The 55849-nt window shown below is 59.1% G+C and carries 57 protein-coding genes, 1 tRNA gene and 1 pseudogene (1 of these 59 cut by a window edge); 30 read left to right on the forward strand and 29 right to left on the reverse strand.

The window, feature by feature from the left end; all coding sequences use genetic code 11:
* A pseudogene (locus CLH61_RS02990) lies at positions 1 to 80 on the reverse strand (electron transfer flavoprotein subunit beta/FixA family protein); the annotation flags it as partial.
* Between the two features lie 688 nt (positions 81 to 768).
* Between CLH61_RS02990 and CLH61_RS02995 the strand changes: the two are divergent.
* Entirely contained in the window at positions 769 to 2421 is a 1653-nt protein-coding gene (locus CLH61_RS02995; protein ID WP_099613240.1) for an electron transfer flavoprotein-ubiquinone oxidoreductase, read from the forward strand.
* A gap of 98 nt (positions 2422 to 2519) precedes the next feature.
* Here the strand turns inward: CLH61_RS02995 and CLH61_RS03000 are convergent, their stop codons facing one another.
* The 15 genes from CLH61_RS03000 to CLH61_RS03070 all read right to left on the reverse strand — a co-directional run bounded on the left by CLH61_RS03000 (position 2520) and on the right by CLH61_RS03070 (position 18450).
* The gene (locus tag CLH61_RS03000; protein WP_099613241.1) at positions 2520 to 2981 is read right to left on the reverse strand and encodes an FKBP-type peptidyl-prolyl cis-trans isomerase; all 462 of its coding nucleotides are present in this window, start codon (positions 2979 to 2981) and stop codon (positions 2520 to 2522) included.
* A gap of 202 nt (positions 2982 to 3183) precedes the next feature.
* Positions 3184 to 3753 carry a DUF1285 domain-containing protein gene (locus CLH61_RS03005; RefSeq protein ID WP_099613242.1) on the reverse strand — a complete coding sequence of 190 codons (570 nt, stop codon included), beginning with the start codon at positions 3751 to 3753 and terminating at the stop codon, positions 3184 to 3186.
* 21 nt (positions 3754 to 3774) lie between these two features.
* A complete protein-coding gene (locus tag CLH61_RS03010; protein ID WP_099613243.1) occupies positions 3775 to 4671 on the reverse strand; it encodes a radical SAM protein in 897 nt (298 codons plus the stop codon).
* 167 nt (positions 4672 to 4838) lie between these two features.
* Positions 4839 to 6323, reverse strand: a complete 1485-nt coding sequence (locus CLH61_RS03015; RefSeq protein ID WP_099613244.1) for a tripartite tricarboxylate transporter permease — start codon at positions 6321 to 6323, stop codon at positions 4839 to 4841.
* Positions 6324 to 6412: 89 nt separating this feature from the next.
* On the reverse strand, positions 6413 to 6934 hold the full coding sequence (locus CLH61_RS03020; RefSeq protein WP_099613245.1) for a tripartite tricarboxylate transporter TctB family protein: 522 nt from the start codon (positions 6932 to 6934) through the stop codon (positions 6413 to 6415).
* A gap of 80 nt (positions 6935 to 7014) precedes the next feature.
* Entirely contained in the window at positions 7015 to 8004 is a 990-nt protein-coding gene (locus CLH61_RS03025) for a Bug family tripartite tricarboxylate transporter substrate binding protein (RefSeq protein WP_099613246.1), read from the reverse strand.
* A 385-nt stretch (positions 8005 to 8389) separates the two neighbouring features.
* Positions 8390 to 9169, reverse strand: a complete 780-nt coding sequence (locus CLH61_RS03030; RefSeq protein ID WP_099613247.1) for an IclR family transcriptional regulator domain-containing protein — start codon at positions 9167 to 9169, stop codon at positions 8390 to 8392.
* Positions 9170 to 9349: 180 nt separating this feature from the next.
* Complete coding sequence (locus CLH61_RS03035; RefSeq protein WP_099613248.1) at positions 9350 to 11449, reverse strand: 3-hydroxyacyl-CoA dehydrogenase NAD-binding domain-containing protein; 2100 nt, start codon at positions 11447 to 11449, stop codon at positions 9350 to 9352.
* 108 nt (positions 11450 to 11557) lie between these two features.
* Entirely contained in the window at positions 11558 to 12781 is a 1224-nt protein-coding gene (locus tag CLH61_RS03040) for a CaiB/BaiF CoA transferase family protein (protein ID WP_099613249.1), read from the reverse strand.
* 17 nt (positions 12782 to 12798) lie between these two features.
* Positions 12799 to 13959: an acyl-CoA dehydrogenase family protein gene (locus tag CLH61_RS03045; protein ID WP_099613250.1), complete on the reverse strand. Its 1161-nt coding sequence runs from the start codon at positions 13957 to 13959 to the stop codon at positions 12799 to 12801.
* Between the two features lie 78 nt (positions 13960 to 14037).
* Positions 14038 to 14877, reverse strand: a complete 840-nt coding sequence (locus CLH61_RS03050) for an IclR family transcriptional regulator (protein WP_170003574.1) — start codon at positions 14875 to 14877, stop codon at positions 14038 to 14040.
* Positions 14878 to 15101: 224 nt separating this feature from the next.
* A complete protein-coding gene (gene sixA, locus CLH61_RS03055; protein WP_099613252.1) occupies positions 15102 to 15551 on the reverse strand; it encodes a phosphohistidine phosphatase SixA in 450 nt (149 codons plus the stop codon).
* 16 nt (positions 15552 to 15567) lie between these two features.
* Entirely contained in the window at positions 15568 to 16635 is a 1068-nt protein-coding gene (locus CLH61_RS03060; RefSeq protein WP_099613253.1) for an NAD(P)H-dependent glycerol-3-phosphate dehydrogenase, read from the reverse strand.
* Between the two features lie 74 nt (positions 16636 to 16709).
* The gene (locus tag CLH61_RS03065) at positions 16710 to 17204 is read right to left on the reverse strand and encodes an STAS domain-containing protein (RefSeq protein WP_099613254.1); all 495 of its coding nucleotides are present in this window, start codon (positions 17202 to 17204) and stop codon (positions 16710 to 16712) included.
* A 13-nt stretch (positions 17205 to 17217) separates the two neighbouring features.
* A complete protein-coding gene (locus tag CLH61_RS03070) occupies positions 17218 to 18450 on the reverse strand; it encodes a PP2C family protein-serine/threonine phosphatase (RefSeq protein ID WP_099613255.1) in 1233 nt (410 codons plus the stop codon).
* A gap of 122 nt (positions 18451 to 18572) precedes the next feature.
* On the opposite strand from CLH61_RS03070, the gene CLH61_RS03075 reads away from it, so the two are divergent.
* Positions 18573 to 20051 (forward strand): HD domain-containing protein, encoded by a 1479-nt coding sequence (locus CLH61_RS03075; RefSeq protein ID WP_099613256.1) that lies wholly within the window; start codon positions 18573 to 18575, stop codon positions 20049 to 20051.
* Here the strand turns inward: CLH61_RS03075 and CLH61_RS03080 are convergent.
* On the reverse strand, positions 20041 to 21078 hold the full coding sequence (locus CLH61_RS03080) for an NAD(P)/FAD-dependent oxidoreductase (RefSeq protein ID WP_322868209.1): 1038 nt from the start codon (positions 21076 to 21078) through the stop codon (positions 20041 to 20043). The two genes, CLH61_RS03075 and CLH61_RS03080, sit on opposite strands and share 11 nt — an antisense overlap.
* A gap of 107 nt (positions 21079 to 21185) precedes the next feature.
* On the opposite strand from CLH61_RS03080, the gene CLH61_RS03085 reads away from it, so the two are divergent.
* The 10 genes from CLH61_RS03085 to CLH61_RS03130 all read left to right on the forward strand — a co-directional run bounded on the left by CLH61_RS03085 (position 21186) and on the right by CLH61_RS03130 (position 29730).
* On the forward strand, positions 21186 to 22139 hold the full coding sequence (locus tag CLH61_RS03085) for an acyl-CoA desaturase (protein ID WP_099613257.1): 954 nt from the start codon (positions 21186 to 21188) through the stop codon (positions 22137 to 22139).
* On the forward strand, positions 22139 to 22606 hold the full coding sequence (locus CLH61_RS03090; RefSeq protein WP_099613258.1) for a nuclear transport factor 2 family protein: 468 nt from the start codon (positions 22139 to 22141) through the stop codon (positions 22604 to 22606). Before CLH61_RS03085 ends, CLH61_RS03090 begins: the two co-directional genes overlap by 1 nt.
* Entirely contained in the window at positions 22603 to 23409 is an 807-nt protein-coding gene (locus CLH61_RS03095) for an SDR family NAD(P)-dependent oxidoreductase (RefSeq protein WP_099613259.1), read from the forward strand. Before CLH61_RS03090 ends, CLH61_RS03095 begins: the two co-directional genes overlap by 4 nt.
* A complete protein-coding gene (locus tag CLH61_RS03100; protein WP_099613260.1) occupies positions 23399 to 24664 on the forward strand; it encodes an NAD(P)/FAD-dependent oxidoreductase in 1266 nt (421 codons plus the stop codon). The genes CLH61_RS03095 and CLH61_RS03100 overlap by 11 nt, the downstream gene beginning before the upstream one ends.
* Positions 24661 to 25602 (forward strand): DUF1365 domain-containing protein, encoded by a 942-nt coding sequence (locus CLH61_RS03105; protein WP_228152512.1) that lies wholly within the window; start codon positions 24661 to 24663, stop codon positions 25600 to 25602. The genes CLH61_RS03100 and CLH61_RS03105 overlap by 4 nt, the downstream gene beginning before the upstream one ends.
* On the forward strand, positions 25590 to 26870 hold the full coding sequence (locus CLH61_RS03110) for an SAM-dependent methyltransferase (protein ID WP_099613261.1): 1281 nt from the start codon (positions 25590 to 25592) through the stop codon (positions 26868 to 26870). The genes CLH61_RS03105 and CLH61_RS03110 overlap by 13 nt, the downstream gene beginning before the upstream one ends.
* Positions 26867 to 27385, forward strand: coding sequence for a DUF2878 domain-containing protein (locus tag CLH61_RS03115; protein ID WP_099613262.1), 519 nt, complete (start codon positions 26867 to 26869; stop codon positions 27383 to 27385). Before CLH61_RS03110 ends, CLH61_RS03115 begins: the two co-directional genes overlap by 4 nt.
* The gene (locus CLH61_RS03120; RefSeq protein WP_099613263.1) at positions 27382 to 28185 is read left to right on the forward strand and encodes a hypothetical protein; all 804 of its coding nucleotides are present in this window, start codon (positions 27382 to 27384) and stop codon (positions 28183 to 28185) included. The genes CLH61_RS03115 and CLH61_RS03120 overlap by 4 nt, the downstream gene beginning before the upstream one ends.
* Before the next feature lie 81 nt (positions 28186 to 28266).
* Positions 28267 to 29079 carry an exodeoxyribonuclease III gene (xthA, locus tag CLH61_RS03125; protein WP_099613264.1) on the forward strand — a complete coding sequence of 271 codons (813 nt, stop codon included), beginning with the start codon at positions 28267 to 28269 and terminating at the stop codon, positions 29077 to 29079.
* Positions 29080 to 29100: 21 nt separating this feature from the next.
* Positions 29101 to 29730 carry a TetR/AcrR family transcriptional regulator gene (locus CLH61_RS03130; RefSeq protein ID WP_099613265.1) on the forward strand — a complete coding sequence of 210 codons (630 nt, stop codon included), beginning with the start codon at positions 29101 to 29103 and terminating at the stop codon, positions 29728 to 29730.
* Between the two features lie 9 nt (positions 29731 to 29739).
* On the opposite strand, the gene CLH61_RS03135 is transcribed toward CLH61_RS03130, so the two are convergent.
* On the reverse strand, positions 29740 to 30156 hold the full coding sequence (locus CLH61_RS03135; RefSeq protein WP_099613266.1) for a phasin family protein: 417 nt from the start codon (positions 30154 to 30156) through the stop codon (positions 29740 to 29742).
* Positions 30157 to 30536: 380 nt separating this feature from the next.
* Between CLH61_RS03135 and CLH61_RS03140 the strand changes: the two genes are divergently transcribed.
* The 5 genes from CLH61_RS03140 (at position 30537) to hemH (ending at position 33389) form a co-directional block, all read left to right on the forward strand.
* Complete coding sequence (locus CLH61_RS03140; RefSeq protein WP_170003577.1) at positions 30537 to 30860, forward strand: ArsR/SmtB family transcription factor; 324 nt, start codon at positions 30537 to 30539, stop codon at positions 30858 to 30860.
* Complete coding sequence (locus CLH61_RS03145) at positions 30857 to 31294, forward strand: YeeE/YedE family protein (protein WP_099613267.1); 438 nt, start codon at positions 30857 to 30859, stop codon at positions 31292 to 31294. The genes CLH61_RS03140 and CLH61_RS03145 overlap by 4 nt, the downstream gene beginning before the upstream one ends.
* Before the next feature lie 4 nt (positions 31295 to 31298).
* Positions 31299 to 31724 carry a DUF6691 family protein gene (locus CLH61_RS03150; RefSeq protein ID WP_099613268.1) on the forward strand — a complete coding sequence of 142 codons (426 nt, stop codon included), beginning with the start codon at positions 31299 to 31301 and terminating at the stop codon, positions 31722 to 31724.
* Positions 31725 to 31835: 111 nt separating this feature from the next.
* Entirely contained in the window at positions 31836 to 32267 is a 432-nt protein-coding gene (locus tag CLH61_RS03155; RefSeq protein ID WP_099613269.1) for a protein tyrosine phosphatase family protein, read from the forward strand.
* A gap of 30 nt (positions 32268 to 32297) precedes the next feature.
* Positions 32298 to 33389, forward strand: coding sequence for a ferrochelatase (gene hemH / locus CLH61_RS03160; protein ID WP_099613270.1), 1092 nt, complete (start codon positions 32298 to 32300; stop codon positions 33387 to 33389).
* Positions 33390 to 33404: 15 nt separating this feature from the next.
* Here hemH and CLH61_RS03165 read toward each other — a convergent pair whose 3' ends face one another.
* The gene (locus tag CLH61_RS03165) at positions 33405 to 33662 is read right to left on the reverse strand and encodes a hypothetical protein (RefSeq protein WP_099613271.1); all 258 of its coding nucleotides are present in this window, start codon (positions 33660 to 33662) and stop codon (positions 33405 to 33407) included.
* A 151-nt stretch (positions 33663 to 33813) separates the two neighbouring features.
* Positions 33814 to 33904: transfer RNA gene (locus CLH61_RS03170), tRNA-Ser, on the reverse strand.
* Between the two features lie 211 nt (positions 33905 to 34115).
* Here CLH61_RS03170 and CLH61_RS03175 point away from each other — a divergent pair.
* From CLH61_RS03175 to CLH61_RS03200, 6 genes are all read left to right on the forward strand, one after another.
* Positions 34116 to 34832 carry a Bax inhibitor-1/YccA family protein gene (locus CLH61_RS03175; RefSeq protein ID WP_099613272.1) on the forward strand — a complete coding sequence of 239 codons (717 nt, stop codon included), beginning with the start codon at positions 34116 to 34118 and terminating at the stop codon, positions 34830 to 34832.
* 150 nt (positions 34833 to 34982) lie between these two features.
* The gene (gene tusD / locus CLH61_RS03180) at positions 34983 to 35399 is read left to right on the forward strand and encodes a sulfurtransferase complex subunit TusD (RefSeq protein ID WP_099613273.1); all 417 of its coding nucleotides are present in this window, start codon (positions 34983 to 34985) and stop codon (positions 35397 to 35399) included.
* 3 nt (positions 35400 to 35402) lie between these two features.
* A complete protein-coding gene (locus tag CLH61_RS03185; RefSeq protein ID WP_099613274.1) occupies positions 35403 to 35750 on the forward strand; it encodes a DsrE family protein in 348 nt (115 codons plus the stop codon).
* Positions 35751 to 35773: 23 nt separating this feature from the next.
* Positions 35774 to 36046, forward strand: coding sequence for a sulfurtransferase complex subunit TusB (tusB, locus tag CLH61_RS03190; protein WP_099613275.1), 273 nt, complete (start codon positions 35774 to 35776; stop codon positions 36044 to 36046).
* Between the two features lie 6 nt (positions 36047 to 36052).
* On the forward strand, positions 36053 to 36370 hold the full coding sequence (locus tag CLH61_RS03195) for a TusE/DsrC/DsvC family sulfur relay protein (RefSeq protein ID WP_099613276.1): 318 nt from the start codon (positions 36053 to 36055) through the stop codon (positions 36368 to 36370).
* 17 nt (positions 36371 to 36387) lie between these two features.
* Complete coding sequence (locus tag CLH61_RS03200) at positions 36388 to 37434, forward strand: glycosyl transferase family protein (RefSeq protein WP_099613277.1); 1047 nt, start codon at positions 36388 to 36390, stop codon at positions 37432 to 37434.
* On the opposite strand, the gene CLH61_RS03205 is transcribed toward CLH61_RS03200, so the two are convergent.
* From CLH61_RS03205 to nfuA, 3 genes are all read right to left on the reverse strand, one after another.
* Positions 37417 to 37782 carry a hypothetical protein gene (locus CLH61_RS03205; RefSeq protein ID WP_099613278.1) on the reverse strand — a complete coding sequence of 122 codons (366 nt, stop codon included), beginning with the start codon at positions 37780 to 37782 and terminating at the stop codon, positions 37417 to 37419. The two genes, CLH61_RS03200 and CLH61_RS03205, sit on opposite strands and share 18 nt — an antisense overlap.
* A gap of 40 nt (positions 37783 to 37822) precedes the next feature.
* Positions 37823 to 39022, reverse strand: a complete 1200-nt coding sequence (locus tag CLH61_RS03210; protein ID WP_211289056.1) for a DUF445 domain-containing protein — start codon at positions 39020 to 39022, stop codon at positions 37823 to 37825.
* Positions 39023 to 39262: 240 nt separating this feature from the next.
* Entirely contained in the window at positions 39263 to 39850 is a 588-nt protein-coding gene (gene nfuA / locus CLH61_RS03215) for a Fe-S biogenesis protein NfuA (RefSeq protein WP_099613280.1), read from the reverse strand.
* 226 nt (positions 39851 to 40076) lie between these two features.
* Between nfuA and metH the strand changes: the two genes are divergently transcribed.
* The 4 genes from metH to CLH61_RS03235 all read left to right on the forward strand — a co-directional run bounded on the left by metH (position 40077) and on the right by CLH61_RS03235 (position 46522).
* Complete coding sequence (gene metH, locus CLH61_RS03220; RefSeq protein ID WP_099613281.1) at positions 40077 to 43775, forward strand: methionine synthase; 3699 nt, start codon at positions 40077 to 40079, stop codon at positions 43773 to 43775.
* Between the two features lie 32 nt (positions 43776 to 43807).
* A complete protein-coding gene (locus CLH61_RS03225) occupies positions 43808 to 44038 on the forward strand; it encodes a DUF2970 domain-containing protein (RefSeq protein ID WP_099613282.1) in 231 nt (76 codons plus the stop codon).
* A gap of 335 nt (positions 44039 to 44373) precedes the next feature.
* Positions 44374 to 46026 carry a nitrite/sulfite reductase gene (locus CLH61_RS03230; protein WP_099613283.1) on the forward strand — a complete coding sequence of 551 codons (1653 nt, stop codon included), beginning with the start codon at positions 44374 to 44376 and terminating at the stop codon, positions 46024 to 46026.
* Entirely contained in the window at positions 46019 to 46522 is a 504-nt protein-coding gene (locus CLH61_RS03235) for a DUF934 domain-containing protein (RefSeq protein WP_099613284.1), read from the forward strand. The genes CLH61_RS03230 and CLH61_RS03235 overlap by 8 nt, the downstream gene beginning before the upstream one ends.
* Positions 46523 to 46601: 79 nt before the next feature.
* Here CLH61_RS03235 and CLH61_RS03240 read toward each other — a convergent pair whose 3' ends face one another.
* Both CLH61_RS03240 and sohB read right to left on the reverse strand, forming a co-directional pair.
* A complete protein-coding gene (locus CLH61_RS03240; RefSeq protein WP_099613285.1) occupies positions 46602 to 47600 on the reverse strand; it encodes a YhdH/YhfP family quinone oxidoreductase in 999 nt (332 codons plus the stop codon).
* A gap of 24 nt (positions 47601 to 47624) precedes the next feature.
* Positions 47625 to 48689, reverse strand: coding sequence for a protease SohB (sohB, locus tag CLH61_RS03245; RefSeq protein ID WP_099613286.1), 1065 nt, complete (start codon positions 48687 to 48689; stop codon positions 47625 to 47627).
* Positions 48690 to 48962: 273 nt separating this feature from the next.
* On the opposite strand from sohB, the gene CLH61_RS03250 reads away from it, so the two are divergent.
* Positions 48963 to 49277 (forward strand): SCP2 sterol-binding domain-containing protein, encoded by a 315-nt coding sequence (locus CLH61_RS03250; RefSeq protein WP_099613287.1) that lies wholly within the window; start codon positions 48963 to 48965, stop codon positions 49275 to 49277.
* 112 nt (positions 49278 to 49389) lie between these two features.
* Here the strand turns inward: CLH61_RS03250 and CLH61_RS03255 are convergent, their stop codons facing one another.
* From CLH61_RS03255 to CLH61_RS03270, 4 genes are all read right to left on the reverse strand, one after another.
* Positions 49390 to 51096 carry a FimL-related protein gene (locus tag CLH61_RS03255; protein ID WP_099613288.1) on the reverse strand — a complete coding sequence of 569 codons (1707 nt, stop codon included), beginning with the start codon at positions 51094 to 51096 and terminating at the stop codon, positions 49390 to 49392.
* A gap of 253 nt (positions 51097 to 51349) precedes the next feature.
* Complete coding sequence (gene dnaQ, locus CLH61_RS03260; protein WP_322868211.1) at positions 51350 to 52066, reverse strand: DNA polymerase III subunit epsilon; 717 nt, start codon at positions 52064 to 52066, stop codon at positions 51350 to 51352.
* Positions 52067 to 52097: 31 nt separating this feature from the next.
* On the reverse strand, positions 52098 to 52541 hold the full coding sequence (rnhA, locus tag CLH61_RS03265) for a ribonuclease HI (RefSeq protein WP_099613290.1): 444 nt from the start codon (positions 52539 to 52541) through the stop codon (positions 52098 to 52100).
* A gap of 2 nt (positions 52542 to 52543) precedes the next feature.
* Positions 52544 to 53326 carry a class I SAM-dependent methyltransferase gene (locus CLH61_RS03270; RefSeq protein ID WP_099613291.1) on the reverse strand — a complete coding sequence of 261 codons (783 nt, stop codon included), beginning with the start codon at positions 53324 to 53326 and terminating at the stop codon, positions 52544 to 52546.
* A 104-nt stretch (positions 53327 to 53430) separates the two neighbouring features.
* Here CLH61_RS03270 and gloB point away from each other — a divergent pair, with 104 nt between their 5' ends.
* Both gloB and CLH61_RS03280 read left to right on the forward strand, forming a co-directional pair.
* Complete coding sequence (gene gloB / locus CLH61_RS03275; RefSeq protein WP_099613292.1) at positions 53431 to 54225, forward strand: hydroxyacylglutathione hydrolase; 795 nt, start codon at positions 53431 to 53433, stop codon at positions 54223 to 54225.
* A gap of 183 nt (positions 54226 to 54408) precedes the next feature.
* A protein-coding gene (locus tag CLH61_RS03280) for a lytic transglycosylase (RefSeq protein WP_099613293.1) crosses the window boundary here: on the forward strand, positions 54409 to 55849 show its 5' portion. Its footprint extends 320 nt past the window's final position; 1441 of the gene's 1761 nt are visible here — the first part of the coding sequence; the start codon lies at positions 54409 to 54411; its stop codon lies off the right edge, out of view.

A 55849-nucleotide genomic window follows, 5' to 3' on the forward strand; every position in this document is an offset into this window, starting at 1 on the left:
TCAACACCGGTGTTGTCCGGCTTGACCCGCACCTTGACGTTGTAGTCGATAACTCGTTTTACAGCGACCAGAACCTTCATAGATTCCTCGTTCTTCTACGATGGGTTTAATGACTCGTAACCAGAAACACTCCCCAGGTACTCTGACCTGTACCGAGACCCTTATAAAAAGGCCACAAAAGTGTTTGTGATTCCTGTCGTATCAACCTGGCGGATCTTCAGCTAGGAAAGATGCGGCAAGTCGACCGTTGAAAACAGCAATTTCGCACAGGACCTGCTGTCAGGGCGCCCTAATACTGCAGGCAAAGGCCAATCGGGTCAATAGTCCCCAACGACGCGGAGCCTCCGTTGCGCTGGTCAATGGAATGCCCGCGGCCGGTCCGGCGCAACTGAGACGATAGTAATAATCGACTCAGCACACATCCTGCAATACAATCAGCTTCCGTAAAATGAAATCCTGTTTCATTGCAGAACATGGCAAACAATGCCAAAACTGGACGAAGATTTCAAACAAACGTTTGTTTGAATATCTGGATGCGCTATCCTTATGTCCATAAAAACAGTGCTTATCACCGAATTAGTGTCGTTTGCTACCGTATTTACCGGTATTATGACGCCCCTGAATTCGGCTACTTGCCGGTAATTAAAGAAGAGAGAACGGGATTATTGAGCGCCGCTGATACCCGCCTGCCTGGTTGCCCGACATTCTGTCGGTCAGGCAGTGAGCGTCTGAGTCCTTATATCCACCAAGAAGTTTGAGGAGACCAACGTGGAACGCGAATCGATGGAATTTGATGTTCTTATCGTCGGCGGAGGCCCTGCTGGCCTTTCGGCAGCCTGCCGCGTGATGCAGCTGGCGCAGGAAGCTGGCGAAGAACTGACTGTCTGTGTAGTTGAGAAAGGCTCCGAGATCGGCGCCCATATTCTGGCGGGTACGGTGTTTGAGCCCACCGCCCTCAACGAATTGTTCCCGGACTGGAAAGAAAAAGGGGCACCGCTCAACACGCCGGTCACCCGTGACGACATTTTCCTGATGAAGAGCCAGGAAAAGGCCACCAAGATCCCGAATGCCTTTGTGCCCAAGAACATGCACAACAACGGCAACTACATTATCAGCCTCGGCAACCTGTGCCGCTGGCTGGCCGAGCAGGCTGAAGCGCTGGGCGTCGAGGTGTACCCCGGCTTCGCCGCATCCGAAACCATCGTCGAAGATGGCCAGGTCAAAGGCATTATCACCGGCGACATGGGCGTTGCCCGTGACGGCAGCCAGAAAGACAGCTACATGCCGGGCATGGAACTGCGCGCCAAGTACACCCTGTTCACCGAAGGCTGTCGCGGCCACCTGGGCAAGCGCCTCATCAAGGATTTCAACCTGGATGAAGGCAAGGATCCCCAGCACTACGGCATCGGCATCAAGGAACTGTGGGACATCGACCCGGCCAAACATGAGCCCGGCCTCGTGGTTCACAGCACCGGCTGGCCACTGAGCGAAACCGGCTCCACCGGCGGTTCCTTCCTGTACCACCTGGAGAATGGCCAGGTGTATGTCGGCCTGATCACTGACCTGGCCTACAGCAACCCGCACCTGAGCCCCTTTGAAGAAATGCAGCGCCTGAAGCTGCACCCGGAAATCCGTAAATACCTCGAAGGCGGCAAGCGCGTTGCCTACGGCGCCCGTGCCATCACCAAGGGCGGATTCAATGCCCTGCCCAAAATGAGCTTCCCGGGCGGCCTGCTGCTGGGCTGTGACGCCGGTACCCTGAACTTCTCCAAAATCAAGGGTTCCCACACTGCCATGAAGTCCGGCCTGCTGGGTGCAGAAGCCGTGTTCGAAGCATTGAAAGAAGGCAAGTCCGGTGAGGAAATCACCAGCTTTGCCGACCGCTTCAAGAACAGCTGGCTGTACAAGGAACTCTACGACGAGCGCAATTTCGGACCGTCCATTCACAAGTTCGGCAGCGTGATCGGCGGCGGTATCGCCTTCTTCGAGCAGAATATCCTGGGTCGAAGCCTGCCGTTCACCTTCCACGATACGATACCCGACTACGCCACCATGAAGCCGGCAGCCGAGTGCAAGAAGGTGGCCTATCCGAAGCCGGACAACAAGCTGACCTTCGACCGCCTGTCCTCGGTGTTCATTTCCAACACCAACCACGAGGAAGACCAGCCGGTTCACCTGAAGCTGACCGATCCGGACATTCCGCTGAAGGACAACCTGCCGAAGTACGACGAGCCTGCGCAGCGCTACTGCCCGGCCGGCGTGTACGAAGTGGTTGAAGCGGAAGACGGCAGCGGCAAGCGCTTCCAGATCAACGCCCAGAACTGTGTTCACTGCAAGACCTGTGATATCAAGGATCCTGCCCAGAACATCACCTGGGTGACTCCGGAAGGCGGCGGCGGCCCCAACTATCCCAACATGTAACGGTTGCGGATCAAAACGGCCCCTCGCGGGCCGTTTTTTTATGCCCACAAACAAAAAAACGGCCCACAAGGGGCCGTTTTCATATCATCCGTCAGGGCTTAGTGCACGTGACCGTGTGCCTGCTCTTCTTCGGATGCCTCACGAGCTTCAACCACTTCCACATCAAAGTGCAGGGTCTGGCCTGCCAGCGGGTGGTTGGCGTCGATGGTTACGGTGTCGTCAGAAACTTCAACAACACGAACGATCTGGGGACCGCCCGGAGTCTGGGCCTGGAACTGCATACCCGGCTCGATGGTATCAACGCCCTCGAACGCAGAACGCGGAACCGGCTGGATCAGCTCTTCATTTACTTCGCCATAGCCGTCGGCCGGCGCTACGGATACTTTCAGCTGGTCGCCAGCGTTCTTTTCATTCAGTGCACTTTCCAGTCCACCGATGATGTTTTGTGCACCTTCCAGATAAGACAGCGGCTCACGGCCTTCTACACGGGAGGAATCGAGCTCTTCTCCCTGATCGTTAGTGAGCGTGTAATGGATGGTGACAACACGAGGTTGGGCCATGTGATCTCCTTGCGTGTCGCAATGACTGTATGAGTGTGTGTGTCAGGTAATCGAAAGTGATCTTGAACAGCCGGACTGCACAGAGGGACTCACGACCACCGGGCCTCGTTAGAGAGCCAGGCTCGGTAACAAGATGAAGACACAGTCTAACAAGTACGAGACTGCGTTTTCTACCTCCTACCTTGGGGCCCGTCGGGTTATTTCAAGCCCCGGCAGCGATTTCAAAGAAAATTCCGTTGCTCCAGACTCCGAGCACGCCCCCATTATCCCCGGATTTTTCAACCACATGGCCAGCCAGGTCGTAGTAGGCGGCAGTCACCAGCCGGGCTTCCAGGCCGTGGCGAACAGCAACCACCGGTCTCGGCTCTCCGGTCCCCGGATACTGCCCGAGAACCAGCGGATGCCGGTCACCCACAGCCAGTCGTTCTCCGGTATTGGTGGTCAGGTATAGACACTGCCGTTCGCCCTCCCTCTCCACTTCCAGGCTGTGGGCAAGCAACGGTGCGTCCTCGACCTGGATCCGCCATTTCTCGACGGGGGTGACGAGGTAATACTCACCGTCCGCCTCGCGCCGCAGGATCGTGGAAAACAACCTTACGATGGCCTCACGCCCGAGTGGCTCGCCCTGGTAGAACCAGACGCCGTCCCGGGCAATTCGGATATCGATATCTCCGGACAACTCAGGGTGCCACTGATCGAGTGGCGGCAATCCCTTGCCAGGGCCCTGGGCCCCGGTAACCTGGTCCGCAATCCTGTTCGGATCCTGACTCATCGCTTCGCTCCGTTAACCCGTTTATAACCCGCGCATCCACTCCGGCCGCAGGGGTACTGCGCCTGGACTGGTGAGGGCGAGATTCACTTCCTGCAACAGACGTGTCTTGTCACGGCCAAGAACGCCCTTCAACACCAGGTAATTCGAGGCATGATCACTGCGAAACACCGTCTTCTCGAGCTCCAGGTGCTCAAGGAACAGCCGGATCTCCTCGAACAGGCCGGGCTGTGTCAGTGGTTCAAAATCGTCGCCAAATCCCGCCCGGAACCGCGCCTCCCCCTGCGGAAAGCTGACCACCAGCGTGGAGAGGTAGTCGGGCTGGGTTTCGTTGCACAACCGCGCAGTGTTTACGGCATGCTGACGGGAGAGGATCATGCCGCCGAGGCCATTCAGCACCATGACGGAGCTGGTGAGGCCCGCCTGACGGATCTTTTCCAGAGCTGAGCGAGTGGACTCGTAACTCTCGCCCTTGTTTACCCGCCGCAGTACCTCGTCATCACCGGATTCCATACCGACGTAGAGGATACCCAGCCCCGCCTCACGCAGCTCAGCTAGCTCCTCAACTGATTTCCTGGCCAGATTCCGCGGCAGGCAGTAGCTGGAAACCCGCTGTAGCCCCGGAAAAGCCTGCCTCAACTCGCCCAGAATGCCCAGCAGACGCCGGGTTGGCAGGACCATGGCATCACCGTCGGCAAGGAAAACCCGGCGCACATCACCGATGGCACTGGCCGCACGCTCAATATCTTGGCGGATATCGTCATCCTTGCGGGCACGGAATTTCTTCTGGGGCTGAGTGTACATTTCGCAAAAGGTGCACTGGTTCCAGGAGCAGCCGTTGGTCACCGGCAAAATCAGCGAGCGGGCTTCACTGGGAGGCCGGAACACCGGCTCAACATAGTCGATTGGAAAGCTGTACATCGGCAACACCAAACACAGGTCAATGGATCCCGGACCGTACAGGCAATACCCCTGCCCCGCAATCAAAACAGGCAGGAAGGTCCGGGGGGCAACATTCAGAAGTTACATCATACCCAAAAAAAATGGCGGGCCTGAAGCAGGCCCGCCATTTTTCAACGCCTATGCCCTCAGGCAGCGCTGGCTTCCTGGCGGCTCAGCCAGTAGCGACGAATCGCAAACAGCAGCGATGCCACGGTCAGGGTAATGAACACCCAGGCGATCGGTCCGCGGAAGAAAATGCTTGGGTCGCCCTTACTGATCAACAGCGTCCGGCGCAGGTTGTCCTCGAACATCGGCCCCAGAATGAAACCGATCAGGAACGGCGCAGCCGCAACTCCGGTACGGTTGAAGATAAAGCCCAACACACCGAAGATCAGCATCAGCCCGATATCGAAGGTGTTGTTGTTGACCGCGTATGCGCCATAGACACAGAACATCAGCACGATCGGCAACAGGATGGATTTGGGGATATCCGCAATCAGCGAGAAATAGCGGATTGCCGCGTTACCCACCACCAGCAGGACCACTGAACTGACCAGGATGCCACAGAACAGTGCGTACACCAGGGTGAGGTTTTCCTGGAACAACACGGGGCCCGGTGTCAGGCCGTGGATCATGAATGCACCAAGGATAATGGCGGTGATGACATCACCGGGAATGCCCAGCGACAGCAACGGAATCAGGGTTGCTCCGGCAACGCCGTTGTTGCCCGCCTCGGCCGCCGCAACACCTTCAATCTCGCCCTTGCCGAAATTGGCTTTACGTGGCGAATTGCGCTTGGCCTCACTGTAGGAAATGAACGCCGCAGAAGTCGCACCGGTACCCGGGATGGCACCAATGATAACTCCGATGATGCTGCCGCGAACCACCGACTTCAGGCACCCCTTGAACTCTTTCCAGGTCAGCGAGGCACCGCTGACAGCAGTGCGGATGTGAGGGAGGACCTTGGAGGTATAGAACTCGATTACCTCGGGGATGGCGAACAGACCAATCAACAGCGGGATGAAGGATACCCGGTCCATCAGGTTATAACTGTCAAAGGTCAGCCGCTGGGTGCCATAAACCGCATCCAGGCCCACGGTGGAAACAATGATGCCCAGCCCTGCTGCGATCAGCCCCTTGATCACCGAGTCGCCGGAAACCGACACGATGATGGTCAGGGAGAAACAGATCAGCCAGAAATACTCGGGCGGACCAAAGTTCAGGGCGATTTTGGCCAGGTACGCGGCAAAGAAGATCAGCGCGATGTTGGAAATCATATCCGCAACACAGGAGGAGTAGAGTGCGGTCTTCAGGGCCTTTTTAGCCTTACCCTGCTGCGCCAGCGGGTAACCATCCAGCAAGGTACAGGCGGCCGCCGGTGAACCCGGTGTGCGGATCAGAATCGCGGTAATGGAGCCACCGTACATGCCGCCCTTGTAGATGCCCACAAGGAGCAGAATTGCGGTAACCGGCTCCATGGAAAAGGTGAACGGCAACGCCAGGGCAACGGCCATGGTGGCGGTCAGCCCCGGAATCGCACCAACCACAACACCGACGAGTACCCCGGCGGCGATGGCGAGAAAGTTATCGACGCTCAGAAAGAGCGCAAGTACTTCAGAAAAGTTTTCCATTTCATGTGTCCCGGAAAAATGGGCCGTTAAACAGCTTCAGTCTTGATTACCAACGCCGGAGCAGACCGAGCCGACGTTGCCATGGAGATCTATTCCCAGAGAGTTCCCACCGGCAGCGGGACGTTAAGCAGGTGGACAAACAACAGGGAAACAACCACCGGAAATACGATTGCCAGCAGGTAGATCGAGACTTTGCGCAGATCGCTGGCGAGGAACAGCAACACCGAAACCAGGATGCCACTGCCAATAGCGCCGAGCTCTTCGAAGAACAGCATGTAGATTGCTCCGGATGCAATCATCAGCACCCAGCGCAGTACCGGAATACCTTCATGGAGCTTCTCTGCAGCCGTGTGCCTGGGAGGACGCACCAGCCCCTCAATCAGGAGCGCAAGCGAGAGCAGCAGAACAAGCCAGCCGGCAAGCTGCGGAAGGAACCGCGGCGACAGCAGCGGATGCTGCATGGAGGGCGGCTCATTGATATAAGTGGGAGCGATGTAGAAAAGGAAGATGCCTGCCACAAGAACCAGGATCGCACCCAGCACTGAATTAGGGTTTAACCTGCCGTAGGAACGCTCGGTAACTTCGGAGAGGTTAATCTCGGACTTTTCCATACTTTTGCCTCGGTGAACGGGTCACTGACACTATAAAAAAAGGGGCGGAAGGCTCTCGCCCCCCGCCCCAAAAGGCTGAATCAACGCTTCAGATTTGCCTTTTCTGCAACTTCCGCCCACTTGGTCAGTTCTTCAGCTACGAAGTTACGGAAATCGTCACCAACGACCTTGCCAGCTTCAGCACCGAACTGCGGCAGGAAGTTGTTGAAGTCTTCACCCGCCATGATCTTGTCCAGGGCTTCCTGGAGCTTGGTCACGCCTTCCTCCGGGAAGGATTTGTGAGCAATCAGACCAAACCATGCAGATGTTTCATAGTCACCCAGACCGTACTCGGCACCGGCTTCCTGGATAGTCGGGACACCCGGGAGGAACTCGGACGGTGTTGCGGTGGTAACTGCCAGGGCCTTCAGCTTGCCCGACTGGATATGCGGGTAAACCGTCGGCATGTTTTCAAACGCTACGTCAACGTCACCGGACAGCAGGGCCGGCAGTGCTTCGCCTGAACCACGGAAAGGAACGTGGACCATCTTGGCACCGGTCAGGTTCTTGAACAGCTCACCGGACATGTGGATGGAGCTGCCGATGCCCGGGGAACTGAAAGACAGTTCCTCTTGCTTGGCGGCTTCAACGAATTCGGCAACGGTGTTGTATGGGCTGTTGCCCGGAACAACCATCACGTTCGGAATGTTGATGACGTTACGGATGAAGCGGAAATCTTCAATCGGGTTATAGCGCAGGTTCGGGTAGATGGCCGCGCCAATGGTGTGCCCCGGAGATGCCATGACCAGAGTGTGGTCAGAGCCACGACCACCACGGGCCAACTGGGCCGTCGCTACGGTTGAACCGGCACCTGGACGGTTCTCGACGATGACCGTGTCCAGCTCTTTCTGGAGAAGGTCAGCAACCTTCCGGGAAAGCAGATCGGTTGTTCCGCCGGCGGAGTAAGGAACCACCAGACGAATATTGTCTTCAGGCCAGCCTTCGGCAAGCACCTGAGGCGAGGAAAGGGTTAATACGGCGGCAACACCCAGTGCCGCAGTTTTCGCAGCGTTCCTGATCAACTGTCTCATTTTTCTGCTTGTCCTCTTGGTTGATTAGAATGTTCGTTTATCGAACCAGTGTTCGTATATCGAAGTCGGTGCGTAATTTCACATATTCGACCGTGTCGCGCAACAGCTTTATGGCAACCGGGAAGCCCCAAAAATCGATCAGTTTGAGGTGGCTCAGCAGATGATGGATAAAAATCAATAATTTAGACGAGCACCTGGGATACGGTACAAAATTTAGACTTTGGTCATAGATTTCGTATCGTATTGGTGAAGGGCGGCCTTCTGGCGGGAGCTGACGAAGGGTCCGCGCCGCGCTCCGCGGACGGGATTGCAGCGCGGCTTGACTGGAGGGATCTGCCTGGCAGGACTTGACCGGAAGCGTATGGCCGACCGCGCCCTGCAGGACTCAGGGAAGAACCTCGGTGATCCTGCGGGAGGTCTCCTGCATGATCGGCACATACTCGGCCACTATCCGGTCGATCGTCACCGAACTGACGTGGCTACTGGAGTTCAGGGCAAACCGAACCTGGTGGCGACGGTCGTAGACCGGCACGGCTACCGCCCGCATTCCCAGTTCCAGCTCCTGGTCCACAATGGCATAGCCCTGCTTCCGCACCCGCTGCAGCTCTGCCAGCAGCTCGTCCCTGCCCTTGGTATAGGCGGTCAGCTTTTCAAACCGGGTGTTCTCGAGAAGCTGGAGCAACTGATCCTCAGGCAGGAAGGACATCAATACACGCCCGGCCGATGTTGCGTAAGCCGGCAGGCGGGCACCAATCTGCAGGTTGATTGGGATCAGGCCACGCCTGGGGATCCGCGCAATGTAGACGATATCCTGACCCTCAAGCACGATGGCGGAGCAGGATTCACCCAGCTGATGGGAAACCTTTTCCATGAATGGGGTGATCGTCTCGGAGAAATTCAGCGATGCCAGGTAGGAGTAGCCCAGTTCGAGAATTTTGGCGGTCAGCCGGAACTGCTTGGAGTCCTGGGTAACATAGCCCAGTTTCTGCAGCGTCAACAGAAAGCGCCGGGCCGCCGCTCTCGACAGTCCGTTTTTTTGCGCCACCTCGGTAAGAGTCATTGCCGGAGTTTCGGTATCAAATGATTTGATTACCTCGAGGCCGCGGGCGAACGTGGCCAGAAATTCCTTGTCGACGACTTCAGCCGGGGAACTTTCGGTAGACATTTGCTGATCCATCCTGCCTTTGATTGGCGATCACTGTTCGATAATCGCCCATATGTTCGGAAGGCGAATAATGACAGCGAGCCCCGGGCGATGCAAGCGCATGGCCCGGGGAAGATGGCTTGGCAAGTAAGCCAGCCCCCGCAGTGCCCCTTAGAGACACCAAGGGAGCCCGTGAGCGGATCAGGCCGGTTGGCGGACCCAGTCAGCCAGCGAGCGGTTCTCGCGTACCAGTTGCTCCAGCAGCGGTGCCGGCGTCCAGTTGGCGTCCCCGTGGGTATCCCGCAGTTGACAGATCCGCTCGTAGACCCGGGCGAGACCCTGTTGCTCGGCATAGAACATCGGGCCACCGCGCCAGGACGGGAAGCCGTAGCCGAACACGTAGACCACATCGATATCCCCCGGACGCTGGGCAATGCCCTCCTCCAGGATCCGGAAGCCTTCATTAACCAGTGCGAGGATGTGCCGGTCGACAATCTCCCCGTCACTGATCGCACGGCGGGTAACGCCCATCCGGGTTGCCTGGGCCTCGATCACTTCGAGCACTTCCGGGTCCGCGCTGCGGGCACGGGTTTCCGGATCGTAGCGGTAGTACCCGGCTCCGGTTTTCTGACCCAACCGGCCCATCTCGGCAAGCGCATCGGCGATGCAGTAGGTCCGCGGATCACCCTTCTGCTCGTCGGTCAGCGCCTGGCGTGCCTTGTAGCCGATGTCGATACCGGCAAGGTCACCCACCGCCAGCGGGCCCATAGCCATGCCCCAGGTGGTCAGGGCGTTGTCGATCTGTTCGGGGCTCGCGCCTTCGATCATGCACAACTGGGCCTCCCGGGCGTACTGGCGCAACATCCGGTTGCCAATAAAACCGTAGCAGACCCTCGCCAGCACCGGCACCTTACGGATCTGCTTGCCGATCTTCATGGCAGTGGCAATGACATCATCCGCGGTCTGTTCGCCACGCACCACTTCCAGCAGCTTCATTACATTGGCCGGGCTGAAGAAGTGCAAACCGATCACATCCTGCGGCCGCGAGGTTGCCGCGGCAATTTCATTGACATCCAGGTAGGAGGTGTTGGTCGCGAGAATGGCGCCGGGCTTGCACACCTTGTCCAGCTGACCGAACACCTGCCGCTTGACATCCATGCTCTCGAACACCGCCTCAATAACCAGGTCCAGGCCTGCGAAGTCCTGGTAATCCGTCGTTCCGGTGATCAGGTTCTGGCGGGCGGCGGCATCCGCTTCGGACAGCTTGCCCTTGCTGACGGTGATGCTGTAGTTCCGGGCGATAAGTTTGAGCCCGCGCTCGAGGGCCTCGTCACTGACTTCCAGCAACCGGACCGGAATGCCCGCATTGGCGAACGACATGGCGATACCGCCACCCATGGTGCCGCCGCCGATAATGCCGACGCTGGCAACTTTCCGGGCTGCCGTGTCAGCGGACAGCCCGACAACCTTGGGCGCGGTACGCTCAGCAAAAAAGATATGACGGAGTGCTGCGGACTGGCCAGATTCACGACACTCGATAAAGAGTTCGCGCTCCTTTTTAAGGCCCTCATCGAACGGCAGGGTCATGGCAGCCTCGATACAGCTCACAATCCGCTGTGGTGCCTCCTGGCCCCGCATGCGCTTGTTCAGGCGGGCACGATAGGCGTCAAACTGCCCGTTGCTGTAACTGTCCGGGGCAATCGAGATATCCCGTACCCGGCGCAGGGGAGCACCATGTGCCACCAGCCCGCGGGCATAGGCCAGGGCGGATTCCTGCAGGGGCTCACCGACCACCTCATCAATCAGCCCAAGCCGCGCCGCTTCGCTGGCTGCCACCGGGTTGCCCGCCGTGATCATGTCGAGGGCCGCTTCCACGCCGACCAGCCGTGGCACCCGCTGGGTACCGCCGGCTCCCGGCAACAGGCCGAGCTTGACCTCCGGCAGACCAACCGAGGCACTGCCCAGGGCACAACGATAGTGGCAGCTCAGCGCCAGCTCAAAGCCGCCGCCCAGGGCAGTCCCGTGCAGCGCGGCGATCACCGGCTTGGCGGACGCTTCAACGGCAGCCATCACATCCGGCAGGGAAGGCTCTTGCGGCGGCTTGCCAAACTCACTGATATCCGCGCCGGCTATAAAGGTACGTCCGGCGCACACGATCACCACGGCTTTCGAACTGTCGTCCTGTGCGGTGGCAATGGCTTCTACCAGCCCCTGACGGACAGCGTGGGACAGGGCGTTGACCGGAGGGTTATCAACGGTGATCACTCCGATGTCGTCGACCAGCTTGTATGTAACTGACATGGCGGAATTCTCCTTTCGATTGGTAATAACCAGGCGGGGCCGACCTGGCACCGGGATACGGCACAGGTCAGCCCCGTTGGTTGTAGATGCGGGATCAGGCCGGCAGGATCACAAGATATTGCGGGCCCTGAGTGACTGGATCTCTTCCGGGGTCTTTTCGAGCACCCGCTGGAGCACGGCATCGGTGTCCTCACCGAGCAGTGGCGGTGCCTTGGCATAGACCTGCTGGGTCCGCGAGAACTTGATCGGGTTGGCGATACCCGGAACTTTGCCCACCTGCGGGTGCTCCAGTTCGATCTTCATGCCGCGGGCCTTGACCTGGGGATCCTCGAACACCTCGGCGATGTTCTGGATCGGGCCGCAGGGCACATTTACTTTCACCAGTGATTCCATCCAGTCCCGGCTGGTGCGGGTGCGGGTGAGCTCACAGATGATGGCGACCAGTTCTTCCCGGTTCGCAACCCGCTGCGGGTTCGTCGCAAACTTCGGATCTTCGGCCAGCTCCGCACGGCCTGCCGCTTCACAGAAGCGGGCAAACTGGCCGTTATTGCCAATCGCTATGATCACCTGCCCGTCACTGGTCGGGAACGGCTGGTATGGCACCAGGTTCGGATGGTACTCACCGGTGCGCTTGGGGATTTCGCCGCTGCAGAAATAGTTCAGTGCCTGGTTGCCCAGCCAGCTGACCTGCACATCCAACAACGCCATATCGATCTGCTGCCCCTCGCCGGTTTTGCTCCGGTGGTGCAACGCCGACAGAATGGCAATGGTGGCGTTCATGCCCGTGGTCAGATCCGCTACCGCCATACCGACCCGCTGGGGGCCGGCACCAGGATTGCCGTCGGCAACCCCGGTAATGCTCATCAACCCGGACTGGGCCTGAATCAGGTAATCGTAGCCAGCGTAGCTCGCCATCGGCCCGGTGTGACCGAAACCGGTCACCGAGCAATAGATCAGGCCTGGATTGATTGCGGACAGCGCCTCATAGCCCAGCCCCTTTTTCTCCAGGGCGCCGGTTTTGAAGTTCTCCACCAGAATATCGCACTTCGCCGCCAGTTCCTTGATCAGCGCCTGGCCCTCGGGTTGGCCGATATCCACCGTCACCGAATTCTTGCCGCGGTTGGCAGACAGGAAATACCCCGATTGTGCGGTCGGATTGCCCTGCTCATCTTTCAGCCAGGGCGGGCCCCAGTGCCGGGTATCATCACCGGTACCGGGACGTTCAATCTTGATCACCTCGGCACCGAGATCCGCGAGGATCTGGGTGCACCAGGGGCCAGCGAGGACCCGGGAGAGATCAAGGACACGAATTCCAGCCAATGGGCCTGACATAGTTACTTCTCCCACAATCAGCCGTTGTTCTCGGCGTTACGGATCATTTGCTTGGCGATAACCAGCTGCTGGATCTGGGACGTACCTTCGTACAGGCGGAACAGGCGAACGTCGCGGTAGAAACGTTCCACGCAATATTCGCTGATGTAACCGGCACCACCGTGGATCTGGACCGCACGGTCGGCAACCCGACCCACCATTTCAGTGCAGTACAGCTTGCAGCTTGCGGCATTCATTGACACCGGCTGGCCGGCATCATAGGAACGGGCAGTCTCTTCCACCATGCACTTGCCGGCGTAGTATTCGGTCTGGCTGTCCGCCAGCATGGCCTGAACCAGCTGGAAGTTGGAAATTTCGGTGCCAAACTGTTTGCGCTGGGTGGAATAGGTCACGCTCTCATCGATCAGGCGCTTGGCAGTACCGACGCTCAGGGCACTGATGTGCAGCCGGCCGCGATCCAGTACTTTCATGGCGGTCTTGAAGCCCTGCCCTTCGACACCCCCGATCAGCGCATCGGCCGGAACCCGCACGTTCTCAAAGACCACGTCACAGGTATGGGAGCCCTTCTGGCCCATTTTCTTGTCCGGCTTGCCCAGGGAAATACCCGGCAGGCTGGCATCCACCAGGAAGGCGGAAACGCCGCGGCTGCCTTCTTCCCGGGTGCCGGTACGCGCCATCAGGGTGAACACACCGGCGCGGGGGGCGTTGGTGATGTAACGCTTGCTGCCGTTGATGATGTAGTAGTCACCCTCGCGACGGGCACTGGTGGTCACTGAGCCCGCATCCGAACCGGCGTCCGGCTCGGTCAGGGCAAAGGAGCCCACCAGTTCACCGCTGGCCAGCAAAGGCAGATACTTGGCCTTCTGCTCGGGTGTGCCATCCATCACAATACCCTGGGACCCGATACCGACGTTGGTGCCGAACATGGAACGGAATACTGGCGAGGTGTAACCCATCTCCTGGATGATCGCGACTTCTTCGCTCATAGTGAGGCCGAGACCACCAAACTCTTCAGGAATGGACAGACCGAACAGGCCCATTTCCTTCATCTCGTCAATGACTTCCTCGGGAATGCGATCTTCCTCAGCCACCTGCATTTCAAGAGGAATCAGGCGATCACGCACGTAACGGCGAACGCTGTCGACAAACTGGCTCAGGGTTTCTTGATCAAGTGCCATAGTGGCCTCCGTATTTCATACTGGTCAAAGGTAGGCAGCCCACCACAACAACGGGGCTGCGGAAGTAATAATGATGGGTCAGTTGATAACCGCCGCTTCCAGCGCGGAAGCCACGTGGACCAACTGGGGACCCAGTTCGTTCTGCAATCGATCCAGGGCAACGGCAAAGGCCGGGGCCCCGCAACTCATGGCCATATAGGAGCCGTCGGTATCGGCAATTACCGGCACCGATACGGCCCTGGCTTCACTCATCCACTCGCCATCCACCAGACAGAACCCCTGCTCCGCGATCTGCATCCGGGCCTCATCGATCCGGGCCAGAAGCTCCGGCCAGCTATCGCCGTGGACCACCGCCAGCTTCGCCAGGTGACGTTGGCGTGTGGACTCGTCAACGCCGGCAAGATAGGCGCGGCCAATTGCCGAGCGTGCCATGTCGATGCGCATTCCGGTGTCCATGCGCAGCGTGTTGAGGGTATTGCCGCTAAAGGCATCGACATACACCATGCTGATGTCGTCCGTATTCGGGGCAGCAAGCGCTATCGTGCACTGGGTCATCCGGGCAAGCTCGGACATCCGGTCATGGGCGTACTGGCGAATGCGCAAACCACTGAGCACCGGATAGGCCAGCGCTAACATGGCAACACTGAGCTGGTATTTGCGGCCTTTCACCCGCTCGAGAAAACCCAGCTCACACAGGGTGTAGGTCAGACGTCCGACGGTCGCCTTCGGCAACCCGGTGATCTCGGACACCTCGTTGTTGCCCAGTGGGCCGCTGCGCAGCCGGAAGGCGTGGATCACATCAAAACTTCGGCCCACGGCCGCCACAAAATTACGATCATCCGGTCGAGGGACATACCGCTGGAAGGAGGAGTCCCGCACCTGACTCTGGAGTTTCGGAATGTTCTGTTCGTCGGCCATGTTTGCGATGGGCTTCCTGTCGATAAAAAGACGAGCGTCAGATTGCCTGATGGCAGGAAATATTGTCATATCGACAAATTAATCACAACATTATTCCGCTTAACGGTTTTAATGCTTTCTTTGTTCCGCAATGCGGGATTTAAGCGCGAGAAACGACCACAGCACCCGCAGGGGCGTTGATCGTCAAGAGGGGATTGCCTTGCCAGCCTGCCGGACAGCAGGACTCAAGGCAGGAACTGGGCCCGCAAATCGGCGCAGCCGGGGCCGGCGATCGGCATATCAAGCAGGACCGCCTGCCCGGTCATGAATGGAATGCCCTTGCGGTGACCGTCCACCAGCAAGGTACTCAGGGCGCCCACCAGGGGCATGTGAGAAATGATCATCAGTGATTCGCCGGAATATTCCAGCAACCGGTTAAGGCACTCACCGGGATCATCATCCGGCGTGATAAACATTTTCTCCTGAATCGGACAGTTCAGGATCTCGGATACAATTCCAGCCGTCTGGCGGGCGCGAACCAGCGGACTGCACCAGATCAGTTCGGGACGCCAGGGCGATGAGGCAATCTGGCTCGCGACCGCAGCCACCCCGAGTCGCCCCGCTTCAGTAAGCTCGCGCTCCTGGTCCAGAGTGTGCCAGCCAGCTTCTCCGTGGCGCATGATCAGCAGGTTCATCGCTGGCCGCCCTGCCTTACTGGCTCAGGGTGCGCGGCAGAATGAACTCCACGTCGGAGTTCTGCACCGACATCATCAGGCCATTGATCACCGCACTGATCGACGCGTTGCCGTAAAGAATTTCGTAGAGGCCGCGCACCAGGGGCATATAGATACCCATGGACTCCGACTTTTCCTTGACCAGCTTCAGGGTGTAGATGCCTTCTGCTACCTGGCCAAGCTCGGCAGCGGCGTCATCCAGTTTCTTGCCCTTGCCGACGGCATAGCCCACGCGAAAGTTGCGGCTTTTCGATGACGTACAGGTGACGATCAGGTCGCCGACACCGGCAAGGCCCATGAAGGTCATGGGGTTGGCACCCAGGCTCACCGCAAACCGGCTCATTTCGGCAAGGCCACGGGTGATCAGCATGGACTTGGCGTTTTCACCCAGGTCCAGGGCCGCGGCGAGCCCCGCCACAATGGCATAGATATTCTTCAGGGCGCCCGCCAGCTCGACACCGTAAACATCGACATTGGCGTAGACCCGGAAATACTCACACCCCAACAGGTCCTGCACTGCCCGTCGCACATCCGGATCCTTGGCGGCAATCACCGTCGCCGTCAGGTCCCGGTTAACGATCTCACCCGCCAGGTTGGGGCCGCTCAGCACGCCGATACGGGTACGGGGAATCTCCTCCTGGAGAATCTCGCTCATCAGCTTGAAGCCTTGCTCTTCAATGCCCTTGGTCAGGCTGATAACCATCTGGTCAGGGTGGAACTCGCCGGCGTGCTCGCGGATTACCGAGCGGAACGCCTTACTCGGAATGGCCACGAATACAATTTCAGCTTGCTTGACTGCACTCGCAAAATCGGTGGTCGGACAGATATCACCGCTGAGCTGGATGCCGGGCATGTAGCGGCTGTTGGTGCCTTCTTCCTGCACCTCCCTCACTTGCTCCGGATCCCGCATCCAGAAGTGGACCGTGTGGCCGTTCTCGGCCAGCACCTTGGTCATTGCGGTACCAAAACTGCCACCGCCGAGGACTGCAACATGACGGCCCGTTTTGGTAATGGTCGGGCTGTGTGTCCCTTTTTTATCAGGCATGGTTATTCCGTTCGGGTGTCGGGTGAAGCTTGTTATCCGGTCAGGCTGTGAGAATTATAACTCACAAGGACAGGTCAGCCTGACGGCTCTTCGCATTCGAGTGCGCGGACCAGATTCTTGAACTCCTCGCGATTGCGCCGGTTGAGCCCCATCAGGACACGGTGCGCATCCAGCACCTTGTCTCGTACTTGCTGCTCACTGGCGCGCAATACCGGGATCTCTTCGAGCTCTTCAATTCGGGAGGCAGGCTCGCGGACAATGATAAAGATCTTGTCGAAGCCCATGGAGGTGATAATTCGTGTGATGTCCGGATTGGTGGAAATCAGGGTCGGGAGAAAATGACTCTGTTTCTGCGCCGCCATCGCAATCTTTGCCAGCAGCCCAAGGGTGGTGCTGTCGATGATATCGGTCTCGGTGAGATCGATCACAACCGTTTTGAACTCGGGGTCCTGGGTTATGGACTCAACAAGATTGTCCAGCGTTGAACACAGGTTCAGCCGGATTTCGCCAATAAACTTCAGGACGTAAATGCCCTGTTTTTCCGCCTGCAGGATCTTATAGCCAGCCATGATTACACTGCCACTATTTTGACACGGTGCCTTCTGCCAAATCCCCTGACCCGGATTGAATCACCGGCGCCATGTCGGTCACCGATACAAGGGCGATATCGTCAGGTAGCTCCGGAATTCCCGAAAGATCCAGAGCCTCGTTCAAGGATGCGATAGTGTGACGACCTCCCGATACGAGTTCAAGTAATCTCTTTTCCTTTTCATCAAGATTCTGAGCCTTGATCACTTCCAGAATTCCATCGGAAAACAGAATCAGGTGGAAAGGTTTATCCAATGGAACCTCGTAAACCTCCCACTTTGGCTCATCAAACAGTCCAACCGGCAGGCCGCTGCCCTCGAGAAAATGGGCTTCGCCGCCTTCAAATGCCAGGATCGGCATCGGAAAATGGGCCCCCACGGCATATCGCAGCATACGGGTCGACTCCGAGATGATGCCGACAAATACCGTGACATGTTTACCGAGCCCGGTATCGAGCAATTCCGAGTTAATCCGCTCCAGGAATCGCTCCGGATAAAGAATATCCTCACTGGATCCTCGTCTGAGGTTTCGTTGCAGGCGATTGGTGAGATTCTTCAGCAGTACCGTAACAAAGGCCGAACTGGCGCCGTGGCCGGACACGTCCGCAATATACACCAGGGTCTGGTCGTCAGAGATCCGGAAATAGTCCAGAAAGTCGCCACTGAGATACAGCGACGGCTTGATCAGGTGGTCAACGTGCAGCCCGCCAATGACCTGCTCGTGATCGGGCAACATACGCAACTGGACCTTTCGCCCCGCACGCTGGTCGGCACGCAGTTCAGCGATACCTTCCCGCAGGTCCCGGTTAGCCTCCTCAAGCTCCTGGCGATACAACTGATTGAGGCGGTTGACCCGTACCCGGTCGAACAGTTTGCCAAGCACATCATCCAGGGCGCCACGGTCTTCGGAACAGGGTTTCAGAACCACGTCGGAGGCGCCGGCGCGCAACGCTGCCACGACATCCGCGGCCCGGCTCGCGCCCGAGTAGGCGACAATCGGAATGAAGGCGTCGACCTGTTCCAGGCGCTCGCTCAGGTCGGCGATAGCAGCTGCCGGGAGATCGGCAAAAATGACGTCAGGCGCCTTGTCATTAAACAGGGCAAACGCCGAGCTGAGGTCAGGACAACCGCTGACGTAAAACCCCCTGGATTCGAGGTAGCGATCCAGTTCAGCACGGGCCTTTTCATCCGAATCGATAATCAGAATGCGCTCGGTGCGCGATGCCATTGCTGTCGCCCTAAACTACCATTGGTAAACGATAAATGACTTTTTGAAGCCTCATGTCGCCTATTCTGGCACGCCCCTGTGATATAACAAGGCAATAATCACCATTTCGGGAGATTTAACCAATGCGAAGCGCCGTCAATGATCTGCTGGGAGCCTATGACAAGCTGATCATGGACCCGGTTCACGGGGGCATCCCCCTCTACCGCCACGAAATCCAGGTCATTGACCATCCGCTGTTCCAGCGCCTGCGCAACATCTGCCAGAACGATATCCTCAGCCTGGTTTTCCCCGGCGCAACCCATTCGCGGTTTCTCCACAGTATTGGCGTAATGCACGTCGGGGGGCGGATGTTCCGCGCGATGATTGACGCCTACCTGCGGGAGCGCAAGCTGAGCGACCAGGCAGACCTCAGCCTCAGCCAGCTGGATGCCATCGACTATCTTGCCAAGACCATCCGGCTGGGTTGCCTGCTCCATGACAGCGGCCATTCCAGTTTCTCACACCAGTTCACCCAGGCCACCAGGATCCGCGAACTGATGTCGCGGCCCGGACGGTTTGAGGACCTCTGGGAAGGGGTGGACTATTCGACCTACTACAGTGACGTCCCCCCGGAGCTGGAGCACGAGCACTACTCCGTCCGGGTTGCCCACCAGGTACTGAGCGATATCGACCTGGAAGCGGCCGGCCTCGATGGTCGCGACATCATCGGAATCATGGAGACCACCCGGGTCAGCCCGAGCGAGACCTTCTGCCGCCACGCCCGTACCTTCTGGGAATTCATTGCCGGTGAGGATGCGGAGTCCGGCGCCCTCACCCAGCGGGACACCCCGCGACTGGTGATGGGCCTGCTATCTTCCATTGTCTCCGGGGAGATTGATGCTGATCGCGCCGACTACATGCTAAGGGACGGTTTCCACTCTTCCGTGACCATCGGCGGCTTTAACCTCGACCACCTGCTCAGCAACCTGCGTTTTGGCTGGGATACCGCCGAACCCTGGATGGGGCTGGCGATCACCCAGAAAGGTCTGGGTGCTCTGGAGGACTTCGTCTACAGCCGCCACCAGATGTATCGCAAGGTCTATGCCCACAAAACCGCCCTCGGCTTTGACTGGGTCTTGCGGGAGGCGATCAATGAGGTTCTGGAAGAGCCCGAGATCTTTGCCTGGGTGGACACCTGCCTCAGCAACATGCGTTATTTCGCTGAACTCACGGACAGTTTCTTCTGGGAGGCCTTCCGCCGTATCGGCCGCCGGCACCCGGAAAGCTACGCCCGCTGCATTGTCGACCGCATCAAGCTGGACCACCTGGATACCCGGGAAGACCTGTCCGCAGCCGCCATCAAAGAACACAGCAGCTACCTGGCCGATGAGCTGGGGCTCAATCCGGATCACGTGGTGACCTGCTCGATGCGGGCACGGTTTTCCAATATTCGTGACAACTTCAACGGCATCAAGGTCCTTGTCCGGGATCCGCTGAGCCGTGCCCGCTCGTTACGGCAGATCACCGACGTCAGTGCTTTCTTCAGCAAATTTGGCGACGGCACCATCACCCATTTCTATCTGCAACCGAAACTGGTCCGCGAGTCCGACATCACCGAGTGACCAGGCCGGCTTCGCGCCAGTCCCGAATCAGGCTTTCGGCGCTGTCGAACGCGCCTTCAACCCGCCCTCCCTGCAGCCAGTCGCCCACAATGCCAACAGCCAGCCGGTGATCGGTGAGGTGGCCGGGGCCGGCGGCGGTGACCGAGCGGGCGTATAGCCAGCGGTGGCTGACCAGCTCATCCGGCTCGGCGGAAACACTACAAACCCGCGTAAAGGCGGTCAGCAATTGCCGGGTAACATCCTCACCGGACAGGTCCCGGTTCTGATGGGACCACTCCGGTGTGCCGTGCAGAACCCACCATTCACCGTCACCATCGCGGCCCGGTTTGCTGGAATTGTTCGCTGCCCAGCCCAGCACCGGATCCCGGGATTGCACGCCCTGGTAGCCGAGACCCAGGCTACCCGGATAATGCGCGACGACCGTCCAGCATGCCTGCATGCCGGCAAGGTGGGGTTCGATCGCGGCGGCGAGCCCGCTCAGCTCACTATCATGTAACAGATCGTAGGCCTGGGCCGGAGGTGCGGTAACGATCACCCCGTCGAAGGGACCGAACATCTCACCGGCAGTATCCGTCAAGGTCCAGCTGCCAGCGGAATCCCGGTCCATGCGGGCGATCCGTACCCCGGCGTGCAATGTCAGACCTTCAGCAAGCGCCCGGCTGATGGCGGTCATCCGCGGCACGCCGACATACCTCAGCGCACTGTGAAAGGGTTCCGTAGCACCGGTTGCGGTTTCATAGACCAAACGACCCTGCCAGGGGGCAAAGACATCCTCACCGGCATGCTGGTGCAAAAACTCACGAAACCGCGGATTGCGAATGGTGAAGTACTGCGCACCAATGTCCGCGGACCCACCGGTCACCCGCTTTGCTGCGAGGCGCCCGCCGGGGCCGCGACTTTTTTCGAACACCGTGACTTCCGTACCGGCTTCCTGCAATCTCCGCGCTGCTGTCAATCCGGCCAGGCCTGAACCAACAATCGCTACCTGACGTATTACAGGCTGTTGGGTATTTACAGTTTTCATCATTAATAGTGCATCCAGAACAGACAAAGGGAACGTAAATCTGCCATGACCTGCCGGTATGACCGACAACCCGGCGAACAGTCTTAACTTCAAAACAGGGCAATCAGGGTATGACCCGCGTGCAACACTTGTTAATCAATATTCTCAGATGGTTCGATTCGGACGTCAGTTCAGATCACATCGACACCCGCTCCCGGGCCTTCAACGCCATCCGGGTACTGCCGTTTATCGGGCTGCATCTGGCGTGCTTCCTGGTGCTGCTGACAGGGTACAGTCCCTTTGCGGTCGGGTTTGCCGTCGCGTTTTTTCTGGTGCGGATGTTCGCCATCACCGGTTTCTACCACCGCTACTTCGCCCACAAGTCGTTCAAAACCAGCCGCCCGGCACAGTTTGTCTTTGCCATTCTGGGTGCCAGTGCGGCCCAGCGCGGGCCCCTGTGGTGGGCTGCCCACCATCGCCATCATCACCAGCATTCCGACACTCCGGAGGACCTGCACTCCCCTCACCAGGGCGGTTTCTGGTGGTCTCACGTGGGCTGGTTTACCTGTGATGCGGGCTTTGCCATGGATGAACGCCGGGTCAGAGACTGGCTGAAATATCCGGAACTCCGGTTTATCAACCGGTTTGACTCCCTGGTGCCGGCAGCTGCCGCCGTTGCCATCTACCTCACCGGCGAAGCACTCGCCGCCTGGGCCCCGGGACTGGGCACCAACGGCCTGCAATTGCTGGTGTGGGGATTCATCATCTCGACGGTCGCACTGTTTCACGCCACCGTCTCCATCAACTCCCTGTCCCATGTCTGGGGCAAGCGACGGTTCGACACACCCGATGACAGCCGCAACAATTTCTGGCTCGCGCTGATCACCCTTGGCGAAGGCTGGCACAACAACCACCACCGCTGGCCACTGTCGGTTCGCCAGGGCTTTCGCTGGTACGAAATTGACCTGACCTTCTACGGCCTGTGGCTGCTATCCAGGCTGGGCATCATCTGGGATCTTAATCCGATTCCCGCCCACATACGTGAAGAAACGCAGGCTCGGGACGAGCTGCGGAGGAGGCACTGATGATTACGGCTACTGCGATCGAGGCTGGCGGCAAGCAGGCCGCCGCTCCCGACGCGCTGTCCCGGTTTCGCGACCTGTTCAACCAGATGGCATCCGGGAACATCGGCAATCTGAGCGAGGTCTACAGTAACGACGTCATCTTCACCGATCCGTTCCGCACCGTGCGGGGTCTTGAGGCACTCGACCATTACCTGCGGGCGAGCTACAACAATGTTATTGAATGCCGGTTCGAGTTCGCTGACAGTGTTGTCACCGACAACTCTGCCTGCCTGACCTGGCGGATGATGCTTCGTCACAAGCGGATCCGCGGGGGCGCGCAGATCCACGTCGATGGTGCCAGCCACCTCTGCTTCCGGAACGGTAAGGTGTACTACCACAGGGACTATTTTGACATCGGCCAGCTGCTATATGAAAACCTGCCGCTGTTGGGCCGGGCGGTGCGCTGGCTCAGGAAGCATGCCGGATGAAAGGACTGCTCGACCAACCCGTCACCACATGGCTGACCGGCGCAACTTCAGGCATCGGCCATGACCTGGCCCGGGAGCTTGCAGCCGCGGGCCACCGCGTGATCGTTACAGGGCGCCGGCAGCAGGCCCTGGAGGAGCTGGTGGCGTGCTCCCCCCAACACATTATCAGCGCAGCGGCAGACACCACGAACCCGCAGGATCTGGCCAGCATCGGCGAACTGCTCGATAACCATGGTCCGGTGCAGCTGGCCATCCTCAACGCCGGCACCTGCGAATACCTGGAGGTAGCAGAGTTTCGCAGCTCGGTCATTGAAGCCAACATCACCACCAACGTGATCGGCACCGCACGCTGCGTCGAAACGGTGCTGCCGGCCCTGCGAAAAGCCCGCAATCAGGGCCTTCCGGCGGCCCTGGTCATTGTCAGTTCCTCGGCCTGGTGGTTCCCCTTTGGTCGTGCCGAAGGCTATGGCGCCTCCAAGGCCGCACTGACCTATTTTGCCCACGCCCTGCGGGCGGACCTGGCGGCGGAAGGCATTGACGTTGTGGTGGTATCACCGGGTTTCGTGAAGACACCTCTCACCGACCGCAACGACTTCCCTATGCCATTCCTGGTGTCCTCCTCGGATGCCGCCAGGCGTATTGTCCGTGGCCTGGCCCGGGGCCACAACGAGATTCACTTTCCGAAGCGGTTCACCTGGACGCTGAAACTGCTTGCCGCCCTTCCTCAGGGGCTGCAGGACCGGTTGGCCGCCAGCATGGCCCGCAAGAGCAACACCCGACAGGAAACCCTTGATGAGCAATGATCGCCAACGTATTGCGATTATCGGCGCCGGCGTGTCCGGCCTGACCGCTGCCTGGCTACTGGCAGGCAAACACGACGTCGAATTGTTTGAAGCCGGCAACTATGCCGGCGGACATACCAACACCCGCATGGTGGAGGCCGGCGGACGGCAGTGGCCGGTGAACACCGGGTTCATCGTTTTCAACGACTGGACCTACCCCAACTTCATCAAGCTGATGGAGCGGCTCGACGTTCCCTATGAAGCAAGCGACATGAGTTTCAGTGTCGATTGCAGCAGTTCCGGCCTGCAATACAACGGCACCAGCCTCAACACGCTGTTTGCCCAGCGTCGCAACCTGGTCAACCTGCCCTTTCTGCGGATGATAAGGGAGATCCTGCGGTTTAACCGCGAAACCCGCGAACAGCTGGCCAATGGTGACATCAACGACAGCGAAACCCTGGGCGACTACCTCAACCGCAACCGTTATTCCCGCTTCTTCCGCAACTATTACATCGTGCCCATGGGAGCCGCGATCTGGTCTGCGCCCGAGATCGTGCTTGAACAATTCCCGGTCCGTTTTTTCCTCCAGTTTTTCAACAACCACGGCATGCTGTCCGTGGACGACCGGCCTACCTGGCGGGTGATTTCAGGCGGCTCCGCCCGTTACGTTGAGCGGATGATGGATCGCCTCGGCGCCCACACCCACCTCAACAGCCCGGTGCAGACGGTGAAGCGGGAACAGGACCGGGTGCTGGTCACTGTGAAGGGCGAGCAGCGGGAATTCGACCAGGTAGTGTTCGCCTGTCACAGTGACCAGGCCCTGGCCATGCTTGCCGATCCGTCGCCGCAAGAGCTGGAAATCCTTGGAGCCATCGGCTACCAGCGCAACGACGTGGTGCTGCACACCGACAGCTCGCTGCTGCCCTCAAACCGCCGAGCCTGGGCTGCGTGGAACTATTTTATCCCCCGCCACAGCACCGAACCGGTGTCGGTCACCTACAACATGAACATTTTGCAGAACTTCCACGATGCCCCGGAAACCTTCTGCGTAACCCTCAATCGCAGCCAGGACATTGACGAGGAGCGGATCATCGAGCGCTATGACTACGCCCACCCGGTGTTCACCCTCGACGCGGTGGCGGCCCAGGCCCGCTATGACGAAATCGGCAACCGCAACCGGAGTCACTATTGCGGTGCGTACTGGTTCAACGGATTCCATGAAGACGGCGTGCGCAGCGGCCTGCGGGTTGCCCGGGCATTCGGAGTTGAATTGTGACGGCACCGGTGACACCGGCAGGAGCGCTCGCCTCCCAATGGCTGACCGGGACCGTGCGGCATCGCCGGCTGAGCCCGGTTAACCACCAGTTCACCTACCGGACCGGCATGCTCGCCCTCAACCTGGACGAATGGTCCGAGGCAACCCGGCTTTCCCGCTGGTTTTCCCTCGAACGGTTCAACTGGATGTCACTGTACCGCCGGGATTATTACCAACCCGACGGGGGCGACCTCAAGGCCGCCATCTGCCGGCGTGTGGAGCAGGCCACCGGATGGCAGCCCGATGGCGCCGTGGAGCTGATAACCCATCCGCGTTATCTCGGCTATGTCTTCAACCCGGTAAGCTTCTATTTCTGTTACCGCAAGGGACAGGATCCCCTTGCCGGTGCCGTGCCACGGGTGATTGTCGCCCAGATCACCAATACCCCCTGGCACGAACGGCATGTGTACTGCCTGGACTGTGACAGCGTCGAACAACCGTCACCGGTAGCCGGCGACGACGGCTGGCAAACCCGTCGCTTTGCGTTCGCCAAACGCTTCCATGTTTCGCCGTTCAACCCGATGGATCAGCAGTACCAGTGGCTGTTCAGTTTCCGCGGGCCGGACCTACGCATTCACATGAATGTCAGCGATGAAAAAAACAAGGTTTTTGATGCCACCCTGGTAGTCCGGAGAACCCCTCTTGATCGTAAAGCACTGCATAAAAGCCTGCGGGAGTTTCCCTTGGAGGCGTTCAAGGTGGTGCTGGGGATCTACTGGCACGCTCTGCGTCTCAGGCTCAAGGGTGCCGTTTTTCACACCCACCCGGACAAGCTTGCCGTGGATGATCCGGCCTTCCGCCTGGGTGCCGGCGACGAAGGCCGGGATGTGACCCTTAACGATGTTGAGCACCGGTCGACCGGTCAACCAGAACAAAAGGTAACCTCATGGAGAACCTGAACACTTCAGCCGATCACCCCCTGGACCAGCAAACCGCTGCGTCCGGATCCCTCGCCAACCGTATCGCCCGTCAGCTGGTTTGCCAGCAACTGGCCCGTCTGGCCGACGGCATTCTGCGGGTCCGCGAGGCCGGCTACCCGGACCAGACCTTTGGCGACGGCGACGTAACCCATGCGCCGGCGGAGCTGGTCATTCATTCCGGCAGCACCTGGCGTGACCTGCTGACCGGCGGCAGTATCGGCGCCGCCGAGGCCTTCGTTGCCGGTGACTGGAGTAGCCCGGACCTGGTCGCGCTGCTGCGCTTCTTCACCCGCAATATTGACCGGATGAACGCCTTCGAGGACCGCTTCGCCTGGCTGACCAAGCCCGCCCTCAAGGGGCTGCACTGGCTGAACAGGAATACGCCCGAAGGCTCGAGGAAAAACATCCATGCCCATTACGATCTTGGTAACGAGCTGTTTGCCACTTTCCTTGACCCGACCATGATGTACTCGTCCGCGGTCTATCCGACTGAAAGCAGCTCCCTGGAAGAAGCCGCTGTTCACAAGCTCGACACCATCTGTCGCAAGCTTGACCTGAAACCTGGCGACCGGGTGATTGAAATCGGCACCGGCTGGGGCGGTTTTGCCATCCATGCAGCTCACAACTACGGCTGCCACGTAACCACCACCACCATCTCGAAAGAACAGCTCGAACTGGCCCGCCAGCGGGTCCGGGAGGCGGGACTTGAAGACCGTATCACCCTGCTGTTTGATGACTACCGGGATCTCTCCGGGCAGTTTGACAAACTGGTGTCCATCGAGATGATCGAGGCGGTTGGGCCACAGTTCCTGGACAGCTATCTCAGCCAGATCAATCAGCTGCTCAAGCCTGACGGGCTGGCGCTGATTCAGGCCATCAATATGCCGGAACAGCGTTACCGGCGTGCGCTGAAGAACGTCGATTTTATCCAGCGTTACATTTTCCCCGGGAGCTTCATCCCATCGTTCGGCGCGATCCTCGAATCGGTTCGCAGCCATTCCAATCTGGTACTGACCCACGCCGAGGATTTTGGCTTCCATTACGCACGCACCCTGCATGACTGGGGTGATCGCTTCATGGCCAACCACGACCGGATCGAGGCGCTGGGGTACGACGAAAGCTTCCGGCGGCTGTGGCAGTTCTACTTTGCCTACTGCGAGGCGGGATTCAGCGAGCGGGCCATCGGGGTATCGCAGGTCCTGCTGGCAAAACCCGGCAACAAACGAGCGAACATCATCAGCGTATGATCCAGTCTGGCGGCATTCGGAACCTGATCAACTTCCTGCTGTTTCAGGGGGCGTGGCTGCTTTGCGTGCTGTTCCCCGGCGTGGCGGCGGCTGCGGTTGCACTGGTCCTGGTTCTGGTACACCTCATGCTGGTCAGCCAGGCTCCGGCCAGCGAGTTCCGCTTCATTGTCGCTGGTACGGTGCTGGGCTCCCTGGTCGACGGCATCTGGTTCCGCACTGGCATAATGACCGATGCTGTCGGCAGCCTGTGGACCCCGGTATGGCTGGTCGGAATCTGGGCAATGTTCATGACTACCCTGGCCCATTCGCTGTCCTGGATGCAGCGGCACTGGTTGCTGCCCTTACTGCTGGCACCCATCGCAGGGCCCTTCGCCTACTGGTCTGCCAGTCAACTGGGGGCCGTCCACTTCCCCGATCTGTCTCTCGCCCTCATTGCCCTGGCCGTGGGCTGGCTGACGGTATTTCCACTATTGCTGTTTATCCGGCAGCGCTTCTATCCGGAGCTTGCATCATGATCGTGCCCCCATACAACGCTTCAGGCGCTGTCTTGGCAACGCTGTTGATTTCGGCGACGCTGGCACTGACCGGCCCGGCTCACGCCACCCCCGGTGATGTGTTCCGCTTCACCGGGGAGGCCCGCGAGGACGGCCGTGAGCTGTACCGGGAACTGCATGAAGTTACCGGCGAATGCCTGACCGGACAGTGGCAACCGCGCTTTCACCAGGTGACGTATGTCCGCCCTGACAGCGATGAGCCATTTGCCAGCAAAGAGCTGGACTACACACCGGGACTGCTCACCCCGGCAGTAACGTTCCACCAGCCGGATTTCGCCGAAAAGCTCCTGGTCCGCCCCGGTAGCGGAGGAGAAAATTCGACGGCTGGAAGCACCCCCGATGAAGTTACCATTGACTGGCAGCCAGCCCGGGGCGCAACGCAGCAATTTCGCGTGGCTCTTGAAGACTCGGTGGTGATTGATGCCGGCTTTGACCACCTGGTCCGCCAGAACTGGGCAGCCATCACCCGCGACCAGCCGGTCCGGTTCCGCTTTCTGGGGCCCACCCGGGGTGAACATTACGGCTTTGCGCTCAAACCGGCCCAGCCGGATATTCCCCGGGCGGAGCATGTGGTCAGTATTGAGCCGACCGGCCTGGTGACCCGCTTGCTGGTCTCCCCGATCCTGCTGGGTTACGACGGCAGCGGGTTTCTGACCGACTACGTCGGCCTCACCAACGTTCGCAAGAATGCAGACACCAACTACACCGCCCACATCCGCTACACCCATAACGGCCTGCCGGATTGCCCGTTGGTACCGTAAGGCCGGGTCAACGGGCTACCACGGATTTCTGTGATAAACTCCGGCAATTCCTGATTCACCACGGCCGGAGTAACCGCACCGATGATGTTTGTTTCCTTTAACGTCAACAGCATACGTACCCGTATGCACCAGCTTGAAGCGGTCATCAGCGCTCTCGATCCCGACTTCATTGGCCTGCAGGAAACCAAGGTAACCGATGAAGAGTTTCCCGCCGAAGCCATCGAGGCCCTGGGTTACCACGTCCACTTCCACGGCCAGAAAACCCACTATGGCGTTGCCCTGCTTTCCCGCCAGCAGCCTGACTACGTTCAGAAGGGCTTCCCGTGGGACGGCGAGGACTCCCAGCGCCGTCTGATCCGTGGCGACTTCACCGTGAACGGTGAGCAACTGACAGTGATCAATGGCTATTTCCCCCAGGGCGAAAGTCGCGATCATCCGGTGAAATTCCCGGCGAAGCGCCAGTTCTATGCCGATCTGATGAAATACCTGGATGAGCTGAGCGCAGATGGCCGCAAGATGGTGCTGATGGGCGATATGAACATCTCCCCGACCGACCTGGATATCGGAATCGGCGCCGACAATGCCAAGCGCTGGTTGCGCACCGGCAAGTGCAGTTTCCTGCCAGAGGAACGGGAATGGCTGGGTGACGTAGAAAAACGCGGCTTCACCGACACCTTCCGGCACCTGCACCCGCAAGAGAGCAGTACCTTCAGCTGGTTTGATTACCGGAGCAAGGGGTTTGAACGGGAGCCCAAGCGGGGCCTGCGAATTGACCTTATCATGGCCAGCGACAACCTGCTGGACAAGGCCACCAGTGCCGGGGTCTGCTACGACATTCGTGCCATGGAACGGCCGTCGGACCACTGTCCGGTCTGGGCCAGTTTCTCGCTCTGACCTGCCAGGAACCGGCCCATCATGAAGAAGGTCAAAACCCGCGACCGTATCCTTGATACCAGCCTGGCCCTGTTCAACAGCATTGGCGAACCCAATGTCACCACCCTGCTGATCTCCGACGAACTGGAGATCAGCCCGGGCAACCTGTACTACCACTTCAAGAGCAAGGGCGACATCGTAGAGGAGCTGTTCAGCCGCTACGAAGCCGAGATGAACGATCTGCTGGCGGTACCCGGAGATGTCGAGATCAGCCTCGACCAGCAGGCGTTTTTTCTTCACCTGCTCTTCGAAACGGTTGCCCGCTACCGATTTCTGTACCAGGACCTGGTCAATGTACTGTCCCGCTACGACCAGCTACAGAGCCGTTTCCGCCGCCTGCTCGGTAAAAAAACCGGCGCCTTCCGCACCATCTGTGAAAGCCTGCGACAACAGCAATTGATGGGAATTGACGATCCCGGGTTAGGGGCACTGTGCGAACAACTGACCCTGACCAGTTGTTACTGGACCAGTTTTGACAGTCTGTCGCACCTGAATGACCGGGACTCGGTCGACCCCGGCCGGGGCGTTTACCAGATGATGCACCTGGTCATGCCCTACCTGCACCCGGCGGTTCAGGATGAGGTGCGGCTGATGAGTCATCAGTACCGCTGAGCTGTAACCCTACTCTTCAGAATCGTCGCCGGCGTCGCTACGAAGCCGGTGCAGCTCCGCCTCCAGGGCCTCGATCCGCCGCTCCAGGGCATCGATCTCCTCACGCCGATGGATTCCCAGCCGACGCAAGGCGCCGGAAACCCGCTGGTCAAACATGTGTTCAAGCCGGTCCCAGGTTCCGGTCGCTTTTTCCCGAACATCTTCAACACGGTGTTCCACCGACTTCAGCTGCTTTTCCACCACGCCCCGGGTCTTGCTCTCCAGCTGCTCGCCTTCGTTGACCAGTCGTTCGAAGAATTTGCCGGCATCTTCCTCGGCCTTGGTGTAAGCGCCCAAACCGGCCAGCCAGATCTGTCGCGCAGAATCCTTGATCTTGCCCGCCAGTTGCGGATCGTTTTCCGGCTTTTTTTCGTTCTCGTCAGACATGCCTAAACCTCTGCAACGGGGACAACATCAAGTCAGCGATTGTATTACAAAGCCTGGCAGATTTCAGCGCGGCTGGAACCCGCGCCCCGCATGGCCGCAGTATAAGATCGAATCCGATATGAAAAAATGTGCTCAAAGGAAATAGCTGCAAACTTGAAGTGTTCAAATTATAGACAATACTTCCCTATACCGGTGTCCCTGCTGATGCCGGTTTGTCTGGAAGTCTTTCATGGATACTACTCGCACGCCTCTGCCCGGCCATCAGCGCCGGGCTTTTTTATTCCCCATCGGGCCATAAGTACACTCCACCACGCCTACCCGTTGCCCATTAATATACTTTTAAATATATTATCTCCCCGTAAATTGTTAAGGAGGCGCCAGTGGATACCACATTCGACTTGCAGCGGATGCAGGATACGGCCGAACGCGCCAGCCAGTTTCTGCGGTCGCTGGCGAATCAGGACCGGCTGCTGCTGCTGTGTCAGCTCACCGAAGGCGAGCGCTGTGTGAGCGACCTGGAGGCACTGACCGGCATTCGCCAGCCTTCACTGTCACAACAGCTGGGGATCCTGCGCCGGGAAGGTCTGATCGAACCCAGGAAGGAAGGCAAGCGGGTGTTTTACCAGCTGGCCGACCCGCGGGTGACCGCCATGCTGCAACAACTTTATGACATATTCTGTACCAACTACGGAGAACATGAATGATTGATATTGCCTGGGATAACTTCACTCCCTGGTCAGCCCTTTTCGGGGGCATGATCATCGGTATTTCTGCTGCGGCATTCATCCTGCTGAATGGTCGGATCGCCGGCATCAGCGGTATTCTCGGGGGTTTGCTGACCCCGCGCAAAACCGACATCCTCTGGCGGGTGGCCTTCCTGGCCGGGATTATCGGTGCGCCAGCCATCTGGCTGCTGGCAGCCGATCTGCCCGCAATCGAGATCAATGCCAGCCTGCCGATGATTATCCTGGCCGGCCTGCTGGTGGGTGTGGGTACCCGGTATGGCTCCGGCTGCACCAGCGGCCATGGCGTCTGCGGCCTGTCACGGCTCTCCCCGCGCTCGCTGGTTGCCACACTTGCCTTCATGGCCACCGGTTTTATCACCGTCTACCTGATTCGCCACGTTGCAGGAGTCTGATCTGATGAAGTACACCCTCGCGTCTTTTGCATCCGGCCTCATCTTCGGTATCGGCCTGCTGGTTTCCGGCATGTCCAACCCGGAGAAAGTACTCGGCTTCCTCGACATCGCCGGTCTCTGGGACCCGTCACTGGCATTCGTGATGGGCGGCGCCATCGTCGTCGGCTTGTTTGCGTTTGCCTTTGCCCGCCGGCGCACCCTGTCGTTCCTCGGCTATCATATGAAGCTTCCTGCCGGTGACCGGGTAGACAAGCGTCTGGTGATTGGCAGCCTGCTGTTCGGTGCCGGCTGGGGCCTCGCCGGCTTCTGCCCGGGACCGGGACTGGTCGCCCTCGGCGCCGGCGAAGCCAAGGCCGCGGTATTCGTGATCTCGATGATTGCCGGCATGGCGGTGTTCGAACTGCTGGAAAAGGCCCGCGCCCGCGCCTGACCGTTCCGCCGGACACTTGAGGTAGCCATTTCGGTATTTGCCGCTCTGACAGACACACGGTGCTGTGTCATCATGAGCGGCAAAGCTATCCGCACAGAAACAGGACGAATTATGGAATTGCGAAAAATTGACGACGAGATTACTGTGGCCCCTCAGATCACGGTGGCTGACGTGAGCCGGATAGCCGAACTCGGCTTCAAGACCCTCGTCGCCAACCGCCCGGACCATGAGGAGCCCGGCCAGCCTGCGATGGAAGACATCGAGCGCGCCGCCCGGGAGCATGGCCTGGACTGGGTTTACCTACCGGTGGCCTCCGGCAATATCCTCGACAGCGACGTCGACGCTTTTGATCCGATGATCCGTGACGCGAAAAAGCCCGTACTGGCTTTCTGCCGCTCCGGAACCCGCTGTTGCGTGCTGTGGGCACTGAGCAGCGCCCGTCGCAAGCCGGCGGACGAACTGATCAGCAAGGCCCGCCACGCCGGTTATGATATCAGCGGGCTTGTGCCCCGCATGGTGCAGCAGGCCGGCAAACCGCAGTAAGTATTACCGACCAGAAGGATCCGTCACACCATGCAATTCAAGGGCGCAGTGAACTTTCGCCACGATCAGCCGGGCAAGATCGGCATTCTGATTACCAATCTCGGCACCCCCGACGCGCCAACCCCTTCAGCACTTCGCCGCTATCTCGGGGAGTTTCTCGCCGATCCACGGGTCGTCGAGGTGCCCCGGCCCATCTGGTGGCTGATCCTGAACGGGATCATCCTGCGCATCCGGCCCCGGCGCTCCGCCGAAGCCTACCGCAAGGTATGGCAGGAAGACGGCTCTCCGCTGCTGATTCACACGGTGAACCAGTGCGAAGCCATCCGCAAGGAACTCCAGGCCCGGCATGGCAAGGATATCGTCGTCGCCTACGCCATGCGCTACGGCAACCCCGGCATTGCCAGTGCACTGGATGACCTGCAAAAGCAGGGAGTACGGAAGTTACTGGTGCTCCCGCTTTACCCCCAGTACTCGGCATCAACTTCGGCCTCCACATTCGATGCCATTGCAGCCGACTTTACCCAAAGACGGTGGTTGCCGGATTTCCGCTTTGTCAGCCATTATCACGACTACCCGCCCTACATCGAGGCCATGGCAAGCCATATCGAAGCCCACTGGCAGGCGCACGGTCGCAATCAGAAACTGGTGTTTTCCTACCACGGAGTGCCGCTGAAGTACCTGAAACGGGGCGACCCCTACCACTGCGAGTGCCACAAGACGTCAAGATTGCTGGCGGAACGGCTCGGACTGGCCGATGGCGCCTGGATAACCACATTCCAGTCACGCTTTGGCCGGGAAGAATGGTTGCAGCCCTACACCGACGCCACCCTGAAAGCCATGCCGGATGAAGGTGTAGAGTCTGTCGATGTGTTCTGCCCCGGGTTCTCCTCCGACTGTCTGGAGACAATCGAGGAGATCAACGAGGAGAATCGGGAGTATTTCATGGCCGCCGGGGGTAAAGCGTTCAGCTACATTACGGCGCTGAACAGCGAACCGGGGCATATCCAGGCCCTGGTCAGCCTGGTCGAAGACAACTTGCAGGGTTGGCAGATGCCGGACAATCAACCCGAAACACTGGCGCTGACGGCAGAGCGGGCACGGGCGCTGGGCAGCGGCGTGTAACAGCTGTAACGCGACTCAGCCGGAAACACTCCGCTCCGGCTGATCGTCCGCAACCCTGTCTTCATTGGTCCGGCCGGTTACCACCTCATCCCCGCCGCTGGCTGCGCATACAGCCCCGGTCAGGTCAGGGGTACTGTCACAAAAGGCACACTCTCCCGTATCCACCGCCGCGCCTCCGGTTTCTACATAGCGCAGACGATGGCGAGCCTTGCCACGATTGGCAGACACCGCAAACTTGCGGTCGGTTCTGGTGGTGGTGTCAATCTGCGTCATCCGATCATCCCCGGGGTTTGGCGTTATCACCCCAAGAGTCTAGACAGCCAGCGGCGGCAAACGAAATAGGCGGTTTCCGTGACGACCGGACGGTCATGGCTCGGTTAGCGGGATTAGATATGACTGAGGGGAGTACCGGAGGATGAGAAAGTGGCGGTGGGCCAGGGATTCGAACCCCGGGACGGCTATTAACCGTCGGCGGTTTTCAAGACCGCTGCATTCAGCCACTCTGCCAGCCCACCGCTTCTCATCTTTCTTGCCGTCATTGCGACAGCGGTGTGCATGATACCGGAATCCCCTGCCCTGTCAACGCCTTGAGCGCTCAGACAAACATTAACTGGTTTTAATGGAATCCATACGGGGGTTTTTTGTCGTAAATGATTGAAAGTTGTACTTTCGGCACTATCATTGGTACCAGTATCCAATACAGCGTTGTGATAAACGGAGATAACGATGGAAGACAGACGTTTTAGCGTCCAGCAGAGTCAGGGCAGTTATGCCGCTCGCGGAGCCGCTGGCGCCGGAATCAGCGCGGAGGCGACCAAAGTCCTGCGCAACACCTATACCCTGCTGGCCATGACACTGTTGTTCAGTGCGGTAATGGCTGGTGTTTCCATGGCCGTAGGCCTTGGCCGCGGCGCAAGCCTGATTTGCAGTCTGGGTGCCCTGGCCCTGGTGTGGCTGGTTCTGCCGCGCACCGCGAACAGTTCAGCCGGGATCGGCGTGGTCTTTGCGTTCACCGGGCTGCTTGGCCTCTCCCTTGGGCCACTGCTTAACCACTACCTGCAACTGGCCAACGGCGGCCAGGTGGTCATGCAGGCCCTGGGTGGCACTGCTGTTGTGTTCCTGGCGCTGTCAGGCTACGTCCTGACCACCAAGAAGGACTTCAGCTTCCTCGGCGGTATGCTGTTCGCCGGCCTGATGGTAGTTATTGTTGCCGCCATTGGCGCCATGGTTGCCGGCATGTTCGGCGTTGCAATCAGCGCGTTCAGCCTGGCACTGAGTGCCGCGATCGTACTGCTGATGTCCGGCTTCATCCTGTTCGATACCAGCCGTATCGTGAACGGTGGTGAGACCAATTACATCATGGCTACTACGGCGCTTTACCTGAACATTTACAACCTGTTCACAGCACTGCTGCACCTGCTCGGCGCCTTCAGCGACGACTGATCGCACACTGGGCTGCAAGGAGAACCCCGGTTGATGCCGGGGTTTTCTGTTTATGGGCCAGACGTTCCATTCAAGGTACAATCTGTCACAGCAGACAGCAGTAATGAGCCCTGTCGCCACCTCTGACCCGACTGCAATCCGGGAAATATCATGCCCAGCGAGCAAACACTGAGTTATACACTCGTCATTACCGGTGCCCCCTACGCGAGCCAGGCGCCTCAAACGGCCCTCGAATTTGCCCGGGCTGCGGTGGCAGCCGGCCATGGTATTGAACGCGTGTTCCTGTATGGCGACGGTGTCTACCTGGCGTCGACACTGAACTGCCCGCCCAGCGACGAACCGAACTGGACCCGGGCCTGGAGTGAATTCCTCGAAACCGGGGGCATTCCCGGGATTGCCTGTATCGCCTCAGCCCTGAGGCGCGGTATTGTCGACGAGTCCGAGCAGCAGCGTTACCAGCTTTCTGCCTGCAATCTCGCTACGCCCTTTGCACTGGCCGGGCTCGGGGAATGGGTGGAAGGCCTCACCCGGTCGTCCCGGGTGATGTATTTCCATGGCGGAGCCTGAAACATGTCGGTATTGATCGTTATTGACCAGGCCCCATACGGCAACTGGTCCGGCCGTGAGACCCTTGATATGGCATTTGCCCTGGCCGCGTTCGACCAACCGGTCTCCCTGTTGTTTCGGGGAGCCGGGGTAAACTGGCTGAGAGCCGGACAGGACGGCGCCACTCTGCAACAGAAAACCGTTGAGCGAAACCTGTCTGCCGCCCCGGTGTTTGGCGTCGAAGCGCTTATGGCGGACGCTGCATCCCTCGGCCGCTACCGGCTCGACCCCGATGGGATGCTGGCAGGGGTAACCGTCGTCGACGCCGCGGCCGAGCTGTACCGGCAGTTCCAGCACGTTGTCAGCCTGTAACTCCAAGCGGAAGCCAACAAGCTATGAGCACACTGCACATTCTCAACAAGTTTCCTGATCACCCCCGCTTCCGCGCGTGCCTGGAGGCGATCGCCGAGGGCGATACGCTGTTGCTCATCGAGAACGGCGTCCTTGCGACCCTCGCAGCTGCCGGTGAACTGCCGGCGACCACCCATACCCTGGCAGCCGACCTGGCCGCGCGCGGTATCCGTCCCGCAGAGGGCGACACCCGCGTGGTCGACTATGCCGGCATGGTCAGGCTGACGACCACCCACTCACACATTATCAGCTGGTAGGTCGCCGTGACTCAGCCGCCCCGAAACAGCGAAGGCTTTCTTGAGAGCGCCGCCGACTGGACGCCCGAAATCGCGGCCCAGATTGCCCAGGAATCCAACCTGAATCTCAACGAAAAGCATTGGGAAATTATAGAGGTACTTAGATCTTTTTACACAAAGCATGAGGTATCACCACCCTCTAACCGGCTGTTCGTCAAGGCCGTGAAAGAGGCGCTTGGTGAAGACAAGGGCAACAGCATTTACCTGATGCAACTGTTCCCCGGAACACCGGCCAAGACCGCCTGCCGGATTGCCGGCCTGCCCCGCCCGACCAATTGCCTGTAACCCTGAACGGAGCCCCGATGGAAGACGCCGATACAAATACCCTGCCTGAAGCAAAACCCGGCGAGCACCCCTTTGCGCCCTACGTAAGAATTCTTGGCAAAGGCAAGAAAGGATCCCGCTCGCTATCCCGGGCGGAGGCCCGCGATGCGATGAGCAGAATACTCCGGGGTGAGGTTGAGGATGTCCAGCTTGGAGCCTTCCTCATGCTGCTGCGGGTAAAAGAGGAAACCGCCGAGGAACTGGCGGGTTTTGTGGAAGCCGTCCGCCAGGATTCCCGGGCTCCGGATGACCTGGTGGTCGATATCGACTGGTCATCCTACGCTGGCAAACGGCGTCACTGCCCCTGGTTCCTGTTTTCGATTGTCCTGCTGGCCGGATACGGTCTCAAGATCTTCATTCACGGTGCCGAGGGCCATACCCCCGAACGCCTGTACCTGAGCGATACCCTGCGGGCATTCGGCCTCTCGCCGGCCTCTGACTGGGACCAGGTACGACACCAACTTGACCACCAGGGCTTCAGCTACCTGCCACTCCAAGGCTTCGCACCACGACTGGCTGACCTGATCGACCTGCGGCCGGTGCTGGGCTTGCGTTCCCCGGTTCATTCGCTGTCCCGCCTGATCAATCCGCTGCACGCCCCAGTAGTGCTGCAAGGCATCTTCCACCCTCCTTACGCGGATCTTCATCAGCAGACCGGGCAGTTGCTGGGGTATCGCAGAATTGCGGTCATCCGCGGCGAAGGCGGAGAAATTGAGCGCAACCCGGACAACGAAATGAAAGTTTTCCGGGCCAGTGCGGTAACCGGTGAGCGCTCCGAAATGGTATGGCCAGCACTGTTTGAACGCCGCCACGTCAAACCGGAAAGCCTTAGCACGGCGCACATGAGGAAAGTCTGGCAAGGTACCGAATCAGACACCTACGGTGAAGCAGCCGCGGTATCCACAGCGGCATTAGCATTGTACGAGGCTAGTATAGCCGGATCCCGGGACGATGCACTCGCCCTGGCCGGACAGCTCTGGAGTGAGCGGGACAGAACCCGGTTTGATTCAGCGGGCGGAGTCTGAGCGACTCTCCCGGCCCTCTGCGGAACCTCCCGGGGAGCGGCGCTGCAAGTCAGCGGCGGTTCCCAGGAAACTGCTCAGGCCGTTTTCAAACAGCTCCGAGCCGAACCGCAGAAACTGGCGTGTCGATTCACCTACCGTGGCTTCCGGCAAGGACCGGAGACTTTCCGTAACACCGCGCTTGACGCCACTGGTTACTTTCGGCTCGATGGTTCGCGCCTCGGCAATCAACTCGGCCACCTTGCGGTCGAGATAGGGCCGCAAGACCCAGCGATAGAATCCCGCCAGCACCAGTAACACCGTCAGTGCGGTCAACACGACCTGAATAATCATCAGTTGCCAGAATGCCATTGTTGTTTCTCCCAGAATGCCCGATACGGCCAGCCCGCTTTCAGAGCGGCCAGTAGGTGAAGAACAGGAACTGGAGCGCCCCCGCCAGCCCCCCCAGCAGACCGCCCACGATCATCAGTTGCAGTTCTTCTTCGCGAAACGCCGGCCGCAACACATCCTGGAACTCCTCCGGCGCCAGCGCCTTCATCTGTCCGGCGAGCACCCCCGCCACCACTGGCGCCCGCTCCCGGTTGAACGCCGGGTCACCAAAGACATCGCGGGACGCACCCACCGCCTTGCGGTTCATTGCCTTCTTGAGGTCGGTGTACCCGGTCATGCCGATGGCGACCTGGGCAGTCAGCTTCATCACCACCGAGTTATCGAGCAGCGGACGGAGGTGCTTCTGGATGATGGCGCGGGTACGGTCGCCATGCTGGCCGTTAACCATGGCGTCCGCCACCTTCTCGACCGTAATCAGCTCCTCGGCGACAAGGCGCGCCCACACCTCACTGATCTCCGGCTGACGCTGCAGAAACAGCCCCTGGAGCTTCCAGAAGGCAATACGAACCGGGCGCAAAGGCCGGAAAATGAGATTGATAGCCAGCCAGTTAGTGAGGAATCCGACCACGAAACCACCGAGTGGCAGCAGCCAGGGCTCCGGGTAACGGATCCACAGGGGCGCGATAACCGCCCCCAGCAGGCCGCCAATGACAGCTCCGCGATTGATCACCGCGCGCAACTCAACGGCGCCGGCTTCGCGGAAAATCCGGTTCATCAGGTCCGGATTGCGGGCAAGCTCCCGACTCAACAAGGCCTTGAGGTCGATCAGTTCATCAAGGTCGTCGCCGAAATCCTCCATCAGGGACTCGATTCGGGAAGGCAGCTGCTCCCGCGCCCACTGGTAGATCCGGTTGCGCAGGAACAACGGCATGTTGTCCCACAGCACCGGCTGGATTTCGTACATCACCTCGTCGATATATTCGTCAAGCCGCGGGTTTACCTGGCCGACCACCTGCTCGACGATACGCTGCGACTCAAGTTTCTGGTAGACGTCATTAAGGTTACCAAAATGCTGCAGCGTGCGATCAATGCAGATGTGGGCCATCTTTTCAGCCTTGCGGGGAATTACCCCCTGCCAACCCACAGGCCCGACGCCGATAAAGTTAACCGGATAAAAAGACATCTGGATGGCCAGCCAGTTGGTAATCCAGCCAACCACGGCCGCCATGAGTGGTACAGACCACAACGCAACGTCAATCAAGAGTTACCCCAGCAAGCAAAGGCGCTCCGGCGCCATGAACATTGAGTCCCGGCCCCGGGCCAAGAAACGTTTTCTGGTTATGGGAACAATGATGAAGTAACTGAAAAATCACGGCATTGGCCGTGCAGCCAGGCAATCAAGGACGGAGTGGCAGGAGAGAAGAGGATATCCGCAGGTACCCCGATTCCCGCAACCGATGCACCAGGGCAACGGTCACGGGAACAGCGTGTGATCGTCAACTTACTGGTAGTAGGCGTTTTCCTTGACCGAATGGTCAGTTACGTCCCGCACCGCGGTAATTTCGGGCACCCTCTCCTTCAGCGTACTCTCAACGCCCTGTTTCAGGGTAAGGCTGACCGCACTGCAGCCCTGACAGCCGCCGCCAAAGCGCAGTACCGCAACCGACTCTTCCACTACCTCGACGAGGGACACATCGCCGCCGTGGGACGCGAGGCCCGGATTGATTTCTGACGCCAGGACATAGTTGATCCGATCAATCAGCGGGGCATCGTCATCAATCTTGGGCACCTTGGCATTGGGCGCCTTGATGGTCAGCTGCCCCCCCATCTGGTCCTTGGAATAGTCCACATAGGCTTCTTCGAGGAACGGCACCGAAGCGTGGTCCAGGTAGAGGGTAAACTTGCCCAGGTCGATCTGCTCGTCCGTCGGCACAATTTCGTTGGGCGGACAATAGGCGAGACAGGTTTCGGCATGCTTGGTGCCCGGCTGGGTCACAAAGATGCGCACGCCCATGCCCTCAACGTCCTGCTTTTCGATAAGTTGCGCAAGGTAATCCCGGGCGGGATCTGTCACAGTTACCAATGCCATATCATCAACCTGTATGGAGAGTTTCCCGCTATTTTAAGCGAGTTCGCCTGAACATTAAAGACCGAGTAAAATAGTCAGTCTTTAGTAAACTGACCGGGTGGAGCAATACAAGCTGCACCGGCCCGTGAATAATTGACCGAAATCATCAGGCCTGGGGACGGCATTGTGCATTTTTGCTATCATCCCGCGCCATTGCGACATTATACGACTTCCGGATAGATCTCCTATGAACGACCGCACCACCCGTCTCGTACAACTGAAAGCTGCCCTTGAAGAACGCATCGTCATCCTCGATGGCGGTATGGGCACCATGATCCAGAACGAGAAGCTGGATGAAGCCGCCTTTCGTGGCGAGCGGTTCGGAGATTACGATCGTGACGTGCAGGGAAATAATGACCTGCTGAACCTGACACAGCCCGCCCTCCTCCGCAACATCCACGCGGAGTATCTGGAGGCCGGTGCCGATATTATCGAAACCAACACCTTCAATTCCACCCGTCTGTCCCAGGCGGACTACGGCCTGGAAGAACTGGCGAAGGAGCTGAACATTGCCGGCGCCCGGATTGCCCGCCAGATCGCGGACGAGTTCACCGCCCGCAATCCGGCCAAACCGCGCTTCGTGGCCGGCGCCGTCGGCCCGACGTCCCGTACGGCCTCGATCTCCCCGGATGTGAACAACCCCGGCTATCGAAATGTCGATTTCCAGACCCTGGTAGATAACTACTATGAGGCCGTGGCCGGATTGGTGGAAGGTGGAGCAGACCTGATCCTGATCGAAACCATCTTCGACACCCTCAATGCCAAGGCCGCCATCTACGCTACGCAGCAGTATTTCGAAGACAGCGGCACCACCCTGCCGATCATGATTTCCGGCACCATTACCGACGCTTCGGGGCGCACGCTGTCCGGCCAGACCACAGAAGCCTTCTGGAACTCCATCGCCCACGCCAAACCGATTTCCGTGGGGTTGAACTGCGCCCTGGGTGCCGATGCGTTGCGACCCTATGTGGAGGAACTCTCCAACAAGGCGGAAACCTACGTCAGCGCCCACCCCAACGCCGGCCTGCCCAACGAATTTGGCGAATACGACCAGACACCGGAAGAAATGGCCGACATTATCGAGGGTTTTGCCCGTGACGGCTTCCTCAACATCATTGGCGGCTGCTGCGGCTCCCGTCCGGACCACATTGAAGCGATTGCCAAAGTAGTCGCCAAGTACCCGCCGCGGCAAATCCCCGAGCGCCCCAAAGCCCTGCGCCTTTCCGGCCTGGAGCCGTTTACCGGTGACGAGAACACCCTGTTCATCAACGTGGGCGAACGCACCAACGTCACCGGCTCGAAGCGCTTCCTGCGCCTGATCAAGGAGGAGCAGTACGAAGAAGCGCTGAGCGTCGCTCGGGACCAGGTTGAGAACGGTGCCCAGATTATCGACATCAACATGGACGAGGGCATGCTGGATTCGAAGGAGGTGATGGTCACCTTCCTCAAACTGGTTGCCTCGGAACCGGATATTTCCCGGGTACCGATCATGATTGACTCATCCAAGTGGGACGTGATCGAGGCGGGCCTGCGTTGCATCCAGGGCAAGGCAGTGGTGAACTCCATCAGCCTCAAGGAAGGCGAAGAGGAGTTCGTCAAGCGCGCCCGGGATTGCATGCGCTACGGCGCCGCCGTGGTTGTCATGGCGTTTGACGAAGATGGCCAGGCAGACACCTTTGAACGCAAGACCCAGATCTGCAAACGGTCCTACGAGGTTCTGACCGGCATCGGCTTCAATCCGGCCGACATTATTTTCGACCCGAACATCTTCGCCATCGCCACCGGAATCGAAGAACACAACAACTACGCGGTCGACTTTATTGAAGCCACCCGCTGGATCAGGAAGAACCTGCCCTACGCCTCTATTTCTGGCGGTGTCAGCAACGTGTCATTCTCCTTCCGCGGCAACGACGTGGTACGGGAGGCCATTCACTCGGTCTTCCTGTACCACGCCATCAAGGCCGGGATGAACATGGGGATCGTCAACCCGGGCCAGTTGGTGATCTATGACGAGATCGACCCGGAGCTCAAGGAGCTGGTAGAAGATGTCGTTCTCAATCGCCGCGAGGATGGCACCGACCGCCTGCTGGAGATTGCCGAGCGCTACAAGGGCCAGGGCCTCAAAACCCAGGAGGAAGATCTGGCCTGGCGCCAGTGGCCAGTGGAAAAGCGCCTCGAACACGCCCTGGTCAAAGGCATCACCAGCTTCATTATTGAAGATACCGAAGCCTGTCGTCTGAACGCCAGCCATCCCATCGAAGTGATCGAAGGACCGCTGATGGACGGCATGAATGTGGTCGGCGACCTGTTTGGTGACGGCAAGATGTTCCTGCCCCAGGTGGTGAAGAGCGCCCGGGTAATGAAGCAGGCCGTGGCTCACCTGATTCCGTTTATCGAAGCGGAGAAAACCGGCGAGCAGCAGGCCAAGGGCAAGATCCTGATGGCCACCGTGAAAGGTGATGTCCACGACATTGGCAAGAACATCGTCGGAGTGGTTTTGCAGTGCAACAACTACGAGGTGATTGACCTGGGCGTGATGGTGCCCTGCGAGAAGATCCTCGAGACGGCAAAGAAAGAAAACGTGGACATCATCGGGCTGAGCGGGCTGATTACCCCGTCGCTCGATGAGATGGTTCACGTCGCCCGCGAGATGCAGCGCCTGGATTTCCACCTGCCACTGATGATTGGCGGGGCAACCACCTCCAAGGCCCACACTGCGGTGAAGATCGAGCCGCAGTACAAGAACGATATCGCCCTGTACGTATCCGATGCCTCCCGTTGCGTCAGTGTCGCCTCGCAACTGCTCAGCAAAACCGGCAAAGCCGATCTGGTAGCGGCCGCCCGCACCGAATACGAGGAGGTCCGCGAGCGTCGCAAGAACCGCGGTGTGCGCACCAAGCTCGTCGATCTGAAAGAAGCCCGTGCCCGGGCTCCGGAAATCAGCTTTGAGGGCTACGAGCCACCCAGGCCGGCCTTTACCGGCATCCGGGTGTTTGACCAGTATGACCTGAACGAACTGGTGGACTACATTGACTGGACACCGTTCTTCATTGCCTGGGACATGTCCGGCAAGTACCCCGCCATTTTCGACGACCCCAAGCGGGGCGAGGCTGCCCGCACCCTGTTCGACGATGCCCAGAGAATCCTGCGTCGGATGATCGACGAAAAGCGGATCACTGCACGGGCGGTTATCGGCTTCTGGCCGGCCAACCGCCGTGGCGACGACATCGTGGTTTACACCGATGACTCCCGCAGCACCGAACTGACCGTGCTGCATCACCTGCGCCAGCAAGATGAGAAGGCGCCGGGCAAGGCAATGATGGCCTTGTCAGACTTTGTTGCGGCGGAAGACTCCGGCAAGCCTGATTACATCGGCGGTTTTGCCGTCACCACCGGTATCGGCGCAGAAGAGTTCTCCCTGGAGTTCAAAGAACGCAACGATGACTACAACGCCATTATGGTGAAGGCGCTGGCAGACCGGTTGGCCGAGGCGTTTGCCGAGCGCATGCATGAGCGGGTGCGCAAGGAATTCTGGGGCTACGCCAGTGATGAAGCCATGGCTAACGATGACCTGATTCGCGAGCGTTACCGTGGCATCCGCCCGGCGCCCGGCTACCCCGCGTGCCCGGATCACACCGAAAAGGCAACTCTGTTCAACTTGCTCAAGCCGACCGAAAATGCCGGCATCGAGCTGACCGAGCACTTCGCGATGTTCCCCACGGCCGCGGTGTCCGGCTGGTATTTTGCTCACCCCGAGTCAAAGTACTTTGCGGTCGGACAGATTGGACGTGATCAGGTTGAGGACTATGCTGAACGTAAAGGACTCTCCCGGGCGGAAGCAGAGCGCTGGCTGGCACCCAGCCTCGCCTACGATCCGGCGGAGTAACACCACAGGCAACTCAGCAGGCAGGTAAAACCATGGGCACCAGCAATGACAATCAAAGCACCGCAAAGCCCAAAGGGCCCGGCGTCCTGAAAGTCATGCAGAGTATTCTCGCTGGTGCCTTCGGCGTGCAATCGAGCAGGCGCCAGGAGGAGGACTTTTCCAGTCACAGCCCCTGGCCCTACATCGCCGCCGGAATTCTGTTTACGGCCGGATTCGTCGTAACGCTTATCCTGGTGGTGCGCTGGGTATTGTCCGGCCAGTGAGGCTCACTGCCCGGCCACCCAGGTGACCGCAAAGCCTACCGCAAGGACGATCAGGAGAGTGGCAGCAATGGCATCTACCTGGCTGTCAGTCCGGACGCTCTTCTTCATGGCATTTCCCCTTGGCTGATTTTGTTATTTGTCAGGAATCGGGCATCTTTTCCAACGATGCCCCCTTTAATCTAGTCCATCGGCCGGATTCGTCCAGCACCCGCCTTTATCACCTAAATCGATAAACATATTTGGAAATAATCCTTTTTAGGAATAAGAAGCCGGTGATATTCTGCCCCGCATAACATGGCTGTGCCTTCTTTTGGTTGCTTGCAGGACGTTCCACTATGTATGTTTATGACGATCACGATCGGCAGATCCTCGCCGAGCGGGTTGCCCAATTCCGTGACCAGACCGAGCGAGCCCTCGCCGGTGAGCTGAGTGAAGACGAATTTCTGCCGCTTCGCCTCCAGAACGGATTGTATGTCCAGCGCTTTGCACCGATGCTCCGGATCTGCGTACCTTATGGCATGATGCGCTCTGCCCAGTTGCGCCGCCTGGCCCGGATTACCCGGGACTACGACAAAGGTTATGCCCACTTCACGACCCGCCAGAACGTTCAGCTTAACTGGCCGGCCATAGAAGACGTTCCAGACATCCTGGCCGAGCTTGGCGAAGTGGAAATGCACGCCAACCAGACCAGCGGCAACTGCATCCGCAATACCACGACGGATCAGTTCGCCGGTGCCCAGCACGGCGAGGTTGCGGACCCGCGGCCGTACTGCGAGATTATTCGCCAGTGGTCGACCTTTCACCCCGAGTTTGCCTTCCTGCCCCGCAAATTCAAAGTTGCGGTGAATGCCCTGGAGAGCACCGACCGCGCTGCGATCCAGGTGCACGACATAGGCTTGCAGATGATCACCAACGCCAGCGGTGACCTCGGGTTCCGGGTGCACGTCGGTGGCGGCCTGGGCCGGACGCCGATGGTGGGCCCGGTCATCCGCGAATTTTTGCCGGAGCTCGATCTGCTGACTTACCTTGAGGCCATCCTGCGGGTCTATAACCGCTATGGTCGTCGCGACAACAAGTACAAGGCCCGGATCAAGATTCTGGTCAAGGCACTCACGCCGGAGGGTTTTGCCGAGAAGGTGGAAGTGGAGTGGAGTCACATCAAGGACTCGCCTACCCGCCTGACCCGTGACGCCATCGAGCGGATCCAGGGTTACTTTACCGAACCGGCCTACCTGTCCCTCGACAACAACAGCGAGCAGCTGGCTGCGCAACGTTTTGAAAACCGGGCGTTCGACCAGTGGATGAGCCGTAACGTCGACAACCACAAGGTGCCCGGCTATGCCATCGTCACCCTGAGCATGAAAAAAACCGGGGTGCCGCCAGGGGATGTCACTGATCGCCAGCTCGAGCAAATCGCCGATCTCGCAGACCAGTACAGTTTTGGCGAAATCCGGGTAACCCACCAGCAGAACGTGGTGCTGGCGGATGTCCGGCAAGACCGGTTATTTGAACTCTGGGAGCTCCTTGGCCCATTGGGCTTTGCCACCCCCAATCTCAATACCCTCACGGATATCATCTGCTGCCCGGGCGGCGACTATTGCGCGCTGGCCAACGCGAAATCCATCCCGGTGGCAGAGTCCATCCAGCGACGTTTCGATAACATGGACTTCCTCTACGACGTCGGCGACCTGGACCTGAATATCTCGGGCTGCATGAATGCCTGTGGCCATCACCATGTCGGTGACATCGGGGTACTGGGCGTCGACAAGAAGGGTGAAGAGTTCTACCAGATCAGCCTTGGCGGCTCCTCCCGCCAGGACGCCGCGATCGGTAAGATTCTCGGCCCCTCCTTTGCCCAGGAGGACATGCCGGAGGTGGTGGAGAAGATCATCGGGGTCTACCTCGACCAACGGACGCCGGAAGAACGTTTTATTGATACTTATCGCAGGATCGGCATCGAGCCATTCAAGGAGCGGGTATATGCCTGACATCATCACCAGAGACGGCACCATCAAGCAGGATAACTGGACACTGGTGCCCCGCCCCGCCGCAGGCGACTCACTGGAAGTGCCGGCCCAGCCGGCACTGATCCCCGCCGACCTCTGGCTGGCCGGACAGGAGCATTTTGAAGGCCGGCAAGACATCGGAGTCTGGCTCGACAGTCATGACGAACCGGAAATGCTCGCGGAAGTGGTCGAGCGCCTGCCCATCGTCGCCGTCAACTTCCCGAAGTTCAGCGACGGCCGGGGTTACAGCATTGCCCGGCTGTTGCGGGAGCGCTATGGGTACGGTAACGAATTGCGGGCAGTCGGTGACGTTCTGCTGGACCAGCTGCAATTCATGAAGCGCTGCGGTTTTGACAGCTACGCACTGCGACCTGACAAGGACATCAGCAAGGCACCGCGCTGTCTCAACTTCTTCAGCCAGACCTACCAGGCGGCGACGGATACTGACCTGCCGCTGTTCCGCCGGCGCGCGTCCTGAGACCTTCCCCGGCAAACGAACCCCAGCAAACGAAAGGGCAGCCCACGGGCTGCCCTTTTTTATCCCGCCGGATCACCCGTCAGAGGTTGTGATCCAGCACGATCTTGCCGGCAGACTCGCCTTTGAGGAAGGCCTGCAGAGCCCCGCCAAGCTGACCCCGGCCGATGTCCCGCGCTGCCTGCTCAGTCTTCGGGCAGGCCCAGTCCGCGGCGAACCGACTCCAAACGGCCTGCTTGTCCGTCAGGGGAATCTCCACGGAATCCACGCCCAGCAAGTTTACCCCTCGCAGGATAAACGGTAGCACGGTGGTCTCCAGCTGTGGGCCGGCAACCAGGCCGCAGCAGGCTACCGAGCCGCCCGGCCGGATCTGCTTAAGCAGCTCTGCCAGCGGGGAACCACCCACGGTATCTACCGCATTGGCAAACTGCGGCTTAAGCAACGGCTTCTTATCGGCAGTCAGAGCCTCGCGCCCGACAACCTCAGCCGCGCCAAGGGCCTTGAGGCTATCGGCGTGGTCCGCCTTGCCACTGATGGCCACAACGTCAAAACCGAGCCTGGCCAGCAACTCCACAGCCACGCTGCCCACCGCGCCACTGGCACCGGTCACCGCAACCTTGCCCTGCTCCGGCTTTGCTCCCATGGCCAGCAGCTTCTGCACACACAATCCCGCAGTCAGGCCGGCAGTGCCGTAAATCATCGCCGTCCGGCCATCCCACCCGGCCGGCATCGGCACACACCAGCTGGCCGGCACCCGGATAAACTGGCCAAAACCACCTGCGGTATTCATCCCCAGGTCATAACCGGTCACGATGACAGAATCACCCACCGCCGGGGTGCCCGCAGTTGACGCAACCACTTCCCCGGCAGCATCAATTCCCGGGGTGTGGGGGTACTGCCGGGTAACCCCCTTGTTGCCGGCCGCAGACAACGCATCCTTGTAATTCAGCGACGAATAACGGACCTTGATCAATACCTCGCCATCCGGCAGATCACTCAGCCGAAGAACTTCCTCTGCGCCCTGATACTGCCCGTCACGCTCGTGTACCCGCCACGCCTTGAATTCATTGTTATCGCTCATGGCCTTCCCCTTGCTACTAGGTAGTTACTGGATTTTCTGATTCCTGAACGCCCCCAGAACCCGCCACACCGTGTTTTCCAAGGCGACGCTGGCGGCAAGCCCGAGGCGCTCAGGCAAGGTCCGTTTACGCTGGAACGTCACTGAGATTACGTCGGCGCGATCGCACGCCTCAATGAGATATTCGTCGGACGTCTTGATCTCGTCGATCAGGCTCACTTCCAGGGCGCGCTTACCGAACCAGATGTCACCATTGGAGACTGCAGTGATGTCCACCGACGGGCGCCGCTCGCTGACGTAATCCTTGAACAGCTGATGGGTGTCTTCCAGATCCTCGATGAATTTCTGGCGACCTTTCTCGGTGTTTTCACCAAACACGGTCAGTGTGCGTTTATGCTCCCCGGCAGTCAGCACCTCGAAATCCACATCATTCTTTTGCAGGAAACGATGAAAATTCGGCAGCTGGGCCACCACACCGATTGACCCGAGAATGGCAAACGGCGACGCCACAATACGGTCGGCAACACAGGCCATCATGTAGCCACCGCTGGCGGCCACCTTGTCGACGCAGGCCGTCAGCGTTATGCCTTTGTTGCGAATCCGATCCAGCTGGGCAGCCGCCAGGCCATAGGCATGGACCAGCCCCCCGCCACTCTCCAGACGGATAACCACCTCATCCTTGCCCGGTTCGGCGATACTCAGCACGGCGGACACAGCCTTTCGCAGGGTATCTGTATCACTGGCCTTGATGTCGCCGTCGAAATCCAGCACATACACCCGGGCCGGTTTCTCCTGATTTTGCTGACCACCTTTTGCTGCCTGCTTTTCGGATTTCTGGCGGGCTTTTTCTTCTTTCTTGTGGGCTTTTTCCCACTGCTTGCGCTCCTGGTCACTCATCAATCTGGCCCGCAGTGACTCCTGCAGCTTACGGTACGCCTCATTCAGCTTGCGCACACGCAACTCGCCGCCGCCCTCATGATCATCCTTGTCTTTCTGGGCGGCCGAAACCACGATGGACACAATCACCAGGATTGCCACCACTATGGTGACGGCTTTGGCGAGGAACAGCCCAAACTCAGTCAGAAATTCCAAATTGCTTCTCCAGCCGGTTATTCAAAGTACAGGCGGATGATTGTAACCGAGGAGGCTGGCGGAACAAGTCGCCGAACGACTTCAAAAACATTAAAACAAGCGTTCGATCGAGCTTGACACACCCCGACGCTCCACCTAAAGTCGAATGGCGAAGTCGGCAGGACAACCGTCACTCCGGGTCGCTCCCGGTTGTGACTCAAGCGGCCATGATTGGCCAGATAGCTGACCATAAGCCTACGCACGCGCTCGTTACACATCCAAAAGGTAAAAATAATGTCTGTAGCCCAGATTTTTGAAAAGCTTGAACAAAACTTCAATGCTGATGCAGCATCCGGTCTCGACCTGGTTTTCCAGTTTGATATTGAAGACGACAAGACCTACCACCTGGCAATCAACGACGGTGACTGCAAAATGGTAGAGGGTTCCCACGAAGATCCTTCTGTCACCCTCATCATGAACTCCGAAACCCTGCAGGGTATTGTTTCCGGCGAAACCGACGGCATGCAGGCATTCATGGCAGGCCAACTCCGTGCCGAGGGCGACATGATGCTGGCCACCAAGCTGGGCGAACTGTTCAAGATGGGCTAAGCTTCCCGGCCGCTCCAGCGAAAAAAACCCTGCCGAGGCAGGGTTTTTTTATGGCTACTGTTGCAACACCGGAACCGTCAGGCCCGCGTCATCCCGGGACAGACGACAAGCCTCAGAGGCCAACATCATCCAGCGAGGACTCAGCCAGTTTCAGCAGATCGACGTTACGGTCTTCGCGCTGGCCGATTCCCTCGATGTAGTACTCCAGCGACGTCAGCGCATCGGCGAGAGCCTCAAGCACCTGGTTCGAAGGAGGCTGACGACTCTCCAGAAGCTTGCTCTCAATCGACAGTGCAACCCGCTTGAGGACCTTTGCCGCCTCCGGGTCATTAATCATCTGCAGGCCGCCCCAGATGCTGTGCAGCGTTGCCGGCAGGTTCGCCAGGTGCATCTTGTCGTAATCAGACTCAATAAACGCGGTGATGGCGCGCTTGGCCAGGGTCAGTGCACTGCGGGCCTCGTCGGCAACCACAAACAACGCCTCGCGGAGATAAAGGGACTCCTCCCGGTTGCTGCGAACCTTGGCCAGCGCATCGGTCTCCGAGGTGATACCCCGGGTGACCATCTGCACCACCGCAGACTCGATACCCAGCACCGCGTCGGCCAGTTCGTACAGCTCGTCACCCGCCGGCAGACGGTTATCGGCTTCCCATTGCCGCAGCTTTCCAGCCTCGGTTCGGGCCAGCGCCGACAACTGTTTCAGATCCAGCACCAGCAAGGTATTGGCCAGCCGCTCCAGCGTCTCGGCGATGGATGCCAATTCGGCCAGATCCGGCTCAATTCCGCGCTCGATGATATCGAGCTTGTCCTTGAGCTGATTCAGTTCCTCCTGCAGGGCTTCGGACAGGGACTTCAGGACATCTGCGCCAGGTCCGTACAGCCGCTTGCTGTGGGCATCAAGGGTTGCGTCGGTGTATTCCGCCGGCGCCAGCCGGAACGCCGTAAGCGTACTGGTCACCTCCGGGTTGGACGAACCACTGCGGTAAAGGATGTAAATAAGGTCACGAATCAGCGAATCGGGAGCGTCCTTGGCCGTGGCAACCCGGCCTACGTAGACCACCTCGCGGGCATACTTTTCAACCCGCATCAGGGTCCGCTTCCGGGCCTTGTTGAATCCCATGTTACGGTCGAGCATCGCCTCTGCCACCGTGGAAAACAAACACCACATCTGCCCCATCGGCTGGCCGCGACAAAGGCGGGCGAAACCACGGGCGGCACGGCTGAGCAGTTTCTTGCTGACCACATCACTGCGCTCCCGCAACACACCTAGCAAGGCGACCTGCAGTGTCAGTCGCATGCGGCGGGCCATGATCTCGTACTCGGCATCCGTACCCTCGAATGGCGCCAGAGGAACAGTGGCGCAGAAGTTGGGACGCTTGCTGACGTCTACATCGAAAAACCAGGATTCGGGATAAGGTTTTTCGCGGCGGGCCTCACGCAGATCATTGATGATCGGCAACAGCAGTTCGGGATGATCCTCCCGCTGCTGGTGGTAGTACTCGACGTAGCGGCGCAGAATGAACAGTGCGCTGTTCAGTGTGGTGAGGAGAATATTCTTGTCGTCATTGGCGCCAACCGGCACGTCATTGGCAATGCCAACTGCTTCCTGGCACAGCAGTGTGCCGCCCCGCAGCTCCACCAGGACAAAAATGCCCCGTAACTGATTGATGTAATCGACACAGTTCTGGAGGTCTTCACCACTTTCCCGGTTTTCCTGAAAACGCTCAAGGCTGGTTTCTGCCTGCCGGATGGTCTGTTCAATTTCCGCTTTGACCAGATCAAATGACTGCGATTTCGTCGCAAGAGACGATTGAACCATAAACGCTTCCTGTTACCGGTGCGGGTGACACCGCGTCCTCTTTGTAATTTTGTGACCGGGTCGATTGCATTTCAGACCGGTCTGTTTTCCTGAAACCTCTTTTCCGTCCGGAAGACAGGGTTCCTGAAAAAATGGTTTTCTGGTCATTACTTATAACACAATTCTCAAGTACCTCAAGAAAGCGGGAATGTAACAAAACGTACACTGTGACCTACCCGAGTTACCCGAGAATAAGGAGCCGCAAAAGCGTGACCTAACTGGTTCCGTCCAGGCGGGACCAGATGGTCTCGCCGGTGGCTTTGCCAACAACTCCCATGAATTCGTCATGGGCAGCACACTCTTCCCCGCTCGCCCGGATGACCGGTAGCGGCCGACGGCCTGCCGGTAACCGGCGAATGCCCCCGGCAGCCCCCGAATCGTCACCCGCGGAATCCAGCGAAAATGCGGTCTGGCCACCGGTGAGCAGCAGGTAGACATCAGCCAGAATCTCGGCATCCAGCAGTGCGCCGTGGAGCTCGCGACTGCTGTTGTCGACACCATAACGTTTACACAGCGCGTCGAGGTTGTTCTTTTGCCCGGGATGACGGGCACGGGCGATCGCCAGGGAGTCGACAATGCCGCAGTGATCGGCCGTTTTGCGCACCGGCCTGAGGCGGGCAAATTCCGAATCCATGAATCCCACGTCGAACGCCGCGTTATGGATGACCAGTTCGGCACCCTTGATAAATTCAAAGAATTCTTCGGCAATTTCGGCGAATTTAGGCTTATCTTTCAGGAATTCATTGGTAATGCCGTGAACGGTAATGGCTTCCGCCTCTACCTCCCGCTCCGGATTGATATAGACGTGGTAATGACGCCCGGTTAGCTGACGCTCCATCAGCTCAACACAACCGATTTCGATGATCCGGTGACCTTCGTTGGGATCAATACCCGTGGTTTCCGTATCCAGTACGATCTGTCTCATATCCACTACTACCCGGTATTACAAATGATGGTTTGACTCAGGAGCCGGAGAGTTCGGCAACGCCGCGATTGGCCAGCTCATCCGCCAACTCGTTATCGGGAATGCCCGCATGCCCCTTGACCCAATGCCAGTTAACTTTATGGCGGGCGACCTCGAGGTCCAGCTCGCGCCAGAGATCTTCGTTCTTGACCGGTTTGCGTGCGGAGGTTTTCCAGCCGTTGCGCTTCCACCCGGCCATCCATTCGGTTATGCCCTTGCGTACATACTGCGAATCGGTATAGAGCTCGACTGCACAATGGCGCTTCAGGGCCTTCAGGCCACGAATGGCCGCCATCAGTTCCATCCGGTTATTGGTGGTGTTGCTCTCGCCACCGTGCAAGGTCTTCATCACCTCACCATACCTCAACACGACGCCCCAGCCTCCCGGACCAGGGTTGCCCTTGCAGGCGCCGTCGGTATACATCACAACTGGATCCGGCATTCCTACTCCCGTTTTGCTGACCTCGCACACCCCCCGGACGCACCAATCGTGCCCGCCACCGGGAGTGAAATCACTTGCTTGTGTCGCCATGTACGACGCGATTTGATGGGCGCGCACACCCGCTTGGTGGCAAGGATACAGTAATATGCTCCGACAGGAAGAAGCCGGTATCCGGGCAGCCACTTTTTCTCTTCGCCAAACCGCAGCACGCCAGGATTCTGCACCGGCGGCAACCGGAAATGGGTTCCCGCCGTTTCGATATCGAAATCCAGCAGACTGAGCCAGTCTTCCATCCTTCCCTTCATCATGAAACGTCCACCCCAGGGGCCGGCATGGGAGCGGGACACCAGTTTGCGCACGCCCCAGAGGCTGACCGGGTTAAAGCCGACCAGCAGCATCTGCCCGCCCCCCCGCAACACCCGGGATGCTTCTCGCAGCACCTGATGAGGGTAAGGTGAAAAATCCACCGTGTGGTGGAGCAGCACCAGATCCATGGAATCGCCGGGAAACGGCAATTCATCGGCGTCACACACGGCCACGCCATCGGCCAGACTGTCCGCCCAGCGCGCGGTGGTCAGGATCTTGTGGGAATAGTCCGAGCCGCTGGCCAGCGGCAATCGATGACTCAGCCCCACCTGTAACTGACGGGCGCCACTCAAACCCTGCAACTGACGGTCCACACAACGCCGCTGGTCCGCAAGCAACGCCCTGCCAAGGGGCGTCTGGAACCAACGCTCGAAGCTGGCATGCCGCTCGACATAATCGGGAGCCACGGCGGAAGCCATTGCATCTCCTCCGGTATGACCCGGGACAGGTTACCCCGGGTTGGGCAATCGAAATGATTGCTCTATCATAACAGTGACACTCCACGGCGCACACAAGGGATCTTATGCTGACGATTACCGGAATTCCGGCCTTTAACGACAATTACATCTGGTGTCTGGCAGACAGCAACAGCGGCAAGGCACTGGTGGTCGATCCCGGACAGGCCGATCCGGTGCTGGAGCATCTGCAAGACAACAACCTCACCCTCGACGCCATTCTGGTCACCCACCATCACCCGGACCATGTTGGCGGCATCAAGGCCCTGCAGGAGCAGTGCCATCCCCTGCAGATTTTCGGACCGGCCGATTCGCCCTTCCGGGGCTCCAGTCATCCGGTTCGCCCGGGCGATGAGGTCGTGTGGCAGGAACTGGCCTTTTCCGTCATCGCCGTGCCTGGTCACACCCTGGACCACATCGCCTACTATTGCGACCTGGACGTAGAGGGTCGTCCGGTGCTGTTCTGTGGTGACACCCTGTTTGTCTGCGGCTGTGGCCGCTTGTTCGAGGGCACGGCCCACCAGATGAGGGAGTCGCTGGAGCGCCTGCGCGGGCTGCCGGACGACGCGGCCGTCTATTGCGCCCATGAATACACCCTGGCAAACCTCCGCTATGCCCGCAGCCTGCTGCCAGACGATGACAATCTGCGGCAGTTTGAGGCCGAATGTCAGGCCCGCCGCGACCGTCACGAACCCACCGTCCCGTCCCGCCTCGGTGACGAAAAGCGTCTTAATCCGTTCCTGCGCTGGGACGATCCGGTCGTGGTAAAGGCGGCACGGGACTATGCTGCTGCCAATGGCTTGCAGGCAGACAGTGATGACGCCGTGTTCGCGGCTGTTCGTCACGGCAAGGATCATTTCTGAGATCGGGTAACAAAACCTGACAACGTCGTAACGCGAGCTTTCTTGACCCCCTGAATTTCATTCCCATAAAATTCAGGGCACTTTTACGTACGCTTTCGACATGGCCACTTTTAAAACAGGCCGCAACCCATTCTGTGCGCCGCATTTTCCCTGGCAGCACTGTTAACTCTTCTGGTGCTTTCTATGAAGGTCCGATACCTCTCAGCCTTGATCCTCGCTACCTCACTGACCGGGGGCTGCAGTTCGCTGGGCGGACAAGACGGAGGCTGGTTTCAGTCATCCCCGCAAAATGCATCAGACCGTGGCGAGCTGTCCGAGGCCGAGCTGCTTGATTCACAGCGGCTGAACGTCGCGGCCGGTGATGACAGCCTGAAGGATGCCGTCGAGACCGGCCGCGGAGACAATGCGGCAGCCACTGCAAAACTGGATGACTCCATTGATCCATCGCTGCGGGGCACTGCGCGCCAGGCACGCCAGAAGCTCGACGATCCCGAAGCCGGCAATCCCGACAGCGCTGGTGACCAGAACGCCGACCTGTGGAGCCGCATCCGCTCCGGTTTCGCCCTGGACCACAGTGTCAGCAACGAGCGGGTCCAGGCCCAGCTCGAGTGGTATCGCAGCCACCCCAGCTACATCGAACGCGTGGTTGACCGCGGCAGCCGCTATCTGCACTACATCGTGACAGAAACCGAAAAGCGCGGCCTGCCCACCGAACTCGCGCTGCTGCCTGTCGTCGAAAGCGCCTTTGATCCGTTCGCCTATTCCCATGGCCGGGCCGCCGGTCTCTGGCAGTTCATTCCGTCGACGGGCAAATATTTCGGCCTGACCCAGAGCTGGTGGCACGACGAACGCCGGGATGTGGTGGCAGCGACCGATGCGGCGCTGACGTATCTCGAGCGCCTCGCCAAACGATTTGACGGTGACTACACCCTTGCCCTTGCCGCCTACAACAGTGGTGGCGGTACCGTTTCCAGCGCCATTCGTCGCAACACCCAACGTGGCAAGGCGACCGACTTCTGGGCCCTGGATCTTCCCCGTGAAACCCGGCACTACGTTCCCAAGCTGATCGCACTGGCAAAGATTTTTGATGACCCCGCCGCCCACGGAATCCAATTGCCACCGCTGGAAGACAAGCCCTATTTTGAAATTGTCGACACCGGCTCGCAGATCGACCTGGCCCAGGCTGCAACCCTGGCCGGTGTGGACGTCGATGAGATCTACCTGCTCAACCCGTCCTTCAACCGCTGGGCAACCACCCCGGAGGGACCGCATCGATTGCTGGTTCCGGCAGAGAACGCCGAACGGTTCCGCACATCGCTGGCCGCCCTGGACCCGGCGACCCGGGTGTCCTGGGAAAGCTACCGGATTGTTTCCGGTGACAGCCTGATCGGAATTGCCCGCAAGTTCGGAACAACCCCCGATGTCCTGAGAGAAGTCAACAAGTTAAACGGCAATCTTATCCGTGCGGGTCAACAGCTGGTTATCCCGAAGGCCAGTAAAGGTTCCAGCGCCTACGTCCTGAGCGCCAGCCAGCGGCTAGCCCGCCAGCAGGCCCGCAGCGGCCGTAACAGCAACGGAACCCGGGTTGACTATCGCGTCCAGCGCGGTGATACCTTCTGGGATA

Origin of the sequence: Marinobacter profundi (assembly GCF_002744715.1) — a bacterium.
Lineage (GTDB): Bacteria > Pseudomonadota > Gammaproteobacteria > Pseudomonadales > Oleiphilaceae > Marinobacter > Marinobacter profundi.

What these genes read in the sequence shown, in the direction of transcription:
- CLH61_RS03000 (WP_099613241.1), bottom strand. Translation starts at nt 2,981, where the DNA reads ATGGCCCAACCTCGTGTTGTCACCATCCATTACACGCTCACTAACGAT.
- CLH61_RS03005 (WP_099613242.1), bottom strand. Translation starts at nt 3,753, where the DNA reads ATGAGTCAGGATCCGAACAGGATTGCGGACCAGGTTACCGGGGCCCAG.
- CLH61_RS03010 (WP_099613243.1), bottom strand. Translation starts at nt 4,671, where the DNA reads ATGTACAGCTTTCCAATCGACTATGTTGAGCCGGTGTTCCGGCCTCCC.
- CLH61_RS03015 (WP_099613244.1), bottom strand. Translation starts at nt 6,323, where the DNA reads ATGGAAAACTTTTCTGAAGTACTTGCGCTCTTTCTGAGCGTCGATAAC.
- CLH61_RS03020 (WP_099613245.1), bottom strand. Translation starts at nt 6,934, where the DNA reads ATGGAAAAGTCCGAGATTAACCTCTCCGAAGTTACCGAGCGTTCCTAC.
- CLH61_RS03025 (WP_099613246.1), bottom strand. Translation starts at nt 8,004, where the DNA reads ATGAGACAGTTGATCAGGAACGCTGCGAAAACTGCGGCACTGGGTGTT.
- CLH61_RS03030 (WP_099613247.1), bottom strand. Translation starts at nt 9,169, where the DNA reads ATGTCTACCGAAAGTTCCCCGGCTGAAGTCGTCGACAAGGAATTTCTG.
- CLH61_RS03035 (WP_099613248.1), bottom strand. Translation starts at nt 11,449, where the DNA reads ATGTCAGTTACATACAAGCTGGTCGACGACATCGGAGTGATCACCGTT.
- CLH61_RS03040 (WP_099613249.1), bottom strand. Translation starts at nt 12,781, where the DNA reads ATGTCAGGCCCATTGGCTGGAATTCGTGTCCTTGATCTCTCCCGGGTC.
- CLH61_RS03045 (WP_099613250.1), bottom strand. Translation starts at nt 13,959, where the DNA reads ATGGCACTTGATCAAGAAACCCTGAGCCAGTTTGTCGACAGCGTTCGC.
- CLH61_RS03050 (WP_170003574.1), bottom strand. Translation starts at nt 14,877, where the DNA reads ATGGCCGACGAACAGAACATTCCGAAACTCCAGAGTCAGGTGCGGGAC.
- sixA (WP_099613252.1), bottom strand. Translation starts at nt 15,551, where the DNA reads ATGAACCTGCTGATCATGCGCCACGGAGAAGCTGGCTGGCACACTCTG.
- CLH61_RS03060 (WP_099613253.1), bottom strand. Translation starts at nt 16,635, where the DNA reads ATGCCTGATAAAAAAGGGACACACAGCCCGACCATTACCAAAACGGGC.
- CLH61_RS03065 (WP_099613254.1), bottom strand. Translation starts at nt 17,204, where the DNA reads ATGGCTGGCTATAAGATCCTGCAGGCGGAAAAACAGGGCATTTACGTC.
- CLH61_RS03070 (WP_099613255.1), bottom strand. Translation starts at nt 18,450, where the DNA reads ATGGCATCGCGCACCGAGCGCATTCTGATTATCGATTCGGATGAAAAG.
- CLH61_RS03075 (WP_099613256.1), top strand. Translation starts at nt 18,573, where the DNA reads ATGCGAAGCGCCGTCAATGATCTGCTGGGAGCCTATGACAAGCTGATC.
- CLH61_RS03080 (WP_322868209.1), bottom strand. Translation starts at nt 21,078, where the DNA reads ATGATGAAAACTGTAAATACCCAACAGCCTGTAATACGTCAGGTAGCG.
- CLH61_RS03085 (WP_099613257.1), top strand. Translation starts at nt 21,186, where the DNA reads ATGACCCGCGTGCAACACTTGTTAATCAATATTCTCAGATGGTTCGAT.
- CLH61_RS03090 (WP_099613258.1), top strand. Translation starts at nt 22,139, where the DNA reads ATGATTACGGCTACTGCGATCGAGGCTGGCGGCAAGCAGGCCGCCGCT.
- CLH61_RS03095 (WP_099613259.1), top strand. Translation starts at nt 22,603, where the DNA reads ATGAAAGGACTGCTCGACCAACCCGTCACCACATGGCTGACCGGCGCA.
- CLH61_RS03100 (WP_099613260.1), top strand. Translation starts at nt 23,399, where the DNA reads ATGAGCAATGATCGCCAACGTATTGCGATTATCGGCGCCGGCGTGTCC.
- CLH61_RS03110 (WP_099613261.1), top strand. Translation starts at nt 25,590, where the DNA reads ATGGAGAACCTGAACACTTCAGCCGATCACCCCCTGGACCAGCAAACC.
- CLH61_RS03115 (WP_099613262.1), top strand. Translation starts at nt 26,867, where the DNA reads ATGATCCAGTCTGGCGGCATTCGGAACCTGATCAACTTCCTGCTGTTT.
- CLH61_RS03120 (WP_099613263.1), top strand. Translation starts at nt 27,382, where the DNA reads ATGATCGTGCCCCCATACAACGCTTCAGGCGCTGTCTTGGCAACGCTG.
- xthA (WP_099613264.1), top strand. Translation starts at nt 28,267, where the DNA reads ATGATGTTTGTTTCCTTTAACGTCAACAGCATACGTACCCGTATGCAC.
- CLH61_RS03130 (WP_099613265.1), top strand. Translation starts at nt 29,101, where the DNA reads ATGAAGAAGGTCAAAACCCGCGACCGTATCCTTGATACCAGCCTGGCC.
- CLH61_RS03135 (WP_099613266.1), bottom strand. Translation starts at nt 30,156, where the DNA reads ATGTCTGACGAGAACGAAAAAAAGCCGGAAAACGATCCGCAACTGGCG.
- CLH61_RS03145 (WP_099613267.1), top strand. Translation starts at nt 30,857, where the DNA reads ATGATTGATATTGCCTGGGATAACTTCACTCCCTGGTCAGCCCTTTTC.
- CLH61_RS03150 (WP_099613268.1), top strand. Translation starts at nt 31,299, where the DNA reads ATGAAGTACACCCTCGCGTCTTTTGCATCCGGCCTCATCTTCGGTATC.
- CLH61_RS03155 (WP_099613269.1), top strand. Translation starts at nt 31,836, where the DNA reads ATGGAATTGCGAAAAATTGACGACGAGATTACTGTGGCCCCTCAGATC.
- hemH (WP_099613270.1), top strand. Translation starts at nt 32,298, where the DNA reads ATGCAATTCAAGGGCGCAGTGAACTTTCGCCACGATCAGCCGGGCAAG.
- CLH61_RS03165 (WP_099613271.1), bottom strand. Translation starts at nt 33,662, where the DNA reads ATGACGCAGATTGACACCACCACCAGAACCGACCGCAAGTTTGCGGTG.
- CLH61_RS03175 (WP_099613272.1), top strand. Translation starts at nt 34,116, where the DNA reads ATGGAAGACAGACGTTTTAGCGTCCAGCAGAGTCAGGGCAGTTATGCC.
- tusD (WP_099613273.1), top strand. Translation starts at nt 34,983, where the DNA reads ATGCCCAGCGAGCAAACACTGAGTTATACACTCGTCATTACCGGTGCC.
- CLH61_RS03185 (WP_099613274.1), top strand. Translation starts at nt 35,403, where the DNA reads ATGTCGGTATTGATCGTTATTGACCAGGCCCCATACGGCAACTGGTCC.
- tusB (WP_099613275.1), top strand. Translation starts at nt 35,774, where the DNA reads ATGAGCACACTGCACATTCTCAACAAGTTTCCTGATCACCCCCGCTTC.
- CLH61_RS03200 (WP_099613277.1), top strand. Translation starts at nt 36,388, where the DNA reads ATGGAAGACGCCGATACAAATACCCTGCCTGAAGCAAAACCCGGCGAG.
- CLH61_RS03205 (WP_099613278.1), bottom strand. Translation starts at nt 37,782, where the DNA reads ATGGCATTCTGGCAACTGATGATTATTCAGGTCGTGTTGACCGCACTG.
- nfuA (WP_099613280.1), bottom strand. Translation starts at nt 39,850, where the DNA reads ATGGCATTGGTAACTGTGACAGATCCCGCCCGGGATTACCTTGCGCAA.
- metH (WP_099613281.1), top strand. Translation starts at nt 40,077, where the DNA reads ATGAACGACCGCACCACCCGTCTCGTACAACTGAAAGCTGCCCTTGAA.
- CLH61_RS03225 (WP_099613282.1), top strand. Translation starts at nt 43,808, where the DNA reads ATGGGCACCAGCAATGACAATCAAAGCACCGCAAAGCCCAAAGGGCCC.
- CLH61_RS03230 (WP_099613283.1), top strand. Translation starts at nt 44,374, where the DNA reads ATGTATGTTTATGACGATCACGATCGGCAGATCCTCGCCGAGCGGGTT.
- CLH61_RS03235 (WP_099613284.1), top strand. Translation starts at nt 46,019, where the DNA reads ATGCCTGACATCATCACCAGAGACGGCACCATCAAGCAGGATAACTGG.
- CLH61_RS03240 (WP_099613285.1), bottom strand. Translation starts at nt 47,600, where the DNA reads ATGAGCGATAACAATGAATTCAAGGCGTGGCGGGTACACGAGCGTGAC.
- CLH61_RS03250 (WP_099613287.1), top strand. Translation starts at nt 48,963, where the DNA reads ATGTCTGTAGCCCAGATTTTTGAAAAGCTTGAACAAAACTTCAATGCT.
- CLH61_RS03255 (WP_099613288.1), bottom strand. Translation starts at nt 51,096, where the DNA reads ATGGTTCAATCGTCTCTTGCGACGAAATCGCAGTCATTTGATCTGGTC.
- rnhA (WP_099613290.1), bottom strand. Translation starts at nt 52,541, where the DNA reads ATGCCGGATCCAGTTGTGATGTATACCGACGGCGCCTGCAAGGGCAAC.
- CLH61_RS03270 (WP_099613291.1), bottom strand. Translation starts at nt 53,326, where the DNA reads ATGGCTTCCGCCGTGGCTCCCGATTATGTCGAGCGGCATGCCAGCTTC.
- gloB (WP_099613292.1), top strand. Translation starts at nt 53,431, where the DNA reads ATGCTGACGATTACCGGAATTCCGGCCTTTAACGACAATTACATCTGG.